The sequence below is a fragment of the Brevibacillus sp. FW301-21C12A genome, from assembly GCF_058788915.1.
The window spans coordinates 56010-110233 of record NZ_JBYTBG010000013.1; the positions used below are offsets into that span (position 1 = coordinate 56010).

The 54224-nt window shown below is 52.7% G+C and carries 54 protein-coding genes and 1 other annotated feature (1 of these 55 only partly in view); of the genes, 51 read left to right on the forward strand and 3 right to left on the reverse strand.

Annotation, left to right across the window (positions count from 1 at the left end; genetic code table 11):
• The 10 genes from AC3WQH_RS10795 to rsmI form a co-directional block, all read left to right on the forward strand.
• Positions 1-149 carry the final stretch of an aminotransferase class I/II-fold pyridoxal phosphate-dependent enzyme gene (locus AC3WQH_RS10795; RefSeq protein ID WP_492332030.1) on the forward strand. The gene continues 1324 nt to the left of window position 1, outside the view, so the window shows 149 of its 1473 coding nt (coding positions 1325-1473); the start codon falls outside the window, past its left edge; the stop codon is at positions 147-149.
• Positions 150-197: 48 nt separating this feature from the next.
• A complete protein-coding gene (tmk, locus tag AC3WQH_RS10800; RefSeq protein WP_005830508.1) occupies positions 198-839 on the forward strand; it encodes a dTMP kinase in 642 nt (213 codons plus the stop codon).
• A gap of 132 nt (positions 840-971) precedes the next feature.
• Positions 972-1301, forward strand: a complete 330-nt coding sequence (gene darA / locus AC3WQH_RS10805) for a cyclic di-AMP receptor DarA (RefSeq protein ID WP_005830506.1) — start codon at positions 972-974, stop codon at positions 1299-1301.
• 137 nt (positions 1302-1438) lie between these two features.
• Positions 1439-1885 (forward strand): YaaR family protein, encoded by a 447-nt coding sequence (locus AC3WQH_RS10810; RefSeq protein WP_005830505.1) that lies wholly within the window; start codon positions 1439-1441, stop codon positions 1883-1885.
• A 16-nt stretch (positions 1886-1901) separates the two neighbouring features.
• A complete protein-coding gene (holB, locus tag AC3WQH_RS10815) occupies positions 1902-2882 on the forward strand; it encodes a DNA polymerase III subunit delta' (RefSeq protein WP_026556972.1) in 981 nt (326 codons plus the stop codon).
• A 3-nt stretch (positions 2883-2885) separates the two neighbouring features.
• Positions 2886-3701, forward strand: coding sequence for a PSP1 domain-containing protein (locus tag AC3WQH_RS10820; RefSeq protein WP_005830502.1), 816 nt, complete (start codon positions 2886-2888; stop codon positions 3699-3701).
• Positions 3702-3729: 28 nt separating this feature from the next.
• Entirely contained in the window at positions 3730-4101 is a 372-nt protein-coding gene (gene yabA / locus AC3WQH_RS10825) for a DNA replication initiation control protein YabA (RefSeq protein ID WP_005830500.1), read from the forward strand.
• A 95-nt stretch (positions 4102-4196) separates the two neighbouring features.
• Positions 4197-4964 (forward strand): tRNA1(Val) (adenine(37)-N6)-methyltransferase, encoded by a 768-nt coding sequence (locus AC3WQH_RS10830; RefSeq protein WP_005830499.1) that lies wholly within the window; start codon positions 4197-4199, stop codon positions 4962-4964.
• A complete protein-coding gene (locus tag AC3WQH_RS10835) occupies positions 4915-5214 on the forward strand; it encodes a GIY-YIG nuclease family protein (RefSeq protein WP_005830497.1) in 300 nt (99 codons plus the stop codon). The genes AC3WQH_RS10830 and AC3WQH_RS10835 overlap by 50 nt, the downstream gene beginning before the upstream one ends.
• Positions 5211-6101 carry a 16S rRNA (cytidine(1402)-2'-O)-methyltransferase gene (gene rsmI / locus AC3WQH_RS10840; protein ID WP_005830496.1) on the forward strand — a complete coding sequence of 297 codons (891 nt, stop codon included), beginning with the start codon at positions 5211-5213 and terminating at the stop codon, positions 6099-6101. Before AC3WQH_RS10835 ends, rsmI begins: the two co-directional genes overlap by 4 nt.
• A 153-nt stretch (positions 6102-6254) precedes the next feature.
• On the opposite strand, the gene AC3WQH_RS10845 is transcribed toward rsmI, so the two are convergent.
• Positions 6255-6506 carry an AbrB/MazE/SpoVT family DNA-binding domain-containing protein gene (locus AC3WQH_RS10845; protein ID WP_007776347.1) on the reverse strand — a complete coding sequence of 84 codons (252 nt, stop codon included), beginning with the start codon at positions 6504-6506 and terminating at the stop codon, positions 6255-6257.
• Between the two features lie 425 nt (positions 6507-6931).
• Positions 6932-7187: a binding site (T-box leader), on the forward strand.
• Positions 7188-7240: 53 nt separating this feature from the next.
• On the opposite strand from AC3WQH_RS10845, the gene metG reads away from it, so the two are divergent.
• From metG to spoVG, 11 genes are all read left to right on the forward strand, one after another.
• Positions 7241-9265 carry a methionine--tRNA ligase gene (gene metG, locus AC3WQH_RS10850; RefSeq protein WP_483073068.1) on the forward strand — a complete coding sequence of 675 codons (2025 nt, stop codon included), beginning with the start codon at positions 7241-7243 and terminating at the stop codon, positions 9263-9265.
• A gap of 27 nt (positions 9266-9292) precedes the next feature.
• The gene (locus tag AC3WQH_RS10855; protein WP_005830491.1) at positions 9293-10063 is read left to right on the forward strand and encodes a TatD family hydrolase; all 771 of its coding nucleotides are present in this window, start codon (positions 9293-9295) and stop codon (positions 10061-10063) included.
• Positions 10064-10432: 369 nt separating this feature from the next.
• Entirely contained in the window at positions 10433-11530 is a 1098-nt protein-coding gene (locus AC3WQH_RS10860; RefSeq protein WP_025848801.1) for a resuscitation-promoting factor, read from the forward strand.
• Between the two features lie 177 nt (positions 11531-11707).
• On the forward strand, positions 11708-12256 hold the full coding sequence (rnmV, locus tag AC3WQH_RS10865; RefSeq protein ID WP_025848799.1) for a ribonuclease M5: 549 nt from the start codon (positions 11708-11710) through the stop codon (positions 12254-12256).
• A 3-nt stretch (positions 12257-12259) separates the two neighbouring features.
• Complete coding sequence (rsmA, locus tag AC3WQH_RS10870; RefSeq protein WP_005830486.1) at positions 12260-13156, forward strand: 16S rRNA (adenine(1518)-N(6)/adenine(1519)-N(6))-dimethyltransferase RsmA; 897 nt, start codon at positions 12260-12262, stop codon at positions 13154-13156.
• 289 nt (positions 13157-13445) lie between these two features.
• Entirely contained in the window at positions 13446-13718 is a 273-nt protein-coding gene (gene veg / locus AC3WQH_RS10875; RefSeq protein ID WP_005830485.1) for a biofilm formation stimulator Veg, read from the forward strand.
• Between the two features lie 119 nt (positions 13719-13837).
• Complete coding sequence (locus tag AC3WQH_RS10880) at positions 13838-14017, forward strand: small, acid-soluble spore protein, alpha/beta type (RefSeq protein ID WP_005830483.1); 180 nt, start codon at positions 13838-13840, stop codon at positions 14015-14017.
• A 233-nt stretch (positions 14018-14250) separates the two neighbouring features.
• Complete coding sequence (ispE, locus tag AC3WQH_RS10885; protein WP_025848795.1) at positions 14251-15129, forward strand: 4-(cytidine 5'-diphospho)-2-C-methyl-D-erythritol kinase; 879 nt, start codon at positions 14251-14253, stop codon at positions 15127-15129.
• Between the two features lie 55 nt (positions 15130-15184).
• The gene (gene purR, locus AC3WQH_RS10890) at positions 15185-16018 is read left to right on the forward strand and encodes a pur operon repressor (RefSeq protein ID WP_007776362.1); all 834 of its coding nucleotides are present in this window, start codon (positions 15185-15187) and stop codon (positions 16016-16018) included.
• A 6-nt stretch (positions 16019-16024) separates the two neighbouring features.
• On the forward strand, positions 16025-16408 hold the full coding sequence (locus AC3WQH_RS10895; RefSeq protein WP_005828663.1) for a RidA family protein: 384 nt from the start codon (positions 16025-16027) through the stop codon (positions 16406-16408).
• Between the two features lie 227 nt (positions 16409-16635).
• Positions 16636-16923, forward strand: coding sequence for a septation regulator SpoVG (spoVG, locus tag AC3WQH_RS10900; protein WP_005828662.1), 288 nt, complete (start codon positions 16636-16638; stop codon positions 16921-16923).
• A gap of 30 nt (positions 16924-16953) precedes the next feature.
• Here spoVG and AC3WQH_RS10905 read toward each other — a convergent pair whose 3' ends face one another.
• Complete coding sequence (locus AC3WQH_RS10905; RefSeq protein WP_025848792.1) at positions 16954-17991, reverse strand: CobW family GTP-binding protein; 1038 nt, start codon at positions 17989-17991, stop codon at positions 16954-16956.
• A 195-nt stretch (positions 17992-18186) separates the two neighbouring features.
• Here AC3WQH_RS10905 and glmU point away from each other — a divergent pair, with 195 nt between their 5' ends.
• The 12 genes from glmU to AC3WQH_RS10965 all read left to right on the forward strand — a co-directional run bounded on the left by glmU (position 18187) and on the right by AC3WQH_RS10965 (position 33750).
• Positions 18187-19572, forward strand: coding sequence for a bifunctional UDP-N-acetylglucosamine diphosphorylase/glucosamine-1-phosphate N-acetyltransferase GlmU (gene glmU / locus AC3WQH_RS10910; protein ID WP_005828658.1), 1386 nt, complete (start codon positions 18187-18189; stop codon positions 19570-19572).
• 22 nt (positions 19573-19594) lie between these two features.
• Positions 19595-20545 carry a ribose-phosphate diphosphokinase gene (locus AC3WQH_RS10915; RefSeq protein WP_005828656.1) on the forward strand — a complete coding sequence of 317 codons (951 nt, stop codon included), beginning with the start codon at positions 19595-19597 and terminating at the stop codon, positions 20543-20545.
• Positions 20546-20636: 91 nt separating this feature from the next.
• Complete coding sequence (locus tag AC3WQH_RS10920; protein ID WP_007776371.1) at positions 20637-21242, forward strand: 50S ribosomal protein L25; 606 nt, start codon at positions 20637-20639, stop codon at positions 21240-21242.
• Between the two features lie 112 nt (positions 21243-21354).
• Positions 21355-21924, forward strand: coding sequence for an aminoacyl-tRNA hydrolase (pth, locus tag AC3WQH_RS10925; RefSeq protein WP_005828653.1), 570 nt, complete (start codon positions 21355-21357; stop codon positions 21922-21924).
• Positions 21925-22030: 106 nt separating this feature from the next.
• Positions 22031-22261 carry an anti-sigma-F factor Fin gene (locus tag AC3WQH_RS10930; RefSeq protein WP_007776375.1) on the forward strand — a complete coding sequence of 77 codons (231 nt, stop codon included), beginning with the start codon at positions 22031-22033 and terminating at the stop codon, positions 22259-22261.
• Positions 22262-22415: 154 nt separating this feature from the next.
• Entirely contained in the window at positions 22416-25964 is a 3549-nt protein-coding gene (gene mfd / locus AC3WQH_RS10935) for a transcription-repair coupling factor (RefSeq protein WP_005828649.1), read from the forward strand.
• A gap of 37 nt (positions 25965-26001) precedes the next feature.
• A complete protein-coding gene (locus tag AC3WQH_RS10940; protein WP_005828647.1) occupies positions 26002-27078 on the forward strand; it encodes a peptidylprolyl isomerase in 1077 nt (358 codons plus the stop codon).
• 238 nt (positions 27079-27316) lie between these two features.
• On the forward strand, positions 27317-27859 hold the full coding sequence (gene spoVT, locus AC3WQH_RS10945; RefSeq protein ID WP_005828646.1) for a stage V sporulation protein T: 543 nt from the start codon (positions 27317-27319) through the stop codon (positions 27857-27859).
• Between the two features lie 162 nt (positions 27860-28021).
• Entirely contained in the window at positions 28022-29656 is a 1635-nt protein-coding gene (locus tag AC3WQH_RS10950; protein ID WP_007776380.1) for a putative polysaccharide biosynthesis protein, read from the forward strand.
• Between the two features lie 5 nt (positions 29657-29661).
• On the forward strand, positions 29662-31167 hold the full coding sequence (gene yabN / locus AC3WQH_RS10955; RefSeq protein WP_051353861.1) for a bifunctional methyltransferase/pyrophosphohydrolase YabN: 1506 nt from the start codon (positions 29662-29664) through the stop codon (positions 31165-31167).
• 2 nt (positions 31168-31169) lie between these two features.
• Positions 31170-31466: an RNA-binding S4 domain-containing protein gene (locus AC3WQH_RS10960; RefSeq protein WP_005828643.1), complete on the forward strand. Its 297-nt coding sequence runs from the start codon at positions 31170-31172 to the stop codon at positions 31464-31466.
• Positions 31467-31611: 145 nt separating this feature from the next.
• Positions 31612-33750, forward strand: a complete 2139-nt coding sequence (locus AC3WQH_RS10965; protein WP_492332031.1) for a GDYXXLXY domain-containing protein — start codon at positions 31612-31614, stop codon at positions 33748-33750.
• A gap of 31 nt (positions 33751-33781) precedes the next feature.
• Here AC3WQH_RS10965 and AC3WQH_RS10970 read toward each other — a convergent pair whose 3' ends face one another.
• Positions 33782-35071 carry an MFS transporter gene (locus AC3WQH_RS10970; protein WP_025848778.1) on the reverse strand — a complete coding sequence of 430 codons (1290 nt, stop codon included), beginning with the start codon at positions 35069-35071 and terminating at the stop codon, positions 33782-33784.
• Between the two features lie 107 nt (positions 35072-35178).
• Between AC3WQH_RS10970 and AC3WQH_RS10975 the strand changes: the two genes are divergently transcribed.
• The 18 genes from AC3WQH_RS10975 (at position 35179) to AC3WQH_RS11060 (ending at position 54040) form a co-directional block, all read left to right on the forward strand.
• Complete coding sequence (locus AC3WQH_RS10975) at positions 35179-36969, forward strand: SgrR family transcriptional regulator (RefSeq protein ID WP_492332032.1); 1791 nt, start codon at positions 35179-35181, stop codon at positions 36967-36969.
• 164 nt (positions 36970-37133) lie between these two features.
• Positions 37134-39158, forward strand: a complete 2025-nt coding sequence (locus AC3WQH_RS10980) for a copper amine oxidase N-terminal domain-containing protein (RefSeq protein ID WP_122952821.1) — start codon at positions 37134-37136, stop codon at positions 39156-39158.
• Between the two features lie 103 nt (positions 39159-39261).
• Positions 39262-39546, forward strand: a complete 285-nt coding sequence (yabP, locus tag AC3WQH_RS10985) for a sporulation protein YabP (protein ID WP_005828636.1) — start codon at positions 39262-39264, stop codon at positions 39544-39546.
• Positions 39543-40115 carry a spore cortex biosynthesis protein YabQ gene (gene yabQ, locus AC3WQH_RS10990; protein ID WP_005828634.1) on the forward strand — a complete coding sequence of 191 codons (573 nt, stop codon included), beginning with the start codon at positions 39543-39545 and terminating at the stop codon, positions 40113-40115. The genes yabP and yabQ overlap by 4 nt, the downstream gene beginning before the upstream one ends.
• A 17-nt stretch (positions 40116-40132) precedes the next feature.
• Positions 40133-40441, forward strand: coding sequence for an FtsB family cell division protein (locus AC3WQH_RS10995; RefSeq protein WP_005828633.1), 309 nt, complete (start codon positions 40133-40135; stop codon positions 40439-40441).
• A gap of 43 nt (positions 40442-40484) precedes the next feature.
• Positions 40485-40850 carry a S1 RNA-binding domain-containing protein gene (locus AC3WQH_RS11000; RefSeq protein WP_005828631.1) on the forward strand — a complete coding sequence of 122 codons (366 nt, stop codon included), beginning with the start codon at positions 40485-40487 and terminating at the stop codon, positions 40848-40850.
• 292 nt (positions 40851-41142) lie between these two features.
• On the forward strand, positions 41143-43617 hold the full coding sequence (spoIIE, locus tag AC3WQH_RS11005) for a stage II sporulation protein E (protein WP_026556966.1): 2475 nt from the start codon (positions 41143-41145) through the stop codon (positions 43615-43617).
• 64 nt (positions 43618-43681) lie between these two features.
• Entirely contained in the window at positions 43682-44443 is a 762-nt protein-coding gene (locus AC3WQH_RS11010) for a vWA domain-containing protein (protein WP_005828628.1), read from the forward strand.
• Entirely contained in the window at positions 44433-45371 is a 939-nt protein-coding gene (gene prkT, locus AC3WQH_RS11015) for a serine/threonine protein kinase PrkT (RefSeq protein WP_025848767.1), read from the forward strand. Before AC3WQH_RS11010 ends, prkT begins: the two co-directional genes overlap by 11 nt.
• 15 nt (positions 45372-45386) lie before the next feature.
• Positions 45387-46133, forward strand: coding sequence for a threonine/serine exporter family protein (locus AC3WQH_RS11020; protein ID WP_005828626.1), 747 nt, complete (start codon positions 45387-45389; stop codon positions 46131-46133).
• 5 nt (positions 46134-46138) lie between these two features.
• On the forward strand, positions 46139-46591 hold the full coding sequence (locus tag AC3WQH_RS11025; RefSeq protein ID WP_005828624.1) for a threonine/serine exporter family protein: 453 nt from the start codon (positions 46139-46141) through the stop codon (positions 46589-46591).
• Positions 46563-47990: a tRNA lysidine(34) synthetase TilS gene (gene tilS / locus AC3WQH_RS11030; protein WP_007776407.1), complete on the forward strand. Its 1428-nt coding sequence runs from the start codon at positions 46563-46565 to the stop codon at positions 47988-47990. The genes AC3WQH_RS11025 and tilS overlap by 29 nt, the downstream gene beginning before the upstream one ends.
• Positions 47987-48526 carry a hypoxanthine phosphoribosyltransferase gene (gene hpt, locus AC3WQH_RS11035; RefSeq protein WP_005828622.1) on the forward strand — a complete coding sequence of 180 codons (540 nt, stop codon included), beginning with the start codon at positions 47987-47989 and terminating at the stop codon, positions 48524-48526. Before tilS ends, hpt begins: the two co-directional genes overlap by 4 nt.
• A 69-nt stretch (positions 48527-48595) precedes the next feature.
• A complete protein-coding gene (ftsH, locus tag AC3WQH_RS11040; protein ID WP_005828620.1) occupies positions 48596-50521 on the forward strand; it encodes an ATP-dependent zinc metalloprotease FtsH in 1926 nt (641 codons plus the stop codon).
• Between the two features lie 95 nt (positions 50522-50616).
• Positions 50617-51486 (forward strand): Cof-type HAD-IIB family hydrolase, encoded by an 870-nt coding sequence (locus AC3WQH_RS11045; RefSeq protein ID WP_005828619.1) that lies wholly within the window; start codon positions 50617-50619, stop codon positions 51484-51486.
• 157 nt (positions 51487-51643) lie between these two features.
• The gene (locus AC3WQH_RS11050) at positions 51644-53245 is read left to right on the forward strand and encodes an ABC transporter substrate-binding protein (RefSeq protein WP_492332033.1); all 1602 of its coding nucleotides are present in this window, start codon (positions 51644-51646) and stop codon (positions 53243-53245) included.
• Between the two features lie 41 nt (positions 53246-53286).
• Entirely contained in the window at positions 53287-53415 is a 129-nt protein-coding gene (locus tag AC3WQH_RS11055) for a hypothetical protein (protein WP_492332034.1), read from the forward strand.
• Complete coding sequence (locus tag AC3WQH_RS11060; protein ID WP_492332035.1) at positions 53408-54040, forward strand: alpha/beta hydrolase; 633 nt, start codon at positions 53408-53410, stop codon at positions 54038-54040. The genes AC3WQH_RS11055 and AC3WQH_RS11060 overlap by 8 nt, the downstream gene beginning before the upstream one ends.
• Positions 54041-54224: the final 184 nt, after the last annotated feature.

The following is a 54224-nucleotide window of genomic DNA, read 5'->3' on the forward strand; positions in this document are numbered from 1 at the left end:
TCCCTTATCCGCCAGGCATTCCGGTGTTGGTGCCGGGAGAGCGCATGGACGAGGAAGGCTTGGCGATGCTTGCCGAGCTGCGGAGGGGACATACCCGTTTTCACGGGGTACAGGATGATCGGCTGCAAACGATTCAAGTATTGCGTTAATTTATAGCTGGCAAGCATGCGGCCTGTGACAGCAGGTACGGAAGGAGTATGGAAGTGACAACAGGACAAAAAGGCCGATTTTTTACAATCGAAGGCGGCGAAGGAGCGGGGAAATCGACCGTGATCGCCAAGCTGTACGAGGAGCTGAGCGCGCGCGGAGTGGACGTGCTGTTGACGCGCGAGCCGGGCGGTATTGATATTGCGGAGAAAATCAGGGAAATCATCCTCAATCCGGCGCATACACAGATGGACGAGCGGACGGAAGCGCTGCTGTACGCTGCGGCGAGACGCCAACATTTGGCGGAAAAAGTGCTGCCGGCTCTGGCGGCTGGCAAGCTCGTGCTGTGCGACCGTTTCATCGACAGCAGCCTTGCTTACCAAGGCCATGCGCGGGGACTTGGCATTGATGCAGTGTACGAGATCAACCGCTTTGCCGTCGGGGATTGCATGCCGGAGCTGACGCTGTTTTTTGACGTGAAGCCCGAGACGGGGCTTGCGCGGATCAACAAAGCGCGCGGCCGGGAGGTCAATCGCCTCGATCTGGAAGACATCCGCTTTCACCATCTGGTCAGGGAAGGGTACCGACTGGTGATGGAAAGAGAGCCGGAGCGCTTTGTCGTCATTGATGCCGAGCAACCGATGGAGCAGGTGTACGAGTCGGCACTGCGCGCATTGCTTGCCAGATTGTAAGGTTCGCAGTACCGCATGTACAGGTACATACTGTATAATATGTTTAGGCGAAATATCGTACCAAGCCTACGTGTTTTTCATACAATGAAGCAAACCATGCGGGATTGATTCTTGCGGAAAGGGTGATAGCCGATGAAAATGGTAGTTGCGGTCGTCCAGGACAAAGATAGTGGTCGTCTGTCTCAACAACTGGTGAAGAAAGGGTTTCGCGCGACGAAGCTCGCCAGTACCGGAAGCTTTTTGCGAGCTGGCAACACAACGTTTTTGATCGGTACGTCTGACGAAAGCGTGCCGGAAGTAATCGACATCATTGCGCACCACTGCAAATCCCGCAAGCAAATGGTCACTCCCGTTTCCCCTCTCAGCAATGCGGTAGATTCGTTCATGCCGTACCCGTTGGAAGTGCAAGTGGGCGGAGCCGCTGTGTTTGTGCTCGACGTCGGAGAGTTCCACTCGTTTTGACGCAATGCGACCCGGCGCAACTGCAATGAATCCTTCTTCCAATCTACAGGTTCCTGCTCTCTTTTTTCGCCGCTTTCGTTTATACTTGATCTAACGGGGAAAAAATCCTCTACTGATCGGTTCTGTGGGGTGGCGTGATGAAAATCGGCGACGGGCCAAGACCTAAGCTGGACATGATAAAAACCGCGGATTCGCGGAGAAATCCTCAGCTCGAAAAGCTGAATTTTGGCACGATGATGCAAGGAGAAGACGAGCGCATGTCCCAGGAGCTGCTCAACCGGCTGCTCGGCGACATTGACAGGATGGGGCAAATTCTCGCCAGATCCCGCTCGGTTCGCGACTTCTATTCCTATAAAAACCTCGTCAAACAGTTCATGGAGGAAGCCGTCAAGTACGGCGTCGCCCTGGATGACCGGCGAGGAATGAATCGGCGAGGCCGTAGCAGGCTTTACAAAATCGTCAAACAGGTCGATGCCGAGCTGTTGCGTCTGACAGACGAGTTGCTTAGCGATCAGGCACCGACGATTGATTTGTTGGCCCGGATTGGTGAAATCCGCGGCATGCTGATTAATTTGTATTTTTAGTGGGTGTGAAACCATTATGACATGGACCCGTTTTTCCCAGCAGCCACGCGCTTCGGAGCTGCTGTACCATAGCCTGCTCAACAACAGACTGGCGCACGCTTATTTGCTCGCCGGTCCCAAGGGAGCAGGCAAAAAGCAGATGGCCCTGCATCTGGCGAAGTCCCTTTTTTGTCCGGAAAGGGAAGCGGACGCCTGCGGGGCCTGTGTTACATGCAGGCGGATTGAAGGGGGAAACCACCCCGATGTGCTGTTTATTACACCGGACGGGGCCTCAATAAAAATCGACCAGATTCGCGCGCTGCAAAAAGAAATGGCGATGCGTGCGGTAGAGTCCGGGCACAAGGTGTACATCGTTGAACACGTCGACAAAATGACGACCCAGGCCTCCAACAGCCTGCTGAAGTTTTTGGAGGAGCCGCCCGCTGGCGTGCTTGCCTTGCTGTTGACGGAACACAGCCACTCGATCCTCCCGACGATTTTATCCCGATGCCAAATCGTTCAATTCTCGCCACTTTCTGCCGAAGCGATCGCCGAACAACTCCGGGCAGACGGCATTACAGCCGGGATGGCGCAGGTTGCCTCCCACATTACGACAAATGTGGAAGAGGCCAAGGCACTCAGCCAATCAGAATCGTTTGCACAGCTAAGAAATCTAGTGATACAATTGAGCCATGAGTGCAAACAGCGTAATTCGTCTGCGCTCTTCACCATCCATGATATGTTGCAAAAGAGCGACAAAATCAAAGAGGAACTACCCCTCTTTTTAGATTTGCTCATCCTTTGGCTGCGCGATATCCTGTATGTGCAAGTAGGCAGGCATGCCCATCTCATTAACAGCGACCAACAGGATGTGCTGCAAGGACAAGCACTGGTATGGACAAAAGCTGAGCTCTTGCATGGGATAGATTTGGTCATGGATACGAAAAATCGGATAGAGCGAAACGCCAACGCACAGTTGGCTCTTGAGCGGTTGGTTCTTCAATTCCAGGAGGGATAACCCTTGTATGAGGTTGTTGGGGTCCGTTTTAAAAAAGCGGGCAAAATATATTACTTCGACCCTGACCGACTGCCGATAGAGAAAGATTGCACCGTAATCGTCGAAACGGCGAGAGGGGTCGAATATGGCAAGGTCGTCATCGGCAAAAAAGAAGTCGCTGAGTCCGATGTGGTGTTACCGCTCAAAAAGGTCATTCGTATGGCTGACGAAAAAGACGCAAAGCAGGTTGATGAAAACAAGCAAGCTGCCAAGAATGCCTTTGCCGTGTGCCAGACGAAGATCAAGGAGCACAAGCTCGATATGAAGCTGGTCGATGTGGAGTACACATTTGACCGCAACAAGATCATTTTTTATTTTACCGCGGACGGCAGGGTTGATTTCCGCGAGCTGGTAAAAGACCTCGCTTCCGTGTTCCGCACTCGCATTGAGCTGCGTCAGATTGGCGTGCGTGACGAAGCGAAGATGCTGGGCGGCATTGGCCCCTGTGGCAGGCTGCTTTGCTGTTCGACTTTCCTCGGCGATTTCGAGCCTGTTTCGATTAAAATGGCCAAGGATCAAAACCTTTCGTTGAATCCAGCAAAAATCTCCGGTCTGTGCGGTCGGTTGATGTGCTGTTTAAAATACGAGAATGACAACTACGAAAGCACGCGTGATGAAATGCCGGATGTCGGCAAAATGGTCACTACCCCGATGGGAAATGGACGAGTCGTTTCCGTTAACGTACTGGATCAGTCCGTTCAGGTGGAGCTTTCGATCGACAAACGCATCACAGAGTTTGGTTTAGATGAGATTGCGATAGGGCTCCCCACCTATGAATAAAGTGTGGGGGTAGGGGAGAGGTGAGCTAGTGGACAAACGGGAAATCTTCGTCAAGATGGCGAGCATTGAAGAACGAATTGGGGACCTGTACAAAGAGATCGGTGAGTTGAAAGACGTCATCGTCGTTTTGATGGAGGAAAACGCCCAATTACTCGTTGAAAACCAGCATCTTCGCAACCGACTGGAAAAGAAAAAGACTGGCTCTCCGGCAAAACAAAAGGGAGCAAACCCTGTCGCCAAGGAGAAAGCGAAAAAAGCCGTGGTCGGGGAAGGGTACGACAACCTTGCCCGCCTGTATGCAGAAGGGTTTCACATCTGCAACGTGCATTTCGGCAGTCTGCGCAAAGAAGGGGATTGTCTGTTCTGTCTCTCGTTTTTGAGCGGCGGCCCTCAAAAATAAAAGGTGACGAGCGATCACCACATGGAGAAAGCGACCTGTGCCACGTGTCAGGTCGCTTTTTCCAAGACAAGGAAAAAAGGAGTAGGGAACAAAGGATGGAACCAGTCATTAACGTGCCGCTCTATGATGCGGAGCGCATTGACGATTTATTGACTCACGAAATGAAAATTATCCAGAGCCACGAGGTGTTCTGTTTTTCGATGGACGCCGTGCTGCTGGCGCGGTTTGCGTCCGTTCCCAAGCGCGGGAGAGTGCTCGACATGTGCACGGGCAACGGAGCGATCCCGCTTATCATGACCACGCGCACACCGGAAGCGCGTTTTGATGGCATCGAAATTCAGCAGCGGCTGTTCGACATGGCGAGCCGCAACGTGACGCTCAACGGACTGACGGAGCGGATCGAGATGCACCACGGAGATGTCAAGGACGCGGTATCGCTTTTCGGGCACGGGAAATTCGATCTGATTACGTGCAATCCGCCTTATATGCCTGCGACGAGCGGGGAGAAAAATGTAAGCGAGCATTTTGCAATCGCCCGTCATGAGATTTTGCTCTCGCTGGAAGACGTCATTCGCGTGGGCAGCCAGTTGTTGAAAAACGGCGGCAAGCTCGCTCTCGTTCATCGCTCGACGCGGTTGATCGACATTATTTCCTTGATGCGCCAGTACGGAATCGAGCCGAAGCGGATGCGTCTGGTTTACCCGCGCAAGGAAGCCGAGCCGAATATGGTGCTGATCGAAGGAATCAGGGGTGGCAAGCCGGAGCTGAGGATTCAGCCGCCGCTGATTGTCTATGAGAATGGTGAGGAATACTGTGAAGAACTGCAAGAAATTTACTTCGGCAGACGAGATTCCCTCGCATAAAAGCCATTTTGTCTACATTCTCGCCTGCGCGGACGGCTCCTTGTACACCGGCTATACGACGGAGTTGCTGCGCCGCCTGGCGATGCACAATGAAGGCAAAGGGGCGAAATACACCAGAGGGCGCGGGCCGCTTGCGCTTGTCTTTTGGGAAGAAGGGCCTGACCGTTCGTGGGGCTTGAAGCGCGAGGAAGGAATCAAACGGCTGAATCGCAAGCAAAAAGAACAGTTGATTGGAGGGACGCCGCGATGAATATACAGCGCAGCTTTGCGCAGGAAGAAACAGGTGTCCTGTATCTGGTCGCTACGCCAATCGGCAATCTCGATGATATGACGGTCCGTTGCCTGGAAACGCTGCGGGCGGTTGATGTGATTGCCTGCGAGGATACGCGTCAAACAAGGAAGCTGTTGAACCATTTTCAAATCGAAAAGCGCACCGTGAGCTATCACGAACATAATAAGGAAGCGAGCGGTCAGGGGCTGCTGCAATGGCTGGCCGAAGGAAAACAGATCGCGCTGGTGAGCGACGCCGGACTTCCGGCGATATCCGATCCGGGCGCTGATCTCGTGCGCGATGCGGTCGCTGCCGGATACCCCGTCGTTCCGGTGCCAGGAGCCAACGCAGGGCTGACGGCGTTGATCGCTTCGGGGCTGCCGACAGACCGCTTTGTCTTTTGCGGCTTTATCGGCCGGGAAAACAAGGAGCGGCGCGAAGAGCTGGAACGACTCAAGCGCTACCCGGAGACGCTGATTTTTTATGAAGCGCCGCACCGCATCGAGAAGACGATTGCGGCCATGCGGGAAGCGTGGGGGAATCGGCGGGCCGTGCTGGCGCGCGAGCTGACCAAGCGCTACGAAGAGTTCGTGCGCGGCACTTTTGATGAGCTGCTGGAATGGCTGGGCAATGGCGAAGTGCGCGGCGAGTTTTGCGTGATTGTCGAAGGCTTTACAGGCACAACCGCTGCTGAAGCAGACGAGGAAAACATCTGGTGGCAGCAGTTGAGCATTGTCCAGCATGTCGAGCATTACTGCGAGCAAGGCTTGAGCAAAAAAGAGGCGATCAAACAGGCGGCAGACGATCGCGGTTTGCCCAAGCGCGACGTCTACAACGAATACCACCGCGACCAGGAAGACGAGTAAGATGAGCAGGAAGCTGACCGAACGGGTCGGCTTTTTCTTTTCGTCCGATCAACCAGCGCAGCAGCGACGCAGGCAATACAAATAGCCTCCGCGAAGCTTGTCCCTTTGCGAAGGCATATCGTATGTAAATCAAGTACGTATGGAAATGAGTGTTTAGCGTTTAACAACAGGCATCTCGGTCAGGCAATCCTGGCACACGATTTTACCTTTAAAATGAGATACTTTATCAGCGTTTCCACAGAAGATGCAAGCAGGCTCGTATTTTTTCAGGATGATGCGCTCGCCATCTACGTAAATTTCCAATGCGTCTTTTTCCGCGATGCCCAGTGTGCGGCGCAATTCGATCGGAATAACGACACGACCCAGTTCATCTACTTTACGAACAATCCCTGTTGATTTCATCATAGTAAATTCTCCTCTCAAGTCTTCATATGTCGATGTATTGGTAAACGCTCATCATTAATCGTCAATATTCGACATTATCTGTTGGGATTATCATACCAGCGATTCCCAAAGGTGTCAACATCATTTTGACAAATCTTTGAAAAGCAAAGTTTTTTTTGAAAACAGGAAAGCTGATATATCAGCGTTTCGTAGAAAAATGGAAACGGTATAGAAAATTTTATGGATAAAATTAACTGGGAGAAATGCGTGTCGAATCGGTCACTTTATGTCGAATAAAGCCGCGCCCATTCGACAAAAAAGCCTTGTCTTCTCTTTTTTGCCTTTTCCTGTCATGTATAAAATAAATCGTAGCCGTTCGGCCCTCCTGGATGTTTACAAAACAAGTCGGTCGTGTACAATAGAGGGTAAATGAGGGAATTGATAGCAAAACGACTATGATGGGAAGAGTAAGCCGATCCTCCTTATCCCAGAGAGCCGGGGTAGCTGAAAACCGGCATAAGCGAGCAGGCTGAACATGGCCCCAGAGTCTTGCAGATGAACAGCCACGGAAATGACCGTGCCCAGTAGTTTGTGACGTCGGCCCACGTTACGGGCAGAGTCTGTTTCAGACTCACCAAGTCCGTTGTCCGCGAGGGGAACGGAGCATTTGGGTGGTACCGCGAGTTAGAGCTCGCCCCAATTTTTGGGGTGGGCTTTTCTATTTTTCTAAACGTTATCAGGAGGGGCTAGGTTGCATGAAACCAACATATTACATCACCACACCGATTTACTATCCAAGCAACAAGCTGCACATCGGCAATGCCTACACGACAATTGCTTGTGATGCTCTGGCGCGCTACAAACGTTTGCGCGGCTATGACGTCTACTACCTGACAGGTACGGACGAGCATGGACAAAAGCTTCAGGAGCGCGCAGCCGAAGACGGCAAACAGCCGCTGGAGTTCATCGATCCGGTTGTTGACTGGATTCGCGACCTGTGGCAAAAACTGGACATCTCCTACGACGATTTCATCCGCACCACGCAGCCGCGTCATAAGGAAGTCGTGCAAAAAGTGTTCCAGCGTCTGCTCGATCAGGGCGACATTTACTTGGGCGAGTATGAGGGATACTACTGTGTGCCGGACGAGGCTTTCTGGACCGAGACACAATGTAAGACCGACAAAGGCTACATTTGCCCGGATTGCGGCCGCGAAGTGAAAAAAGTGAAGGAGAAAAACTACTTCTTCCGCTTGTCCAAATACCAGGACAGATTGCTCGCGCACATCGAGGCGAACCCTGACTTCATCCAACCGGAGAGCCGCCGCAACGAGATGATTAACAACTTCCTCAAGCCGGGCCTCCAGGATTTGTCCGTATCCCGCAGCACGTTTGACTGGGGGATCAAAGTGCCGAGCGATCCTGAGCACGTCATTTACGTCTGGATCGACGCGTTGACCAACTACATTTCCGCGCTCGGCTACTTGTCTGACGACGACAGCAAATACCGCCGTTTCTGGCCTGCGAATGTGCATATGGTGGGAAAAGACATTTTGCGCTTCCATACGATCTACTGGCCGATTTTGCTGATGGCGCTCGATGTGCCGCTGCCAAAACAAGTTTTCGGTCATGGCTGGCTGCTGATGCCGGACGGAAAAATGTCCAAATCCAAAGGCAACGTCATTGATCCGAAGCTGCTGATTGATCGCTATGGCTCCGATGGCGTGCGCTACTTCCTGCTGCGCGAGATCAACTTCGGCCAGGATGGCATTTTCACACCGGAATCGTTTATCCAGCGTCTGAACTACGATCTGGCAAACGACATCGGCAACCTGCTGAGCCGTACCACTACGATGATCGAAAAATATTTCGATGGCATCGTGCCAGCCGCACAAGATGCCGGAGAGCCGGATGACAGCCTGATCGGCCTGGCGATGAAAACAAAGGCGCTGGTCGAGGAGCATATGGAAGAAATGCGTTTCTCCAACGCGCTTGCCCACATCTGGGAGCTGGTAGGACGCACCAACAAATACATCGACGAAACGATGCCGTGGAATCTGGCAAAATCGGAAGAAACCAAGGGACGTCTGGCAACGGTCATGTACAATCTTGCGGAGAGCATCCGCATCGTCTCCATTTTGATTCAGCCGTTCATGACCAAAGCTCCGGCGAAAATCTGGGACCAACTCGGAATCCTGGGCAACGAGCAGGCAACAAGCTGGGAATCTGCCGGCGTCTGGGGCGGATTGCCTGCCGGAAGCACTGTCAGCCGCAAAGAGCTGCTGTTCCCGCGCCTGGACGTGCAGGCTGAGCTGGCCTTCATCGACGAATCGACAGCAGAAGCGCGCCGCCAAGCAGAGGAAAACAAGAAAAAGCAAGACGCATTGAAAGGGGAAGCACCTGTGAACGAAACGACTGCCAACCAAGCTGAAGTAACGGAAAAACCAGCAGATGCCAAAGACGAGATCGGCATCGACGATTTTGGCAAAGTAGAGCTGCGTGTCGCACAAGTAGTAGAATGTGTGAAGCATCCAAACGCCGACAAGCTGTTGATTTTGCAACTCGACCTCGGCTATGAAAAACGCCAGGTTGTATCCGGTATCGCCAAATACTACACTCCGGAAGAAATGGTCGGCAAAAAAGTAATCCTCGTCGCCAATCTGAAGCCAGTCAAGCTGCGTGGCGAGCTGTCGCAGGGCATGATCCTGGCAGCATCCGCAGGCGACCAACTGACGCTGGCGACAGTCGATCCGAGCATGCCAAACGGAGCGATTGTGAAGTAACGAGGGCTAGGAAAGGAAGGACCTATTTTGCTATTCGAAACGCACGCGCATCTGAACGCGAAGGAATTCGACGAGGATCGCGAGGAGGTCATTGCCCGCGCGCGGGAAAACGGCGTCAGCACGATCGTGAACATCGGGTTTAACGCGGAAACCATCCCGACCTGCATGGAGCTGGCGAAAACCTATGATTTTATTTACGCAGTCGTAGGATGGCACCCTCAGGACGCAAAAGATATGACAGACGAGCATCTGGAATGGATCGAGGAGCTGAGTCGTGATCCGAAAGTAGTGGGGCTGGGCGAAATGGGCCTCGACTACTACTGGGATACGTCGCCAAAAGACGTGCAGGCCGAAGTGTTCCGCAAGCAGATTCGTCTGGCGCGAAAACTCGACATGCCGATCATCATCCACAACCGGGACGCTCACCAGGATGTTTTGACGATCCTCAAAGAAGAGAAGGCAGCAGAAGTCGGGGGAATCATGCACTGCTTCTCGGGTAGCTGGGAGACAGCGAAGCAGGCGCTGGACATGAATTTTTACATCTCGTTCGGCGGCCCGCTGACTTTCAAAAACGCGAAGCAGCCAAAAGAAGTAGCGGCCAAAGTACCGCTCGACAAGCTGTTGATAGAAACAGACTGCCCGTACCTCACTCCTCACCCGTTCCGCGGCAAGCGAAATGAGAGTGGCTACGTGCGCTACGTCTGCGAAGAAATGGCGAACATTCGCGGCCTGTCTTACGAAGAAATGGCGCAAATCACGACGGAAAACGCAAGGCGTCTGTTCCGCCTTCAACCGTAAACAAACCGCAAGCAAAAACGGGAAATCACGACATATCACGTGATTTCCCGTTTTTTTGTTCCTCGATCTTGTTGTTCTACTCGTTTTTGGTGGCGCATACCTTGAACAATGTGTCGAACGATTATTGTCCATCCGACACGGCTCCTCGACAGGAATCTGCTACCATTCGCCATCTGTTTTTTGCTAGTCTGTTAGCATTATCGCTTCGGCCAAGGGAGGGTAAATTTGACAAAGCCGGGAAAGTGACATACAATCAAAGCCGACCTTGCTAAGTACTGGCCACTTCCAGAATATTAGTGCAATTACATCGACCCTTACCTGGCTAGACAGGAGAAGCCTCGTGCTTTTCTAGGAAAAGGAGTGTGGGAAATGGAGTTACGCGCGATATGGGAAAGGTATAAGAATCGGGGACTTGTTCTTTTTGGCGTCCTCTCTCTTGTTCTCATTCCCATGATTGGCTATTTCTCTGCCCAGGCTACCCAGCCAAAACAGGTCACTTTTTCGTTGGACGGAGAAAGCCAGACGGTAGCTACCAAAGCGAGTACCGTTGAGCAGTTCTTGACCGAGCGAAACATTACGGTAACGGAAAAGGATTCCCTTCAACCAACACCTGAGACGAAGCTATCAGACGGAGCAATGATTACTTTACATACAGCCTGGTCCATTCCGGTCCAGGTTGACGGGCAGACAAAAACGATACTGACGCTTAGCCGCGATGTTGCTGGCGCGTTGAAGGACAGCGGCATTGCGCTAGGTGAAAAGGACCGGGTGGAGCCGGCCTTGAGCGCCTCGCTGACCAAAGACTCGACAATCACGATCAAGCGCGTCGTCGAGCAGATGGTAAAAGTCGAGGAGCGAGTTACTTTCCAGGAAATACGCAAAAACGATCCAGCGTTAGAGAAAGGCAAGTCCCGTGTATTGCAAAACGGGCAAGAGGGTAAGGCTATTGCACACTACAAGCTGGTTATGGAAGACGGGAAGGAGGTCTCCCGTGAACTGGTGACAAGAGACGTGCTTGTGCCGAAGAAAGACCAGATCGTGGCGGTAGGAACGGCAGTTCCTGCGCTGCAAAACAACGATCCGTCGCAACGGGTCTTGGTCGCTTCAGCAACGGGTATGGTCTCGCGTGGTGGAAAAGTATTTAGGCCGAAAAAAGTACTGAACGGGGTTACCTTGACCGCCTATTCTCCTGCGGGGGGAGGCAAACACCCTAGCTCGCCAGGCTACGGCCGCACGGCGACGGGCGTGAAGGCCAAGGCAGGTCATACCATCGCTGTAGATCCAAAAGTGATTCCGTATGGCTGGTGGGTTTACATCGAGGGCGTTGGGTATCGCCGGGCAGAAGACACGGGCGGAGCGATGCGTGGCGGCAAAATTGACGTGTTTGTAAGCACGGAGGCAGAGGCTGTTCAATTTGGCCGCAAGCGCAACAAAACCGTCTATATAATCGGGCCGCAGAAACCGTAAGACAGGGGCGAACAGCTCCTGTCTTTTGTCTTTGGCGTTTTGGGAATAGTCGTGATAAGCTGTTTGATAGTTAGACGGTTCAAAGCGCAGAAACGTTTCGCGAAACAAGGGCTTTTCGCCTGATTTTTTTGGAACACTATGACCAAAAGCGACATCGTACGAAAGTGGGAGTACATGATGAAGATAAAAGAAGTGATTGTGGTGGAGGGGAGAGACGATACCGCTGCGATCAAGCGGGCAGTTAACGCGGACACGATTGAGACAGGCGGCTCCGCCATCCACGCCAGAACGATCGAAAAAATCCGGCTGGCACAGCAAAAGCGCGGCGTCATTATTTTTACCGACCCGGATTACCAGGGGGAGCGCATCCGCAAAATTATCAGCCGATCGGTGCCGGGCTGCAAGCACGCCTTTATCACGCAAGAGGACGGCACGAAAAAGGGCGATATCGGGGTAGAGAACGCTTCTCCTGACGTGATTGTTCGCGCGCTCTCGGAAGTCCGCACAGAGATGGCGGAAACGGTCGGGGAGATTACGGCTGACGATCTTCTGAAAAACGGATTGACGTCAGGCGGCGACGCCAAGGAGCGGAGAATCAAGCTGGGCGAAGCATTGGGCATCGGATACGCCAACGCCAAGCAAATGCTGCAACGGCTCAATGCCTTTCAGATCAGTCGCGCGGAATTTGAGGCGGCGATAGAAGCCATCAACAAAGAGAGGGAGTAAGCGATGACGCAAGCAACAGGCAAGGATATTGCCACACCTACGCGAACGAAGGAAATTTTGGAGAAGTACGGCTTCTCCTTTAAAAAGAGCCTGGGACAAAACTTCTTGGTGGACACGAACATTTTGCATAACATTGTCGCCGAAGCCGATCTGACGAAGGACAAAGGCGCAATCGAAATCGGGCCAGGCATCGGCGCTTTGACCGAGCAATTGGGACGAGCAGCAGGCAAGGTCATGGCGATTGAGATTGACCAGCGGCTTCTGCCTATTTTGCAGGACACGCTGTCGCCCTATGAAAATATCGAAGTCGTGCATGGAGACGTGCTGGAGCTTGATCTGAAAGCGCTGATTGCCGAGAAGCTCTCCGGGGTAGAGAAGCTGAGCGTCGTAGCCAATCTGCCCTATTATGTGACGACGCCGATTTTGATGAAGCTCCTGGAAGAAAGGCTGCCGCTTGAGAACATCGTCGTGATGATCCAAAAGGAAGTGGCTGAGAGAATCGCGGCCAAGCCCGGAACGAAAGACTACGGCTCTCTCTCGGTAGCGGCGCAGTTTTATGCGGAAACAGAAGTCGCGATGATCGTCCCGGCCAGTGTGTTTATTCCTCGTCCGAACGTCGATTCTGCGGTGATCCGGCTCAAGGTCAGAGATCGTCCGCCTGTCGATGTGGACGACCAGGACGTGTTTTTCCGCGTGGTGCGCAGCTCGTTCGCCCAGCGCCGGAAAACGTTGTTGAACAACCTGATGAACGGTCTGTTTCTCAAAACACAAAAGGATGAAGTAATACAGATGCTCGCCGACATCGGCATCGAACCGACCAGACGCGGCGAAACCCTCAGCATCGAAGAGTTCGCCCGCCTAGCCAACGAAGGCTTGCGGCGCGGCCTGATTGGGCAATAAGACAAACTTGGCCTCCGTTTTTGTACTGAAAAAGCCAAAAACGGAGGTTTTTTTGTCGATTTTGGCGTAAAAAAAGGCTTCGCAGCGGGCAAGCTATCACCGGAAAGCGTTGCGGGAGCAAGGTTTTGCAAAAGCCTGCACATACTATGCAGAAGTGGTGACAAATATCTACTTTTTTTATGAAAAAAACCCCGTTGACAAAATATCTACAGGGTTGCTATAATTTTTTATTTCTTTGACAAAATATATGTGAGCTGTTATAATAGATGTAAGCGAGGTGGATGGAACAATGGCAAGAAACGCGTTACTTGACATTAAACGCAGTTTAGACGGGCACATTGGTGAGCGCATCCTTCTGAAAGCCAATGGAGGTCGCCGAAAAACCGTCGAACGAAGTGGCATCCTCGAAGAAACATACCCATCTGTGTTTGTGGTAAAGCTTGATGACGATCAACTCTTTGAGCGGGTCTCTTACAGCTACGCTGACATCTTGACGGAAACAGTAGAGTTGACGGTGTGCCGCGAAAACGAGCACATCCGCATCACATTTGTACAACAGTAGAGCCCTTTTGGGTTCTACTGTTTTATTTTTGCTATCAAAAGGTTGTAAATATTTGGGTGACAAGATGAAAAGTCTGGACTTGGAGCACACTATACCTGTCAACGGGAAGGGAGGATGCTATGGGTCGCAGACGAGGAATGATGTCGGAGCAGTTCAAGATGGAACTCGCCAAGGAGCTTGGCTTTTACGACAAGGTACAAGCAGAAGGTTGGGGAGGCATCACGACGCGTGACGCGGGAAACATGGTGAAGCGGGCTGTACAGCTTGCTGAAGAGGCGCTGGCCGCAAGACGGTCATAGCCCGGTGTTGGACGCAGGCGGACACATCCAATCTCACGGAGAATACCATACAGACTCGTTGACAGGGCCGGGGCTTCCCGGCTTTTTTGCTGCCGAAAACACTGCTGAATTTTCGAAATAACCATAATGATCTCGATCCTGTTCTTTTTGGGGGGTTCAAGTGGCAGGAGAGAGATTGGCTATGCTACAATAAGAGACTAGGAAATTTAGTAAAGTAGGCAGAGGTGAACAACGTGCGTATCTCGGTCAAAGCTCCGGCCAAAATCAACCTGACCCTTGATGTGCTTGCCAAACGGCCGGACGGTTATCACGAAGTAGAAATGGTGATGACTACCGTCGACTTGGCAGATCGTGTAGACCTGACTCTGCGCGAAGATGGTGAGATTACGCTGGACTGCTCTGCCAGCTTCGTACCGGATGATATCCGCAATCATGCTTATAAAGCGGCAGTGCTTTTAAAAGAACGCTATCAAGTGCGCCAAGGCGTACGATTGTATATCGACAAACAGATCCCGGTCGCAGCCGGACTGGCGGGCGGCAGCAGTGATGCGGCAGCGACGCTGCGCGGTTTGAACCAGTTGTGGAATCTCGGCTTGACCGTGGACGAGCTTGCGGAAATCGGCGCAGAAATCGGTTCTGACGTCCCTTTTTGCGTCTATGGAGGAACCGCGCTGGCAAAAGGGCGCGGCGAGCAAATCACGCATCTGGAAACGCCCGCTCCTTGCTGGGTCATCCTGGCGAAGCCGCCAATCGGCGTGTCCACTCCTGATGTATATGGAAACTTGCGTGTCGACAAAATCGACAATCATCCCGATACAAAACAAATGCTCCGGGCTGTTTCCGAGCAAGATTTTTCCCTGATGTGCCAGTCGCTCGGAAACGTGCTGGAAAACGTCACGCTCTCGCTCTATCCGCAAGTGCGGCAAATCAAGGAGCTGATGATCGCTTCCGGAGCCGACGGAGTATTGATGTCCGGCAGCGGACCGACAGTATTTGCCCTCGTGCAAAAGGAAGCGAAAGTGCATCGGATCTACAATGCGCTCAGAGGATTTGTCAAAGATGTGTTTGTTGTCCGAATGTTAGGCTCCCAAGAAGGGGAAATACTTGCATGAACACGTATAAAAATGATACATTAGCAGCATAATATTCGGTTTTGGAGGAAGAGCCATGAAGAAATTGCGCAGAAGTGCACGTCTGGTAGACATGACGCAGCACTTGCTCGCCCATCCCCATACGCTGACTCCTCTCACTCTGTTTGCGGAACAGTACGGCGCGGCGAAATCATCCATCAGTGAAGACCTGTCGATCATCAAGGAAGCGTTTGAGGTTCAGGGTGTCGGCTTGTTGAAAACGGTGGCGGGAGCGGCAGGCGGAGTGAAGTATATTCCCCAGGTAAAAACGGAAGAGGCTCTTCACTTCATGCGCGAACTGATCGAGCAATTGGCCAATCCGGAAAGACTTTTGCCAGGCGGATATTTGTACATGTCCGACATTCTCGGCAATCCAGCGACTATGGCGAAGATCGGCAAGCTGTTTGCCACCGCTTATGCGGACAAAAACGTCGATGTCGTCATGACGGTGGAGACGAAGGGGATTCCGCTCGCTTATGCGACCGCCATGTTTTTGAACGTGCCCGTTGTCATCGTGCGTCGTGACAACAAAGTAACGGAAGGTTCTGTGGTTAGCATCAATTACGTATCTGGTTCGAGCAAGCGGATTCAGACGATGTCTCTTGCTCGCCGCGGATTGGCCGAGCAGTCCCGCGTCCTGATCGTGGACGACTTCATGAAGGCGGGCGGCACGCTGCGCGGCATGATTGATCTGCTCCAGGAGTTCCGGGCGACTGTCGTAGGCTGCGGAGTGCTGGTAGAGACGACCGCAGATGTTTCCGAGCGTTTGATTGATGAATACGTGTCTCTTGCCAAGCTGCAGGATGTCGACTTCAAGGGCAAGCAGATTGAAATTGAGCTAGGCAGTTTTTTTGAAAATAGAGGGGAGTAGATAAGAATGGCAATCTCTTTTGTTTCAACTGACAAAGCTCCGGCAGCAATCGGCCCGTACAGCCAGGCTGCAAAAGTTGGTCCGTTTCTGTTTGCATCCGGTCAAATTCCGCTGCGTGCAGACGGCACTCTGGTAGAAGGCGACATCGTGGAACAAACCCACCAAGTATTTTCCAATATCCAAGCCGTCCTGGCGGAAGCAGGAGGAACCCTTTCCAACGTGGTGAAGGCGACTGTTTTCATCAAGGACATGAACGACTTTGCGCAGTTGAACGAAGTGTACGGCCAATATTTTGGCGACCACAAGCCAGCTCGCTCCACCGTAGAAGTGGCACGCCTGCCGCGCGACGTAAAGGTCGAGATCGAAATTGTCGCTTATATCGAGGCGTAAACATAACCCGGTCCAATCAATGAAAGCATGAAACAGCCTGATGCAGTTGCGTCAGGCTGTTTTTGCGTTGGATATACCATTAGTAGTACGAAGAAGCATGTGTAAAGCGGTGATGTTATGAACATATTTATATATTTTTTTAAAAATTGCATAACATCAGCAGGAATATTTACCCAGAGGGTGGAAATACTCCTAAACGCGTTTCATAGATAAAGGGAGTGAACTAGATGGAAGTTACAGACGTAAGACTGCGCCGAGTGAATACGGATGGTAGGATGAAAGCGATTGCATCCATTACAATTGACCATGAGTTCGTGGTTCATGATATCCGTGTCATTGACGGAAACAACGGTATGTTTGTTGCAATGCCGAGCAAACGTACACCTGACGGAGAATTCCGCGATATCGCCCATCCGATTTCTTCGACTACCCGTGAAAAGATCCAAGCTGCTGTCTTGACCGAGTATGAACGCGTGGGTCAAGAAGAAGAGAGCACGATCGAAGCGGGTGCGTAAATAGTACCCCCATACAAAAGCACCCTGTCATTACTGGCAGGGTGCTTCGGCGTCTGGTTGGGCGTAACATTTGGATAAATTGTTTTTTATTTCCTCCTGATCCATTCCTTCCCCAATAAACACGGCGACCATTTTCGGCCCGAAGTTCTCAAATGGAAAGAACAGTACCTGATTGTCCGTGTGCTGGAAGGAGATCAGTTCTTTTTTTCCGTGGAAGAGCACGTACCCCTTTGCCCGATACACGTTTTTGGGCAGATCGTAGAGGAAGTCCTCGAATTTTTTCTCGTCTACTGGACCTGTGAAGGTGTAGGAAAAAGTTTCAATACTATTGTACAGGGAAGGCGTGCTTGTTTTCAGGCCGAGCGATTGTTTGAGCCTGTCCATGGTCGACATGCGGCCGATTGTTTTTTGCACAGGAACAGTGGGTACTGCTTCGGCATCGCGCACATGCTCGAATCGCTTGAGCGATTGCAGCCGGTTGAGGTCGATATTCGCCTGAACGGCTGTGTGGATCGGCGCCTGCGGGTTCAGCTCGATGAGCTTCTGTTTGACGCGCTGGAGCTGTTCATCGCTGACCATATCCGTTTTGTTCAGGAGAATGAGGTCGGCGTACTTCACCTGGTTGCGTACCGTTTTGACCAGCGAGCCAGTGGAGGAAAAGCGCGAGTTGAGGTCCAAAAAGCGGGACGCGTCCACGACGCTGATCGTGCCCTTCAGCTCGATGCGATCGTACAGCTCCGGATGGGTCAGCGTGTCGATCACGTCGATCGGGTCTGCGACTCCCGTCGTTTCGATCAGGATGCGATCCGGCTGCAACGAGTTCAAAATTTCGCGCAAGCCTTCTGTCAGCTCCCCTTTGATCGAGCAGCATATGCAGCCGTCGAGCAGCTTTTTGACAGGGAAACCAAAGCCTTGCAACTGTTCGCCGTCGATATCTTCCTCGCCCATCTCATTCATCAGGACGACTACGTTTTCGTTCTGGACGCGTAGATGAGTCAGCCATTTTTGCAAAAGGGTCGTTTTTCCGCTGCCCAAATATCCGGTCAGCAAGTAGACATCTGCTGGCATTCCTTCCTGCCTCCTTTTCAAAACCTCTTTCGCCCATCAATATATCATTTTTTATCAGATTATTAAATGTTGTCTGTTAGATGAACAACTTTCAGGCAATGTCAGGGAAACGGCGATAATCCTGCATCGATTGTCTTGAAATCCACATATGATTAAGATATAGTCATTGTGGAACTTCTACGATGGAGGGTTGACATGTCTAAGATCCATGCCGTGGTTCTGGCCGCTGGTCAGGGTACGCGGATGAAATCGAAGCTGTACAAGGTCCTGCACCCTGTTTGCGGGAAGCCAATGGTCCAGCATGTTGTGGATACGCTTGGCTCCATGCAGGTTGAGGACATCGTTGTCGTCGTAGGTCATGGTGCTGACGCGGTCCGCGCCAAACTAGGCGAGGGCGTCACTTACGCACTGCAAGAAGAACAGTTGGGAACGGCACATGCCGTTTCGCAGGCAGCGCCGTTTTTACAAGATAAAGAAGGCACTACGTTTCTTTTGTACGGAGACGTCCCTCTCTTGTCTGCACAGACGTTGTCCGCCTTGCTGACCTATCACGAAGAGCAGCAAGCGGCTGCGACTGTATTGACCGCCGTGCTCCCCGATCCGACAGGCTACGGGCGCATCGTGCGCAACGAGGCGGGCGAAGTATTGCGAATCGTGGAACATAAGGATGCGACTGAAGCGGAACGGGCGGTCCGCGAAATTAACACAGGCATATACTGTTATGACAATCGCAAATTATGGAAGGCCTTGGCGGAAGTGAAAAATGACAACGCGCAAGGCGAATACTATGTCACAGACGTTGTCGGCATTTTGCGAGAGGCAGGCGAAAAGGTAGTGGCGTACGAAGCCGTTGACCCTGACGAGACGATGGGCGTCAATGATCGTGTGCAGCTATCGGAAGCGGAAGCGTACATGCGGAAGCGGATTGCCACCAGACATATGCGCAATGGAGTCACCATTATTGACCCGGCCTCTACGTATATTGAAGCCGATGTTGTCATCGAGGCAGATACGGTAATCCAACCGGGAACGATTCTGCGCGGGCGGACAACCATTGGTGCCGATTGCGTGATTGGGCCGCAGGCTGACTTGACGGATGTGCAGGTTGGCTCTGGCGTTACCATTTCTTATGCGGTCATGGTAGAGGCAAGTGTGGAAGCGGAATCAACCGTTGGGCCATTTGCCTATATTCGTCCGGGAACACAGATCGGCCGCAAAGCCAAGATCGGAGACTTCGTCGAGTTGAAAAACGCCAAAATCGGCGAAGGCTCAAAAGTACCTCACCTCAGCTATATTGGTGACGCGGAGATTGGCGATGGTGTGAACATCGGCTGTGGAACGATCACCGTCAACTACGACGGGGCCGTCAAGCATAAAACGACCGTCCAGGACGGGGCGTTCATCGGCTGCAACACCAATCTGGTAGCTCCGGTTACCGTTGGACAAAATGCGTATGTAGCAGCAGGCTCGACCATTAATCAGGATGTTCCAGACAATGCGCTTGCGATCGCACGCGAGCGTCAAGTGAATAAACCAGATTACGCTAGCAGAATGCCTCGCAAGGGCAAAAAGCAATCATAACGGGAGGTTCTAAGAGAAGATCATGGCTAATTACCGCGACCCCAAACTGAAGGTATTTACGTGCAACGCAAACCCTGAATTGGCAAAAGAAATCGCTGAACACATCGGCGTGCCGCTCGGTAACGCGCAAGCTGTGCGTTTTAGTGATGGCGAGTGCCAAATTAAATTGAACGAAAGCGTTCGCGGTTGTGACGTATTTGTTATTCAGCCAACGTCTGCTCCCGTTAATGAGCATTTGATGGAGCTTTTGGTAATGGTCGACGCATTGAAACGCGCTTCCGCAAAAAGCATCAACGTCGTGATTCCTTATTATGGCTACGCGAGACAAGATCGCAAGGCGCGCGCACGCGATCCGATCACAGCCAAACTGGTTGCCAACCTGATCGAAACCGCAGGAGCGCAACGCGTGATTACCATGGATTTGCATGCGACGCAAATTCAAGGATTCTTCGACATTCCTGTCGATCATCTGCTGGGTGTGCCGATTTTGGGCAAACACTTCTCCGAAAAAGGCTTGAAGGATATCGTCGTAGTGTCGCCTGACCACGGCGGCGTTACGCGTGCCCGCAAGCTGGCCGAACGTCTGGAAGCGCCGATTGCCATTATCGACAAGCGCCGTCCTGAACCAAACGTAGCGGAAGTCATGAACATTGTCGGTAACATCGAAGGCAAGACAGCGATCATTATTGACGATATCATTGATACAGCGGGAACGATCACGCTGGCAGCCAATGCGCTCGTGGAAGCAGGTGCGCGTGAAGTTTACGCATGTTGCACGCATCCGGTGCTGTCTGGTCCTGCGATTGAGCGGATTGCCAACTCGAAGATCAAAGAGCTGATCGTCACCAACTCGATTCCGCTCACCAAAGAGCAACTGATTGACAAAATCACCGTTCTGTCCGTGGCGCCGATCATTGGCGAAGCGATCATTCGCGTACACGAAGAGCTGTCTGTCAGCAAGCTGTTCGATTAAGGCAAGCATCCCCTTTTTGGGGGATTGAAATAAACCTCCTTTGGACAAGCTAGAAAGGAAACTTTTACTAGCGGCCCAAGGAGGTTTTTTTGTGGAAGCGATTCAGGCTCAAGTACGAAATCAGACGACAGGCAATTCTGTGAGGATGCTGCGTCGAGAAGGCTGGGTGCCAGGTGTTGTGTACGGAAGTGACGTGACCAGTCAGTCGATTCAAATCAATGGCCGTGAGCTGGATGCCGCCCTGCGTCAGCAGACGACAAACAAGCCGTTCCGACTGGTTGTGGATGGGACCACTCATGATGTGATGGTGAACGAATTGCAGCGTCATCCAGTCATGGGCAATATTTTGCACGCTGATTTCAAGAAGATCAATATGAATGAAAAAATACACACCTCTGTGCCTGTGCTCATGACAGGCGACCCGGAGCTTGGCGTAGCGACGCTCGTGCGCCACAACGTCGACGTCCACTGCTTGCCTGGCAACATCCCGGAGTCTTTTTTGGTGAATGTCGACGGCTTCAACATTGGAGACGTCGTACTGGCAGCGGATCTGGAAGTTCCGGCGGGCGTAGAGCTTTTGGTTGAGCCTACGGAAGTGCTGATTAGCGTCCTGCCAGTGAAAGCCAAGTCCGAAGAGTCCATCGAAGCCGAGCAAGAGGCTGAGGCTGTAGCAGAAAAAGCGGTAGCTACCGAATAAGGCAAAAGTCGAATCACGGCGAAAGGGTCCGGGTATTTTACTGCCGGGTCCTTTTTCTTTTGTTCGCGATACCATTCTAGTACAATGGGGGAGAGAGTAGGAGGGAATGAACGTGAAAGTAATCATCGGATTGGGCAATCCAGGCAAAAAATATGAAGACACAAGACATAATGCGGGCTTTATGGCCATAGATAAGATTAGCGACAAATGGGGCATTCCCGTTGCGCAAAACAAGTTTCGCGCGCTTGTCGGAGAAGGCAGGGTGGAAGGCGAAAAGGTGCTGCTCGTCAAACCGCAGACGTACATGAATCTTTCCGGGGAATCAGTCGCTGAAGTCCTGAAGTTTTACAAGCTGACTCCAGATGAGCTGGTCGTCATTTTCGATGACCTCGACCTGCCAACGGGGCAGTTGCGCTTGCGGGAAAAAGGCAGCGCAGGCGGCCACAACGGCATCAAGTCGATGATTCAGCATTTGGGGACACAGGAATTTAAGCGCATCAAAGTCGGGATCGGGCGTCCGGAGCCGGGGCGAAGCGTGAGTGATTACGTGCTCCAGTCGTTCCCAGCGGCGGAAAGACCGCAGATTCAGGAAGCGGTGGGGCATGCTGCCGATGCGGCGGCCATGTGGACAAGAGAGCCTTTTATCAAGGTCATGAACCATTTCAACAGCTTGCAAAAATAAGCGGGGCGTTGCAGCAGTCAGGATGGCGCGGATGTATTGCGCTAGTATGATTTTCCACCCAACCGACCATACTAAGCGATATGAAAGGTATGGGGGTGGCATATACATGAGCATACGCTACACGTGTCGCTGCTGCGGCATGAAGATCGCGGAATTTGACGAATCGCAGGTGACAGAAGCGCGGCTCGGGTTTGATTTCTTGACCCCGGAGGAACGTGCTCTTATAATATCGAGAGAACAAAGTGGAGATACGGTCGTCAGCATCACGTGCGACTACTGCCGTGAAGCGCTGATTCAGCATCCAGAGCTTTCGCTAGTCGGAAATCCACTTCAATAAACAGGAGTGGATACTCGTTAGGAAGGCTTGCACTGACAAGGCCTTAGCTTGGGGAGCTAAGGCTTCTTTTCGCATGGTCGACCTGCGGCAAAAATCGCACGTCCAGTCAGGCTCTGGCTGCAGATGACAGAAGAATTAGAGAGGGGATTAGTGAATGCAAGTCATCATTAACCCGATGAAACAAGACTCGAACGTCGGGACAATTGTGGCTGGTTTGGAGAAAGGTCTGCACGAGCAGCTCGTCTCCGGTCTGGCAGGTTCGGCCCGGCAGGCACTGATGGCGGCACTGAAGCAAATAACCGGACGCCCGGTCTGTGTCGTCACGCATAACATGTACCAAGCGCAAAAAGTTTACGAGGACCTGATTGAGCTGGTTCCCTCCGATCAAGTGCTGCTCTATCCCGGAAACGAGCTGATCGGCTCCGAGCTTGCCATCGCCAGTCCGGAGATGCTGGCGCAGCGCATTCATGTATTCAACCGTCTGGCCCAAGGCTTTACGGGTTTTTTGGTTGCGCCGTTTGCAGGGTTGCGCCGTCTGGTCGTCCCGCCGGAGGTGTGGAAAGAAGCGCAGATTACGCTGTCAGTCGGTGACGAGCTGGATGTTGAATCGTTTTTGTCCCGTTGTATCGAGCTTGGCTACGAGCGCGTCGATATGGTCGAGCGAAAAGGCGAGCTGAGTGTCCGCGGCGGCATTATCGACTTGTATCCGATTGATTCGGAGTGGCCTGTGCGCATCGAGCTGTTCGATGTGGAAATTGACTCGATCCGCACGTTTGACATGCTTTCCCAGCGCTCGCTGGAATCCGTCCAGACCTATATTTTGGGCCCGGCAAAAGAAATGATCGCGTCTACGCAACTGCTGATGGAATCGGCTGTCCGCTTAGAGCAGAAGCTCGGTGAAACCGTTGCCAAGCTGAAAGATAGCGCAGCCAAGGAAAAAGTAGTGGAGCGCATCGGTACCGATATTGAACGGATGAAGGAAGGGCAACGCTTTTCCCAGTTGTACTCGTACATCTCGGTGATCTATCCGTCGCAGGACACGCTTTTGTCCTACATGCCGTCCGAGACTCTGCTGATTATGGATGAGCCTTCCCGCGTCCTGGATACGGCTGCCCAGTTGCAAAAAGAAGAGGCGGAGTGGCTGACGGGACGAATCATCCAGGGCGAGTACATGGCTAACCTCAGCTTGTCCCGCACGTATGAAGAGATTGTCTCCCACAAAAAACGGCAGATTGTCCACCTGTCTCTGTTCCTCCGGCAGTCGCCGAAAACCCAGCCGCAAAACATCGTCAACCTGACCTGTCGCACCATGCAAAACTTCCACGGGCAGATGAACGTGCTGAAGACAGAGCTGGCCCGCTGGAAAAAGTCCCAGGATCAGATTGTGTTCGTCGCCGCCGATCTGGAGCGCGCAAAGCGTCTGGAACGCGTCCTGCACGATTATGAGATGGAGGCGGACGTGTTGACGGAAGCGGTCGAGGTAGTGCCGCCAGGGCGGCCTACGATCATTCTGGGGAACCTCCAGACAGGCTTCGAGCTGCCGTTAAACAAGCTGGTCGTTATTACGGAAGGCGAAGTATTTACTGCGAAGCAGCGCAAGGCGCGCAAAGTGCAGCAGACGATGAACAACGCCGAGCGGATCAAAAATTATTTGGAGCTCAAGCCCGGCGATTTCGTGGTGCACGTGAATCACGGGATTGGAAAATACCTCGGAATTGAAACCAAGGAAATACTCGGAATTCATAAAGATTACCTTCACATTCAATATGCGGCAGGCGACAGCCTGTTTGTCCCGATCGACCAGATCGACCACGTGCAAAAATACGTGGCGAGCGAGGAAGCGCAGCCGAAAATCTACAGCCTGGGCGGTACCGAATGGAAACGGGTCAAAAACAAAGTCCAGTCTTCCGTCAAGGACATTGCCGAAGACTTAATCAAGCTGTACGCCGCGCGCGAAGCAGCCGTTGGCCACGCTTTTTCTCCCGATACGACCGAGCAGCGGGAATTTGAAGCGATGTTCCCGTATCAGGAGACGCCGGACCAGCTTCGGGCAATTGCAGAGGTCAAAGCGGATATGGAACGCAGACGGCCGATGGATCGTCTAGTATGTGGGGACGTAGGCTACGGAAAAACCGAGGTCGCGATTCGCGCAGCGTTCAAGGCTGTCATGGACGGCAAGCAGGTGGCGGTGCTGGTGCCGACGACGATTTTGGCCCAGCAGCATTACGAGACGTTCCGCGAGCGTTTTGCCGAGTATCCGATTCGCGTCGAGGTGCTCAGCCGTTTCCGTTCGCGCAAGGAACAGAACGCGACGCTAAAAGGATTGAAGGAAGGCACGGTCGATGTCGTCATCGGGACGCACCGCCTGCTCTCCAAAGACTTGATGTTCCGCGAACTGGGACTGCTCATCGTCGACGAGGAGCAGCGCTTCGGTGTGAGCCACAAGGAAAAGCTGAAGCAAATCAAGACAAACGTCGACGTCATTACGCTGACAGCGACGCCAATTCCGCGTACGTTGCACATGTCGATGCTCGGCGTGCGCGATCTGTCCGTCATCGAAACGCCGCCGGAAAACCGCTTCCCGGTACAGACCTACGTCATGGAATACAGCCCTGCGCTGGTGCGCGAAGCGATCGAACGCGAGCTGGCGCGCGACGGCCAAGTCTTTTTCCTCTACAACCAGGTACAGGGCATTGAGCAGATGGCGGAGCAAATTTCCATGCTCGTCCCTGATGCGCGCATTGCGGTTGCGCACGGGCAGATGAACGAAAGCGAGCTGGAGGGCGTCATTCTCGACTTCCTCGAAGGCAATTTTGACGTGCTCGTCAGCACGACGATCATCGAGACAGGGGTCGACATCCCGAATGTCAATACGCTCATCATCTACAATGCTGACAAAATGGGCTTGTCCCAGTTGTATCAGCTTCGCGGACGGGTTGGCCGTTCGAACCGGATTGCCTATGCCTATTTCACGTATCAACGGGACAAGGTGCTGACAGAGGTCGCGGAAAAACGTCTGCAAGCTATCAAGGAGTTTACGGAGCTTGGCTCCGGCTTCAAGATCGCGATGCGCGACTTGTCCATTCGCGGTGCGGGGAACCTGTTGGGCGCGGAGCAGCACGGGTTTATCAACACGGTCGGTTTTGACCTGTACAGCCAGATGCTCAAGGAAGCGATTGACGAGCTGAAGGGCGAGGTCAAGCAGGAAGCGGTGACGCCTGTGGAGATCAATCTGCAGCTCGATGCATACATTCCTTCCATGTACATTACCGACAGCCGGCAAAAAATCGAGATGTACAAAAAGTTCGTCGCCGTATCCACGCTGGAAGATGTCGACGATCTGGCTGAGGAATTGCTTGACCGTTTCGGCCCTGTTCCGAAGCCGGTCGACAACCTGCTGACCATTTCCCGTTTGCGGGTCTACGCCCTGCAGCACCACATCACCGAGATCAGCCAAAAAAATCCGGACGAAATCAAGCTCGTTTTGCATCCTAGCCAAAACAACAACATTGACGGCGGCGCTCTGTTCGCGCTTGCCAGTAGTTGGAGTCGCAGGCTGGGGCTCTCGGGTGGACAACAGATCACCATTACTGTTAAAGTAAAGGGGTTAAGAGAAGACGAGGGCGTACAGCTTGTTGAAAAACTGCTGCGCCAATTTCATCAGGTGCGTAAAGACACCGGTACGGAAAGCCCTGTGTCCTAAGGGACAGGGGGGCTTGCCGGGAAGGGAGATTCCTACTATGAAACGTTCTGTAGCGATTTTATCTTCTGCTGTTCTGGTCGTGGCGCTCATGACCGGCTGCGGAAAGGCAGAAGATAATGCGCAGCCGAATCAAAACGCAGCCAGTCAGACAGACGGAAATAAACAAGGAAACGAAGCTGCCGATGCCAACGATCCACTCACACAGTTCCCCAAGCTGACCCTGCCATATACAGGAGATGCGAAGGCTGCTTTTGTCGAGTATCAGGGCGGCACGGTGACAGGCCAGGAGTTCGAAGAGTTCCTGCGCGTCATCAACTTCATGAATCCGCAGCAAGGCACCATGATCGAGGCAGCCGACAACGAAGCGCTGAAAGCTTTTGCGCGCGAGTACACGGCGACCAAAATTTTGGCGAGCCGCTCCGACGATGCCATGAAGAAGGAAGCCAAAGACTTGGCGGATAAAACCTTTGAGAAAATCAAAGGCCAGTACATGGGCTTCTTGGGCAAGGACGAGGCCAAGTTCAACAAGCTGATGGAAGGCCAGGGCGTAACCAAAGAAATGGTGACCAACCAGATGGCGCTCATCAACGAATCCATTACGGTGCTGAAAAAGAACATCAGTGACGATACATTGAAGCAGAAGTATGACCAAATGGACAAAGCGTCCCGCACAATCGCGTCGGTGCGCCACATCCTGATTTCCACCGAGCAGCGCAAGCCTGAAGAAGCGCTGAAGATCGCCAACGACCTCGAAGCTCGTCTGAAAAAGGGCGAGGACTTCGCGAAGCTGGCGAAGGAGTTTACCGATGATCCGGGCAGCAAGGAAACCGGCGGCCTGTACGAAAATGCCGACGTAAGCCAATGGGTGCCTGAGTTCAAGGATGCGGCTCTGACACAAAAAGTCGGGGAAGTGGGTCCTCCGGTAAAAACAAGCTTTGGCTACCACATCATCAAGGTTGAAAACCGCAAGGAAAAAACCTTCGATGAAATGAAGGAAGAGCTCCGTGCAAACGCGCTGGAGGCTGGCTACGATGCTTTTGGCAAAAACGAGCTGGACAAGCTGATCGTGAAGTACAACCTGCCGCAGTCCAAAAACGAGGCAGCGAAAAAGTAAAAACCGTTTGGAGCGAAAACAGGGAATTCATTTCCCTGTTTTTTCGTTTTCTCGCATATTCTTGAAACAAGGGCAAATACTATAATCACTCGCTACCACCCGGGGGAGAGTAACTGAAGCAACTGGTAAAAATTGATGCAAGCACCCATAGTTAAAATTAGAATTTGAGGAAAAAATACAAGTAACCAACCACCATTTATTCACTACCCACTTCTCAGGGAAAGCGAGGCAACATGACATGAAAGCAACTGGTATCGTTCGTCGAATTGACGACCTCGGTCGGGTCGTGATTCCTAAGGAGATTCGTCGTACACTGCGCATTCGTGAAGGCGACCCGCTTGAGATTTTTGTGGATCGTGACGGAGAAGTCATTCTCAAAAAGTATTCACCGATAGGAGAACTGGGTGATTTTGCAAAAGAATACGCTGACTCCTTGTATGAAAGCTTGAATCATACCGTATTGATCTCAGATCGGGATACCGTCATCGCCGTAGCTGGGGCATCGAAAAAAGAGTACCTGGAAAAAGCCATTGGCAGCATTGTGGAAAAATGTTTGGAGGAACGCAAAACCCGACTGGAGAAAAACGCCGGTACTTATGAGATTTGCCGCGATATGAACGAGACATACGGCTCGTTCGTCGTCGCTCCTATCGTGGCCGGGGGTGACCCGATCGGTTCCGTGATTCTCCTGAACAAAAACGAATCGACCAAGATGAGTGATCTGGAGATGAAAATGGCGGAGACCGCAGCCGGTTTTCTGGCGAAGCAAATGGAGCAATAGCAAGCATGCATGAGAACAGCCTCGATTTTGCCGGGGCTGTTTTTTTGCTGCTGACAAGCTTGCCTCGTCTGTTGCGAACGAGCCTTCCCAAATTTTTTCTCGCCGATTTCCTTGTGGTATAATGGACGAAGTTTCAGGTTGGAGAGGAGAAATTTCACGCACATGGCTCAAGAAAAGGCATCTGTTCAATTTGTGAAAGGCGCCGCGATACTCGGGGTTGCCGGTCTTGTCTCCAAGCTGCTTGGCGCAGTATACCGCATTCCATACCAAAACATTGCCGGAGATATCGGCTTGTACGTATATATGCAAGTATACCCGCTATACACCACGTTATTGATTCTGGCGACGGCTGGCTTTCCTATCGCCATCTCCAAAATCGTCTCGGAGCGCATCGCAATCGGCGATGCGCTGGGGGCGCGAAGAGCGTTCCGCGTTGCCAGCTTTTCGCTGGTCGTGCTTGGCTTGTTTTTCTTTTTGCTGTTGTACGGAGGCGCTCCGCTCATTGCCCGGTTCATGGGGGACGAGCATTTGACGACTCCGCTGCGGGCTGTAGCCTGGTCTTTGCCGCTCGTGCCGATGGCAGCGATTTTGCGCGGATATTTTCAGGGGCACCAAAACATGATGCCGACAGGAGTATCGCAAGTCATCGAGCAGTTGGTTCGGGTTATTTTCATCTTGCTCGCGGCTTTCTGGGCGATGAACGTTTACCAGGACGCCTATCTCGCAGGGACCGGAGCGGTATTTGCTGCTTTTCCTGGGGGCGTGGCTGCTATTCTCGTCTTGCTGTGGTATTGGAGAAAAGACAAGCAGGGCGCTCAACTGATCCCCGAGCAAACACAGCGAGCAGGAGTGGGGGCCTGGACCAACCGTCAGGTGCTGCGCAGCCTGTTGATGTACGCTGTTCCGATCTGCATGGGCGCGCTGGTTTTGCCGCTCGTTCCGCTGGTCGACTCCATTACCGTCGTCAACATGCTGCAAGTAAGCGGCACACCGGAAGATTTGGCCAAGTTGTTAAAAGGGGCATTTGACCGCGGCCAGCCGCTCATCCAGTTCGGTACGTTCTTTGCGACGTCGCTGTCTTTGGCGCTTGTGCCTGCGATCAGCGAGGCTGTGGCGCAGAGGCAGCATCACATGATCGCGAACCGTTCCGAAATCGCCATTCGCCTGACCTTTTTGCTGGGACTCCCGGCCTCGTTCGGCCTCGCTTTGCTCGCGGAGCCGATCAACGTCATGCTGTACGGCGACAAAAACGGAACCGAAGCGCTCGCCGTACAATCGTTCACGATTATGTTTGCCACGTTGAGCATCGCCAGCGCAGGCATCCTGCAAGGGCTGGGGCGCGTCATGCGGCCAGCGCGCAACCTGTTTATCGGCGTCATGGTCAAGCTCATTTTAAACCTCGCGCTCGTCCCGCTATGGGGGATTGCCGGTGCGGCCTTGTCTACGGTGTTTGCCTATCTCGTGGCGATGGGGCTGAATGTGCTCGCAGTTAAAAAATATACGGGAGCGCAAATTGGATTGCGCCAAACGGTTCATAAGCCGTTTTTGTCTGTCATTGTCATGTCGGTGGTCGTTCTGCTTGTAGAATGGGGAGCAAGCGCCCTGCTCGGCAAGACAGGAATGTCCGAGCGCTTGTATCAAACGTTGGTCGGGCTGATTTCCGTTGGCGCCGGAGCGGTCGTTTACTTGCTGGCCCTGTTAAAGACAGGCGGCCTGACGCGCAACGATATTCATTTTTTGCCAAAAGGAAAGCGAATTGCAGCGCTGTTGACACGGTTCCAGCTTCTTCCTAAATAAAAGGCATGTCGGAGGCGAAACGATTGGATACGAACAAGAAAACGATTACCGTAGTCGGGCTGGGCGCAGGCGATCTCGACCAGTTGCCATACGGCATTTATCGGACGCTCAAGCAAGCCAACCAGCTTTATTTGCGGACAAAAGAACATCCGGTGGTGGCTCAACTGGCCAGCGAGGGCATCGCGCTGACGTCGTTTGACGAGGTGTACGAGCAGCACGACGGCTTTGCCGAGGTGTACGCCGAGATCGTGCAGCGGCTTTTTGCCAAAGCAGAGGAAGCGGGCAGCATCGTTTACGCTGTTCCGGGACATCCTCTGGTGGCGGAGCGCACCGTTCAGCTTTTGCTTGCCGAAGGGCCGGGGCGCGGGGTGCAGATTGAGATTGGCGGAGGGCAGAGCTTTATTGACCCGCTCTTTGCCCGTCTGCACATCGACCCGATCGAAGGCTTCGCCCTGCTGGACGGAACGGCGCTGGCTGCCCATCAAGTATCGCCGGGCCTGCACACGATTATCGCCCAGGTGTACGACGCTTTTGTCGCCTCTGACGTGAAGCTGACCTTGATGGAAGTGCTGCCGGATGATTATGTGGTGACAGTTGCGACAGCAGTAGGGGTAGCCGGACAAGAGCGCATCGAGAGCGTGCCGCTGTACGAGCTGGATCGAGTCGATCATTTTGGCAACTTGTCTTTGGTGTACGTTCCGCCGACTACGGACGAGACGGTATCGTACCGCCAGTTTTCCTATTTAAAAGAAATCGTCGCGATTTTGCGCAGCCCGGACGGTTGCCCGTGGGATCGCGAGCAGACGCATCAGAGCATTCGCAAAAACTTGATCGAAGAAACGTACGAAGTGCTGGAGACAATCGACGACGAAGACCCGGACGCGATGTGCGAGGAGCTGGGCGATTTGTTGATGCAGATTATGCTGCACTCGCAAATGGCAGCGGAGGACGGGTATTTTACTGTCGACGATGTGGTTGCGACCTTGAACGAAAAGCTGGTTCGCCGCCATCCGCATGTTTTCGGGGAAAAAAGCGCGAACGACTCGGACGAAGCGCTCGCGAACTGGCAGGAGATCAAAGCCCAGGAAAAAGCGGCAAAAGGCATTGACGTGGCCGCCGTGTCCAAGCTGTCCGGCATTCCGCGCGATCTCCCTGCCCTGATGTACGCCTACAAGCTCCAGAAAAAAGCGGCAGAGGTCGGCTTCGACTGGGACGATATTGCAGACGTCTACAAAAAGGTAGAAGAGGAATACCGCGAACTGCGGGAAGCTTCCGAAGAAGAACGCGCGGGAGAACTGGGCGATCTGCTCTTCGCTGTCGTCAATCTCGCCCGTTTCCTCAAGCTTGATCCGGAGGAAGCGCTGGCCTTGACGAACAACAAGTTCAAAAAACGCTTTGCCTATATCGAAAGCAAGCTGCAAGAGGCGGGTCGCACGTTTGAGCAGACAGACCTGCAGGAAATGGACAAATGGTGGGAGGAAGCCAAACACCAGACAAAAGGGAGAGGGTAAGGATGAGACTGGATAAATATTTGAAAGTATCCCGCCTGATTAAGCGCCGCACGCTCGCCAAAGAAGTGTGCGACAAAGCCCGGGTAGAAATCAACGACCGTCCGGCCAAAGCGTCCAGCAACGTCAAAATCGGCGACAAGCTGGCAATCCGCTTCGGACAGAAGATCGTCTCCGTCAAAGTGGAAGACATCAAGGAAAACCCGCGCAAAGAAGAAGCGGCTTCGCTCTACACCGTCATCGGCGAAGTGCCTGTACCGCGTGACGAGAAGGAAGAAGACGCTTATCTCAAAGGACAATAAAGTGCAAGCGTTGTTGTGCAGACTGCCGTTAGGGGCAGTCTTTTTTTCGACATGATGGCAGGCATAAAAAACCCCAGGAGGCTTTTGCCCAAAAGAAGGATATAATGGGAGTACATGAAAGCAAATGAGAAGGGATGTGGTGCAGATGGAGCAAAAGGCTGTTCAGACGGGATACTTCTTGGCCATTTCACTTTTGCTTTCAGCTTTGTTCTACTTTTTTGCCTCCAACTGGCCTGTGATGGACCGATGGGAGAAAATTGGCGTCAGTGCCGCCGTATTGGCTCTTTTTTATCTGTCTTCGTATGTGGCCTCGCTTGTATGGAAACGTCATTCGTTTCTCAGCAACTGGCTGCTGGTTGCCGGAGGTCTGGCATTTGGCTTGTGTGTCGCTTTATTGGGGCAAATCTACAATTCCCACGCGGATAGCTACATGCTGTTTGTCGTTTGGCTCATCCCCAATTTGCTTTTCGCCATTTTCACGCGCTACCAGCCGTTTTATGTTATCAGCTACGTCCTTGCGCACCTCGCGCTCGGCTTTTTCCTCGATCCTGCCGTCGTGCATGTGAGCCATGAAGAAGAGTGGTGGTACATGATTTATTGGCTGATCGCGCTGGGCAACATCGTGTTGTTTTACTTGACCGCTACACGGAAGCTGCAGTCCCGGCCGATCTACTATTTGTCCTTCCTCGTCTTTTCCGTCAGCCTGTTCTGGTCGGCGTTTGTCGACGTGTACGGAGCGCTGCCGGAAACGCTGTACCTGTTGATAGGGGCACTCCTGTTTTTCGTCTTTCTGAAATGGCGGCCCAATCGCGGCATGCTGATTGTCACGGCTTCCTTGCTGGCGCTGTTTGTACTCGGGAAGTTTTTCTGGTTTATGCTGGAGTATTACTCCGAAGGCTTTTTCCTCATCGCGCTTTTGGCCGCTGCGGGCATCGTCTGGGGAGCGGTCGTCGGCATCAACTGGCTGCGCAAGGAATCCGCCCACCAAACAAGCAAATGGGTGCAGTTTTTTCAAGAGGCTTTTACGGTACTCGTGACGACAGTCGCGGCATCAATCGGAGCGATCTCGTTGACCGGACTGCTCATGCTTATTTTCGAAGATGAATCGGTCGTCTACTTTCTCTTCTTCCTGTCTCTGATCGGATTTGTTGGTCCTGTCCTCTTCATGGAAAAGATGAATTCGACGGTGCGCTACACGTTGCTCACGATGGGCTACATGCTTGGAGTCGCTTCCTCGCTTTATTTGGAACAGTTTTTCTGGATATTGTTCCTCGCCGTTTTGCTTTACGTATGGAAGGCAGTATCAAGCATTCCCGCGCGGCTTTTGACTCAGTTCGCCTTTTTGCTGGTGCTGTTTTTCAAGCTGACGAACTTGCATGTGCCGGAAACGACGGTCTTGCTGATCGTATTTGTGTTTCAAATGGCTATGTACTACGTCAAACGCTTGCCTGCTGTCTTGCAGAACAGCTCTCTCGTCTACGCATTGCTCGCGCTGATTGCGCTGACCAAGATGCATTTTGACGCGTTTGCCACGAATCTGCTGGTCAATATCGGATTTTTCGCCTTCACCACCTACTTGCTGTACCAGACCTTGCGCAAAAAAGGGAAGAGCGCTTTCGGGATCGTCCTCGCCTTCTGGTTTGCCTTCCTGCTGATGAAGTACTACGACCTGCTGTGGAGCTTGCTGCACAAGTCGCTGAGCCTCTTCCTTTTGAGCGTCGTGTTTTTCCTGGTCAGCTACTGGCTGGAACGCCGGATGCAAGGAGAGTGGGCTGCACCGACGCCAGCCGTATTCACGCGCCGGCCGATGATCCTTGTGCCGATTATTTTGCTGCAATTTATATTGGCTGGCTACCAGGTATACAGCAGCGAGTCGATCCTGTCCAAAGGAACGTCTGTCAAGCTGGAGCTGGTTCCGGTTGATCCGCGCTCGCTTTTGCAGGGCGATTACGTCAGGCTCGGCTACACGATCTCGACACTGGCGGACGAAGATTTTTCTTCCGGAGAAAAAATTCGCGTGGTGCTGAGAAAGCAAAGCGATAACGTGTACAACTACGGCGGCTACTACGAAAAAGAAGGAAAATGGAACAAACCGTATGCGGCTGAACCGACAGATGTCATCATCAACGGGAAAACAGTCGGGGCAAGCCAGGTCGAGTACGGGATCGAGAGCTACTTCGTCCCGGAAGGAACCGGCCTGGAGGTAGAGCGAAATGCGAGGTTTGCCACGATTAAAGTCGGGGCCAACGGAGATGCTTTGCTGGAAAGCCTGTCGCCGCAATAAATCGAGAAAAGCAAGAAGCTGCCCGACAGCATTATCGGGCAGCTTCTTTTGCGTGAGCGAGAGGAAAACGAGTGTGTTCCAACTGCGATACGACATGGCGAACGATCAGCAGACCTGCGACCCCAAGCAGGAAAAACAGCAGCGCCATCAAGTAAGACGGCAAAATCGCTCCCAGAGTGATGCCTACGGCTCCCATGATTTTGGCTCCTTGCAGCACAAGCCCGTTTACCGCCATGTAAGAGCTGCGGGCATCGTCGCGGACGATCTGTGCCAGGTAGGTTTGCCGGGTCGGAACGTGAATCAGCTCGCCCAGTGTAGCGATCAACGCAGCCGCCATGATGATGACGAGCGAGTTGCTGTACAAAATCACCGCATAGCCGGATATATACAAAAGCCCGCCAGCGTACATGGACGAAGCTTCTTTTCCATGCTGGATCAGCCGGGTGATGAACAGCGAGAGCAAAACGACGAGGATCGTATTTTCCACTTGAATCAGACTGAACATTTTCACCCCGGTCAGTTCCAATGCGAACCAGTCGAAAAGCCGGATGTGCTGGACAGGGAACTCCTGGGCCAGCCTCACTGCGACGTAATTCGCAGTCTGGAACTCCAGCGAGAAGAGGAACAGTCCTCCGAGCGAAAACAGCAGAAATAACCGATCCGTCAAAACCTGCCTGTAGCTGCGCATCACGTCCAGGATAACTCGTGTACCTGCAAAAGATACCCGGGCGGCGCCATCGTTTTGCGGAAAAAACGATTCTTGCATGCGTACCACAATCATGTACAAGGTAAACAGGCTAACCAAAGTCAGGACGAGGAGCAGCTCAAAGCGGTGCGTCGCAAACAGCAGTCCGCCAAGAATCGAGCCGATCGCAATCGACAAATTGCTGGCCCAGTAGTTGATGCTGTACATGAAGGGGCGATTTTCCCTGGTGCTCACATCAATCAGCATCGCATCGGCGGCCGGACTTATCATCCCGTTGCTCGCGCTTTGCAAAAGCATCATGGCAAACGTGAGCCAGGCCGAATCGAGCCAGGGGGAATTGGCGATGGTCATGACGACGAAAGCGACGCATTGTGCCCCTTGGCCGTAAGCCATCACCTTTTTTCTGCCCCACCGATCAGCCAGATAGCCTCCGTAAAAGCCGAGCAAAATCTGCGCGCAAATGGTCAGGCTGAGCAAAACGCCAGTCAGCGCCTGCCCGAGCCTGGCAGAAAAGTAAATGGCCATGAACGGAAAAATCATCATTCCTACCAGCCGTGTCAGAAAGGAAGTCACAATGCGGATGCGGATATTGGGATGCAGTTGTAAAAAGTTCATAGGCGACCACCTTTCCCTTTCGTTTCTTTCCTAAATTGTAGCTGTCAAAAGGAGAAGAAAAAGGGTAAGATCGGAATAATAATTTCACCTTTTGGGGATGGATGACCATGAAAAGCCATGAACACTTTCTGCAAATGCTGCTCGGTCTTCCCGAGTGGGAGCCAGGGCTTGCGCAGCGGATCGGGATCAAGGAATTGTCCGAGCTGCTTTGCTGCACGCCGCGCAACGTGAAGCTGATTTTGCGCAAATGGGAGAAGGAAGGGCTGCTGAAGTGGCAGCCCGGAGTAGGAAGAGGCCATCATTCGACGCTGACGATTCTTTGCGACGTCGGTCAGTTTTTGAGCGATTCTTTTCAGCAGTTGCTGGCAGAAGGCAGCATCCGGGAAGCGGTGGAGCTTTTGCAGCATAAAAGCTTGCCTGTCAACGTCAAGCTGCGCTTGCACGAGGTGTGGAACGCTCAGTTCGGTTTTGTGGCTGAAGAGGGCGAGGCCAGGCGCCAGGACGTTTTGCGCATTCCGCGGGAGCGCGCTTTTTCGACCGTTGATCCGGCATTCGTCGCGGTATCGGCCGAGAGCCACTTCATCCAGCAAATTTGCCATACGCTCATCATTTTTGATCCGGCTACCCAAAGCTTTCGGCCGCAGCTCGCCCACGCGTGGGAAAGCGACCGGGAGATGACCTCCTGGACGTTTTATTTGCGAAAAGGCGTCCGTTTTCATCATGGGCGCGTGCTGACCGGAAAAGATGTAGCTTACACGGTGCAGCGACTCATCGACCTCGATTCGCCCTATCGCTGGCAGGTCGAGGATATTGCCAGCATCGAGCATCCCGACGATTATACGATTATCTTTCATTTGCGCGAGCCAAACGGATTTTTTCTGCATTTGGCGGCGTCGATCGCCCTGTCGGTTTTGCCGTACGATGTGCCGTTTTCCGAGCAGGCGATTGTGGGGACGGGACCTTTTCGCATGATGGAATTTACGGAGGACAGACTCGTCCTGGGCGCATTTGACGATTACTACCGGGAGCGGGCTATTCTGGACCGGGTAGAAATATGGCGCGTAACAGCCGCTGAGCAAACCGGGATGCGCTACCAGCTTCCGGAAATGCCGGCATCGTCGTCCGCCACTCGCGAGTGCGGGGACAGCCTGAATATCGAGTTTCAGGAGATCGGCTGCCATTATATGAACTTCAATTTTCGCAAGCCGGGCATTCAGCACGACTTTGCTTTTCGCCAGGCGATCAAGCATTTGCTCGACCCGGTTCAGATGATTGCGGAGCTGAAAAAAGAGCATTACTCCCCGGCAGGCAGCTTTTTGCCGGAAAGAAGCCGGCAAATGACTTTTGCGCCCTCGACGTTGGAAGAAGCGGCTGCGTGGCTGCAAAAAAGCGCCTATCAGGGAGAGGCGGTTGCGCTTTTTTACGGCGAAGGCAAGAAGTGCGAGGAGGAAGCGAAGTGGCTGCAGCAACGTTGTCAGCAGATTGGCATTCGGCTGGAGCTGAGAAGCATGACGAAAGCCGAGTTTTTGTCCGAGCTTCCCGATCGGCACGCCGATATGTGCATGATGGGAGAAGTGCTGCAACGTGATATCGAGCTGGGCTTGATCGAGGTGTACAAAAACAAATGCACGATGGTCCACCGCTTTTTGGACGACGAAAAAAGAGCGAGGATGGATGAACGTCTGTCAGCAGTGCTCAGCCTGGGCAAGCGTGACGAGCGGATGGAAGCGTTGGCCAAAATTGAGGATGAGTTGAAGGACGAGCTGTGGCTTTTGTTCATTTACCACGCCAAACGAATCGATCGCTATCACCCGGCACTGCGAGGAATTACGCTTGATTCCTTTGGCTGGATTGATTTTTCCAAACTGTGGGTAAAGTCGTTCGTTACCAGTCTGTAACCCTTTCTTGCCGAACTTTTCCTATCATAGAAGGAATTGCAGAACACGGTCATCACCATGTGCTGCAGGCCGCTTGCGGTCACATCCATATTTGAAAAACGGCGAGCTGTTCGCCCCCCGAAACGAACCGGGAAAGTTTTTCACAGGAGAAGGAGGCGTTACCGTTGAACAAAAGCGCGAAGAAAGGTATCTCTGTCCTGCTGGCGACTACGGTGCTAACAAGTCCATTTGTGATGGAGCCAAAAGCCGCTCATGCTCTTTCCATTGAGGAGGTTTCGGCAGACGATACAGACGTGGATGAAGAAACCGAATATACGATTGAGTTTGAAATCGCCAAGGAACTGGCGTCGGGAGACCTCATCTACGTCCGTTTCCCTTCCGACTTTACCGTTGACAAAAAGCTGAAAAAATCCGACGTATCGCTGAAGGACGATGGCGACAAGGTCACGATCGACAGCGTATCCGTCAACAAAAATGTGGTGGAAATCGAGGTCGGGGAACGCATCAAAAAAGGCTCCGTAGTCACCGTGACGATCGACAACGTCACCAACCCCGAAGACAAGGGAAGCTATTCGATTGAAGTCAAGACAAGCAGTGAAAGCACGTACAAGAGCAAAAAAGTCACGATCGGAAAGTCGTCATCCAGCAGCAGCAAGGGAGACTTCGAGGCTTCGCACAGCAACAAAAATGCAGAAGAAAGTATTTCCCTGACGCTGGGCAAATTCACGCTGGCGTCAAAAAGCAGCAAGCTGAAAGAGGGCAAGTACATTTACGTTGATTTCCCAACCAAAGACATGCTGCCCAAAAGCATCAGCAAGTCGGATGTGAAAGTGAACGGCTACAAAGCCGAGTACGTCTCGATTCTCGACAGCGATTCGATTCGCATCGAAATTCCGAGCGGCGCGGATGGCGACAACTACATCAAGCTGGAATTCAGCTCGTCTGCCGGAATCGTCAACCCGTCCACTCCCGGCAAGTCCTACTACTACACCGTCGAGTATGACAGCAAGGAGTACAAATCCAAGGATGTAGAAATTACGGGTGCAAGCAGCACGCCGTTCTCCGTCTCCTTGTCCGACAATTCGGCAGGAGCGAGATCCAGCTACACGTTTGACATTGATCTGGCTTCCAAGCTGTACAGCAATACAGAAATCCAGGTAGAGTTCCCGAACTGGGAGATGGTGCCGCCTGTAATCACTAACTCTAACGTAACCGTCAACGGCGATCAGGTGACGGGACTTAGCGTGAACGGGAACAAGGTGTTTTTCCGCACGCCCAGCGGCTTTTCCAGCACGAACCGCCTGACGATCAAATTCGCTTACGAAGGCTACCTGACCAATCCGAAGTCGTCGGGAACCTATAACATTACGGCAAAAATTGATAACAAAACGTACAAATCCAAAGATTTTCAAATTACCGGCGTAACCGCACCTGTGCCTGTCGACAATACGCTGGCAACTATCGGCCTGACCCGAGCGACTGCATCGACACCGGCAGGCTTGCAGGTAGGCATCAAAGGAATCGGCGTCCCGATCGTGCGCAACCAGGGCTTCATCGAGATCGTGTTCCCTGTCGGATTCCGCGTGCCGGCTTACGTGCCAGCCAATACGGTAACAGTGAACGGCGTAGCCGCAAACTACGTAGGCGCGCGCGGGCAAAACCTGATTATCGTTCCTTCGACGGACATCCCGGCGCGAGCAGCGGTGCAAGTCAACATCGCGGAAACAGCGGGAATTGTGAACCCGGCCACTCCGGGCGTGTACAGCATCGGCGTCTACACGTCCGAGGAAAAAGGCTTGATCTTTGCACGTCCGGCCACTGTGGTCGCGCTGAACGGCGTGAGCTTCAAAGCCAATGTCGCTTCGTTTACAAAATCAGGAAAAACGACAGCGCTGGCAGCCGCTCCTTACACAGTCAATGGCCACACGCTCATCCCGACGACGTTCTTCCGCGACGCGCTCGGCTTCTCGGTCAGCTATACGAAAACAACGGCCAAAGTCGTCAGCGGCAACACCGTGATGCAGTTCAAGGTCGGCTCCAACATCATGAACGTCAACGGCCAAAACGTCACCTTGCCGACAGCGGTTCAGTTGAAAAACAACATCCCGGCCTTGCCGCTCAAAGCGATTGCGGATCGCACCGGCTACAAAATCATCTACGTAAACGGAAACTACACGGTGTACAAATAAGCTTGAACAGAAGGAACCCCGCTTCCCCGCGGGGTTTTTTGTTCTAAAAGGACATCCCCCTCCATACGATGGTACAAGAAGGGTACGTAAGGGGGGAGTAATCATGAACGAGCACACGAAGCGGCCGCGCCACGAAATCGTGATGATTAATCGACGCAGTTTGGCGATTTCGGGAGTAAAAAACGTCGAAAGCTTTGACAGTGAAGAATTCCTCTTGGAAACGGACGGCGGCTTTTTAACCATACGAGGCCAAAACCTGCATATGAAAAATCTGAGTCTGGAAACCGGAGAAGTAGCGATCGAGGGCCTGGTTCACGAAATGGCCTATCTCGAGCAGGGGCAGGCCGGGGATCGGTCGAGAGGATTCTTCGGCAAGTTGTTCAAGTGAATATCATCCTTCAACTGCAGACGGTTTTGGCCATGTCGACGTGCGGAGCGCTTATGGGGATGGGTTTTGATACGTACCATGTGTTCAAAGGGAAGAGCAGGCTGCCGCTCTGGCTGGTCTTCTTCTTTGATATCCTGTTTTGGGTAGGCAGTATGGGGGCGGTCTTCTGGATTTTAGTGAAGGTAAACGACGGAATTATTCGCTTCCCCATCTTTTTTGGAATGATTTTCGGTGCGTGGCTGTATTTTTTATTAGGCAGTAAGAAGTATATCCTTTTCCTACACCGCATGATAAAATTCTGTCAGTGGTTATACCGAACGGTGCTGCAAATCATTGACACCCTGGTTGTGCGTCCTGTGCTCTTTCTTTACCGAGTGATCCTCATGGTACTGACATTTTTGTACTCCATGTTGCTCATGATCCTCGGCTTTTTGTGGAAAGTGACGCGTTTTGTCACCGCTCCTTTTGCCAGATGGGGTCAACATTTGGGGAAAAAAATGTTCGGAAAAACAACAGGAATCTGGACCAATTGGAAGAATTGGTTTCACTCAAAGAGAAAGCGGGAGTAAACCGAGGTGGCGAGATGATGAAAGAAGCAAAAACCTCTCCAATCAATCGAAAAGGGCAAAGACGGAGAATGCGGCTCTTTTTCTTTTTTATCCTCTGCTTTTTCGTCTGGACTGGCTATACGCTTTATTTGCAAAGCGGAGTGCTGGCCGAGAAGAAAAGCGAGCTGGAAGCTCTCAAGCAGGAAGCGGTTGTCCTGCAGCAAAAGCAAGAGGAGCTGACTTACGAGGCTAGCCGGCTGAACGATCAGGAATACCTGGCGGAACTGGCGCGCAAACGGATTTATTACACGAAGCAGGGCGAGAGCATTTACGTGATTCCGGAATAAGCTCACAGTGTGATCTTCTAGGAGAGGGAGGCTTTCCACGTACATGGGAGTCGAGATCGGGAGCAAACTGGAAGGAAAAGTCACAGGTATCACGAAGTTTGGCGCGTTTGTAGAGCTGCCGGGGAATGTGACCGGACTGGTGCACATCAGCGAGATTGCCGACGTCTATGTCAAAGATATTCATCAGTTTTTGAAAATCGGCGACATCGTAACGGTCAAGGTCCTCAGTGTCAAAGAAGGCAAGATTGGACTGTCGATCAAAAAGGCACAGGAAAAGGAACGGCAGCCCCGTCAGCCGCGGGAGCGAACGGAAGGCTTTGAGGATAAGCTGAACCGCTTCCTCAAAGAAAGCGAAGACCGCCTGTCCTCTCTGAAAAAGAGCGGAGACAAGAAGGGACGCGGTCGGTAGAATATCATCGGAAAATTATGACTTTTATTTTTTTGCCAAAAGCGCATTTTGACAGAAAAAAGAGGAAGGTCATTTGAAAGTAGTGACGAATAAGGTATCGTAAGCCCGTTTCGCAAAGCGCGAATCACCTGTCAGCCGACGTTATCCGCCATAACGTCGGTTTTTTTTGTCCAAACTCGCGGGTTAATTTGTCGCACGATTCTGTGAATACGCGCTGGTTTTTTGACAAATTTTACAATCCCACCTCCGTATAATGGAGAAACACATTGAACAAGAACGGGGTGGAGCTAAAATGATCGCAAACAAGAATGTGTCCCAGGCTGGTCAAGCATGGGCGCGCCAAGTGTCTGACCGAATGGATACTACCGCACGAACATGGGGAGACAAAGTCGCTGACGCCGTACAGAGATGGAATGTGCTTCCACTTTTGATGGGGTTTTTGCTCGGGCGGGCCTTGATCTTGGAAGAGCTGACGCCTTTTGCTATACCGTATTTTATCGTCATGTTCTATCTTCGCAGGGACTGCCTGCTCATCACGGGACTGGCGCTTGTTCTCGGGGCCTTTACCCAATCGGTTCCGATCGGGCTGCAGACGATCCTCAGTATCGTGCTGGCCCTCTTTGCTTGCAAAATGATGGAGCGGCTGCGCAGGAAAGACTTTTCGCGCACGCCACTGCTCGTCGTCATCACAATCTTCGTCAGTCGGCTGCTGTACGCCACGCTGACCAACCAGGTGAACACGTATGAGCTGGTCATGGTCGCTGTCGAAGCTGTACTCGGCTTCGTGCTGACGCTCATCTTCATCCAGTCGCTGTCGATCATTCACTTGGCCAAGCCTTACGAGCCGCTGAAAAATGAGGAAATCGTGTCGCTCGTCATTCTCCTCGCCTCGCTGATGACAGGCACGGTCGACTGGATGGTAGAAGGCATCTCGATGGAACACGTCCTCTCCCGCTATTTGCTGCTCGTCTTCGCCTTCGTCGGGGGCGGGACCGTAGGGGCCGCTGTTGGCGTCGTAACCGGGCTTATCCTCAGTTTGGCAAATGTAAGTGCCCTTCTGCAAATCAATTTGCTGGCGTTTTCCGGTCTTTTGGCAGGATTGCTCAAGGAAGGCGGAAAAGTAGGCGTCTCCGCAGGTCTGCTGATCGGGACGGCCATCCTGGCAATCTACGGCGGTGCGGAAGAGACGCTGTACTACTCCTTGATTGAAACCTCCTTGGCTATTGTTGCCTTCATCCTCACGCCTGCCGTGCTCTGGAAAAAGGTAGCCCGCTTCATTCCAGGCACGCCCGAAAATTTGCAATCCCATCAGGAATACATGCGCAGAGTCCGCGATGTGACGGCGGGCAAAATTCAGCAGTTCTCCGATTTGTTTACCCAGCTCTCCCGCAGCTTTGCGCAAACGGCAGACCAGGAGGAAATCGAGGAGCAGGCAGATGCGTTCCTCAGCCGCGTCTCGGAGTTCACGTGCCAAAAATGCTGGAAGAAGGAACAATGCTGGGAAAAGGACACGCAAGCCACATATGAAGGCATGCGTTATCTCATGGACAAAGTGTACGAAAACGGCACACTCGCGGGTGTAACCCCGCCGCGCGACTGGGAGCGAAAATGCGTCAAGACGGAAAAGGTGCTGACCGTGATGGAGCAGGAATACGACCGCCAGCAAGCTTTTGACCAGTTGAAAAAGCAAGTGAAGGAAAGCCGCAAGCTGGTGGCCGATCAGCTCTCGGGCGTTTCTCGGGTCATGAGCGACTTTGCCCGCGAAATCCAGCGGGAAGGGATGGAGCTGTCTTTTCAGGAGAAGCAAGTCTCGAAGGCGCTGGAAGGCTTGGGGCTGTCCGTGCGCCGGGTGGAGATTCACAGCCTGGAAGAAGGCAAGGTCGATATCGAAATCAGTCAGCCGACTTGCTACGGGCATGACGAGTGCGGCAAAATCGTCGCGCCGATGCTGACGGAAATTTTGGGCGAGAACATTGTGGTACGCGAGCGGCAATGCGAAGCGCAAAAAGACGGTTCATGCACGATGTGCCTCGCTTCCGCCAAAACATATGAAATCGAAATCGGCGTGGCTGGCGCTGCCAAGGACGGCAAGCTGCTGTCCGGCGACAGCTTCCGCACGATGGATCTCGGCAATGGCAAGATGGCCCTGGCGATCAGTGACGGCATGGGCAATGGCGAGCGGGCCTTTTTGGAGAGCCAGTCCGCCCTCGACATGCTCCAGCAGTTGCTGCGCTCCGGTATGGACGAAAAAATTTCGATCAAGACGGTCAATTCCATTCTGGCGCTGCGCTCCACAGACGAAATGTTCGCGACGGTTGATTTGGCGCTGATCGATTTGCAGACAGCCCACACCCGTTTTATCAAAATCGGCTCCACGCCGAGCTTCGTCAAACGCAAAAGCGATGTCATCACGATTACAGCCAACAACCTGCCCGTCGGCATTCTCGAAGAAATCGAGGTCGACGTCGTGTCGAGAATGCTCAAGCCGGGCGATCTGCTGGTCATGATGTCCGACGGCATCTACGAGGCGCCGCGGCATATCGAAAACAGGCAAGCGTGGATGAAGCGGATCATCGGCGAGCTGGAGACAGACGACCCGCAGGAAGTCGCCGATCTGCTCCTGGAAAAAGTCATTCGCCAGCACTCCGGCAAAATTGTCGACGACATGACCGTCCTCGTGGCGCGGATTGACCGCTTTGTGCCGCAATGGTCCGCCATCCAGGTACACGGGATGGAGAAGCTGGAGCGGCCGCGGATTGTAAGCTAGGGGTATGTTTTCCCATCAGAGCGTCGATACTGTTGCTAAAACAGGCTGAATGGGGAGATTATTTGTGAAAGAAGCGACACTTCGTCAAATTCTGGTAGTAACGGACGGCTGCTCCAATTCGGGGATGAGCCCGGTTGCAGCCGCTGCTCTTGCCCGCGAGCAAGGGATTACGGTAAACGTCATTGGCGTCATTGACAAAAGCGAACTGGGCGAAAAAGGGGAGCGTGAAATCCGCGAAATCGCCGAAGCGGGAGGCGGGCTGTGCGACATCGTCTATCCGCAGCAGCTTGCGCAGACGGTGCAGATGCTGACGCGCAAGGCGATGACGCGAACCATCCATCAAGTGGTCAATAAAGAATTGAAGGAGATTTTGGGCGATTCCGGAATAGAGGAGCTGGCTCCCGACAAGCGCGTGCAGGTGGCAGGCATGGTGGACGAGCTGGGGGAAAAAAGTAGCCTGAACGTCGTGATGTTGGTCGATACATCGGGCAGCATGAAGCCAAAGCTGTCGGCGGTTCAGCAAGCCATTCACGATTTTAGCATCAGCTTGCACTCCCGAAGCGGGAAAAGCAGAATGGCTGTGGGTTCATTTCCTGGGAAACAAAAGTATTTGGATATACGCATCCCGTGGACAGACAAGGTGGAGCAGGCGCATCAGTTGACCAGCGATTTGGCCATGAGCGGAATTACCCCGACTGGGCCTGCGATTGTCGAGGCGATTGCCTTGTTTGAGCAGGATAAACTCCCAAGCTCGCTGCAGGAGCGCTATCGCGACGAAGAAGAAAATGACGACATGAACGGAAGTTTGCGCGACCATGTCTTCTAAGGCAGCGACTCCCGATCTGCCCACACATTTTCAGGGCAAATGGAACCGGAGGTCGTACCACGTTCTGCGGGAGTTGGGGCGTGGTGCGAACGGCACCGTCTACCTCGTTTCCCAGGACGGCGTGCGTCGCGCTGTCAAGGTAGGCGTGGAAGGCATGGATATTTTAATGGAAGTGAACGTGCTGAAAAGCATACAACAGGGGCGGGATTCCAAAGTGGGACCGCTCCTGTGTGATGTGGACGACCTCGTCGTGAACGGCAAGCCGTGTACGTTTTACGCCATGGAGTACCTGGAAGGCGAGCAGTTGGACCGATACATCAAAAAAGAAGGGGCGGAATGGGTGCCCGTCATGATCGTCCAGCTTTTGGCGAGGCTGGACGTCTTGCACAAGCACGGCTACATTTTCGGTGACCTCAAGCCGGAGAACATCATGGTGAGCCAGACGGACAAAACGGTGCGGCTGATTGATTTTGGCGGCGTGACGAAGCATGGGAATGCCGTCCGCCAGTTTACGGAGGAGTACGATCGGGCTTTTTGGCACGCAGGGGACAGGCGGGCCGAAACGGGCTATGATCTGTTTTCCGCAGCCGTCATGATGGTGCGTCTGACTGTTGGAAACGAGACGTGGAAAAGCAGCCTCAGTGAACCGCGTCACACGGGATTGCTCTGTGATATAATACGGAAAAGTGACAGCCTTTACCCTTATCGAGTGCCTTTGTTGAAGGCTTTTCACGGGAAGTTTGCCACAGCCCAGGAAATGAGATCCGAGCTGTTGGCGGTGCTTCGGGAGCGAACGGTCGCGAAGCCGCAAAAGAAGGCTCCGGCTGCCGCCGGGAAAGCGGGGAAAGTAGGCGGAGGCATTAGCGGTTTGTTCGTCGCCTCGCTCTTGCTGTTGGCTGGCACTTTGTATTATGCATGGTTCATGTGAAGGATGTGACGGTTTGTGTCCTCGGATTTGGTGATGGATACTTGCTTGTTGGCAGGATCAATTATATTGAAAAATGGTGGTGAAACATACCGGACGGAAGAGACGATGACATTGATCGCAGAGGCGGCGGGCATGGATGACGTCAACAGCTCCGCTACGCCAACGAGCATCATTTTGTCTTTCCGGTGCAGCGGGCTCGATCATACCCGTATGGTGCGGACCCCTAAGCGGACTACCAATTTGAATAAAATTACACTCGTAAACGATGTGTCCCGCAGGTTCGTCGGCGGAAAAATCAATTTGGAGCAAGCGTATCGACTGCTGCGCCAAATCGACCAGGAAAAGCCGATTTATCCGAAATGGATGCAGCATATCGCAGCCGCTATCGCCAGCGGCTCCTTCGCCATGCTGGCGGGCGGTACATGGTTTGACCTCATCCCGTCCGCATTGGCGGGGCTGATCGTCAATCTCAGCCTTGAATATTTGGAACAGTTTGTTCGAATGAAGTTTTTTACGGAATTTTCGGCTGCCTTGCTGGGCGGGCTGTTCGCCTTGCTGGCCGTAACCGTCTTTCCACAGTTGCACATTAGCATCATTATTATCGGTGCTATGCTTCCGTTGTTCCCAGGGATCGCGATCACCAACTCGCTGCGGGATTTGCTGGCGGGTGATCTGGTTGCAGGTGTGTCACGGGGAGTCGAGGCCATGTTGACGGCCGTCTCCGTAGCGGTAGCCACAGCGATTATTCTCTGGGTGGGGTGAGAAGTATGTTTTTTCAAGGTTTGGCGCTGAGCTTCGTCTCGTCAATGGCGTGGTGTGTGCTGTTTAACGTCCCGGTCCGCACGATTTTGGCCGGCGGATTGGCAGGTATGGTCGGTTTTTGCGTGTTCTCGCTGTTGCCGATCTTGGGCGCGGAAGTGTTGCTTTCGACATTTGCTTCCGCGGCGATCGTCTCGTTGCTGAGTCAATTTTTATCCATCTTGCTTCGCGTTCCTTCGACCAACTTTAGCGTTGCGGGCATCATCCCGCTCGTTCCGGGGTCTTTGGCTTACAAGTCGATGCTCGCTTTCGTGAACAACAACTACGTGGAAGGCATTACCCTGGCGACCAAGACGATGATGGTGGCCGGAGCTATCGCATCTGGACTTATTTTTGGTATTTCCGTCGTGACGATCTGGAAAGGAGCCCGCTATGCTGGCAAGCGTACACAACGAGATTGAGGCTTCCGGGCTTTTGCTTCCCGGGGAAACGATTGTGGTAGGGGTTTCCGGCGGCAATGATTCTACAGCTCTTTTGCATATATTGGCTTCTCTCAATAAACAATATCAATACGGCTGGAAGCTGCATGCCGTACACCTGAATCACGGCTTTCGCGGAGAGGAGGCCAGGCTGGACGCACAGTACGCAGAGGCGTTGTGCAGCGAGCTTGGCGCAGTTTTTCACCTGTTTGCGTACGATGTCCCCTCCTATATGAAAAAGACGGGAAAAGGGAGCCAGGAGGCGAGCCGCGAGCTTCGCTACCGCTTTTATCGCGAGGTAGGCAGCGCGCACGGGGCGAGCAAGCTGGCATTGGCGCATCATGCAGACGACCAGGTCGAGACGATTTTGTTTCGCCTCGTTCGCGGCAGCAGGCTGCAGGGACTTACAGGCATGCCGCAGCGTCGCATGCTGGAGGACAGCGAGATGGAACTGGTGCGTCCTCTGTTGCATAAAACGCGTCAGGAACTGGAAGCCTATTGCCAGGAAAATCGTCTTGTCCCGCGTGAGGACAGCAGCAACCGATCGCGCAAGTACAAGCGCAATTTGCTGCGTCTTGACGTGATGCCGTTGCTTGCCGAGGTGAACGAGAGGTACCGCGAGCATATTCTCGATCTCGCCAGGGCGATTTCGCAGGATGAAGCTTTTTTGACACGGCTGGCCCGCGAACGTCTGGATGAGGCCACGATCGAAAAGACACAGGAAGCATTTATGATTGACAAAGACAAGTTTCAAACTTGTGACGTTGCTTTACAAAGGAGAATGATTACTCTAATATTAAGTTATCTCTCAAAACATACCGAATGGTCTTCGCAGCATGTGGAGACCGTTTTGCACATGCTAGGGGGGAGTCGCCCTTCTGCGGAACTGCATTTGCCCGACAACATGGCGGTAAGCCGGATGTACGGACGAGTACTTTTTAGTCGTAGGAAGCGGCAAGACTGCATACATACCTATAGTTACGAACTCGCAGTTCCAGGGGTGACCCGGATCGACGAGAGCAATGCCACGGTACATATTTCTTACCTTGAAGGTCCCATGGATTGGGGGCGACTCCCGGGCAATGAAGCGGTGTTTGACGCCGATCAGCTTCCAGGAGCGCTGTATTTGCGTAACCGGAAACCAGGAGACCGTCTCACCCTGTTTGGCTCGGCAGATGGAAAGAAGCTGAAAGATCTACTCATTGATGCCAAAATTCCGCGAGCATGGCGGGACAAACTTCCGCTCTTGACGGCGGGCGATGAGGTAATTTGGGTACCAGGCGTGCGCCGTTCCGCCGTGGCGCCGGTAAATGGACAGACCAGGCGTTTTCTACACGTGCGGGTAGAGTTTGGAGAAGATTGGCGGGAGGTTTTTTCATGAATCAAGACATCGAGAAGATTTTGCTATCAGAAGAAGATATTGCAGGAAAGGTAAAGGAATTGGGCAAGACACTGGCTGCCGAATACAAGGACAAAAATCCGTTGGTGATTTGCGTTCTGAAAGGCGCGGTTGTTTTCATGGCTGACCTGATCCGCCACATGGATATTCCGTGCGAAATGGATTTCATGGCGGTTTCCAGCTACGGAAGCGGAACCGAGTCCTCCGGCATGGTGAAAATTCTGAAGGACCTTGATACCTCCGTGCAAAACAGACATGTGCTGGTAGTAGAAGACATCATGGATAGCGGATTGACACTGAGCCGATTGGTAGAGCTGTTGCGCCATCGGGAAGCTGCCTCTGTGAAAGTCGTGACACTCCTCAACAAACCGGAGCGTCGCAAGGTGGATATTTCGCCAGACTACAGCGGTTACGATATTCCGGACGAGTTTGTCGTCGGATACGGTCTGGACTACGCCGAGCGGTATCGTAATTTGCCGTACATCGGGGTATTGAAGCCTGAAGTCTACACCAAGTAGCTTTGTTGTGGAGACTCGGCAAAATATGATAAAATGTGAAAAGTGTCTGTTCGTGAGAGGAGGTAAGGAATGAATCGCTTTTTTCGTAATACCGGGTTCTACCTGCTGATTTTTCTTGTCACGGTCGGGATCGTGAATTTCATCCTCTCCGGTACTGATAAGGTTGGGAAACTTACATATCAGGATTTCCGGGTACAGCTTAAAGCTGACAATGTTACAGAGCTATCCATGCGCCCTGAAAATGGTACATACAGGGTAGAGGGTACACTAGCTAAAGCTATTCCGGGACAGGAAAGCAACAAATTTTTTACCAACGTTCCTTTGTACGACTCTGATGTTGTAAAGCTGGTCGAGACGAAAATTGATGAACAAAAACTGAAAAAGGTAGAGTTCAATCCAGCGGAGGGCAACAGCATTTGGCTCACGTTCCTGACCTCGATCATTCCTTTTGTCATCATTTTCATCCTGTTTTTCTTCCTTCTGAACAATGCCCAGGGTGGCGGCAGCCGAGTGATGAACTTCGGAAAAAGCCGCGCGAAGCTGTACAACGAAGAGAAGAAGCGCGTTACGTTTGACGATGTAGCGGGTGCAGATGAAGAAAAAGCGGAGCTGGAGGAAGTCGTTGAGTTCCTGAAAGACCCGCGCAAATTTAACGCCGTTGGTGCCCGTATTCCAAAAGGGGTCCTGCTCGTAGGTCCTCCAGGTACTGGTAAAACCTTGCTCGCCCGCGCTGTTGCTGGTGAGGCAGGCGTTCCGTTCTTCAGCATTTCCGGTTCTGACTTCGTGGAAATGTTCGTCGGGGTGGGTGCATCCCGCGTGCGTGACCTGTTTGAAAACGCGAAGAAAAATGCTCCGTGCATTATCTTCATCGACGAGATCGACGCCGTAGGTCGCCAGCGTGGAGCTGGTCTCGGCGGTGGTCATGACGAGCGCGAGCAAACCCTCAACCAGTTGCTCGTAGAGATGGACGGTTTCGGCGGCAACGAAGGCATCATCATGGTGGCTGCGACCAACCGACCTGACATTCTCGACCCGGCGCTTCTGCGTCCAGGACGTTTTGACCGTCAAATCACAGTGGATCGTCCCGACATCAAAGGCCGTGAAGCGGTGCTCAAGGTTCATGCCCGCAACAAGCCGCTTGGCGACGACGTGAAGCTGGATGTGATTGCCCGTGGTACTTCGGGCTTCACAGGTGCTGATTTGGAGAACTTGCTGAACGAAGCTGCTCTCCTTACTGCCCGCAAAAACAAAAAGCAAATCAGCATGAAGGAAGTGGACGAAGCGATCGACCGCGTCATTGCTGGTCCGGCGAAAAAGTCTCGCGTTGTCAGCGAGGACGAAAGACGCCTGGTTGCTTTCCACGAAGCCGGTCACACCATTATCGGCTATCACCTGAGAAATGCAGAAATGGTACATAAGGTAACGATCATTCCGCGCGGCCAGGCTGGCGGATACACCGTGATGCTGCCAAAAGAAGACCGTTTCTTTGCTACCAAAACAGATTTGCTCGACAAAATCGTCGGCCTCTTGGGTGGACGAGTGGCTGAGGAGCTGGTGCTCGGGGATATCAGTACCGGGGCACACAATGACTTCCAGCGCGCGACCGCGATTGCCCGCAGCATGATTACCGAATACGGGATGAGCAGACTCGGTCCGATGCAGTTCGGCAAGAGCCAGGGACAGGTATTCCTGGGCCGCGATTACGGCAACGAGCGCAACTACTCCGACAAGATCGCCTATGAGATTGATCTGGAAATGCAAAACATCATCAACGAATGCTACGCCAAGTGTAAAGAGTTGCTGACCAAGCACCGCGATCAGCTCGATCTGATTGCGAACACTCTGCTGCGCGTAGAAACACTTGATGCAGATCAGATCAAACAACTGATCGAGACGGGCAGAATGGACAACGATCCAGACAATCCGGATAACGGCGATGTGGTCGTCAACATTCAACCGAAGCAAGACGAAACAAACGAAGAACCGAAACAATAAGGGGCGCCTCAGGTGCCTCTTTTCTTCATAAAAGGACAAGAGGTTTGCTTTCGCAAAATCATAATCAACCGAATCGATCTGGAGGAGGAGAAATGATGCTGCTTACACCGGGAATGGCTGCATTTGATATGGACGGTACGTTGTTGAACGAGGCATCACAAATGACAGAAGGGACGAGAGCGGCACTGTTCAAGCTGCAAGAAAAGGGCTGCAAGCTGGTGCTGTCGACAGGCAGAATGTTCGGCTCCGCCCAAGTCCCGATTGACTCGTTTCCATTTGACGGATACGTATGCAGCAACGGGGCAGCGATTTATGAAAAAGACGGCACGCTGGTTCGCCGCTTTTACTTGTCCAAGGAAATGGTGATTGATGCGATCCATGCGCTGCGACAAGAGCCGATTTACTACGAACTGCATGATACGAACAGCAACCGCTGGATGGTGCAGGAGGATCGTGAGCGTCTGGAGGCGATCATCGAGCAGGATGCATCGGTGGAGGGAGTCTCCATGCGGCAGTTTGCGTTTTACAGGCTCGCCCGCGTCGCGCCGCTTGCGGAAATGCTGCAAAAAATCGAAAGCGGAGAAGCGGAAATCGTCAAGTTTTTCGTCTGGGACAACAATCCGGAACGGCTGAAGCGGGTTGCTGAGCAGTTCAACCCGTGGCAGGAGCAGGTGACGATCACTTCGTCCGGCAAGCAAAATATCGAGGTCATTCCCCACGGCGTTTCCAAATGGGAAGGACTGCTGTATTTTTGCAAGACGTGGGGAATAGCGCCCGAACAGGTGATGGCGTTCGGCGATGCGGAGAACGATCGCGAGGCGTTGACCGGGGCTGGCTATTCGGTGGCGATGGAAAACGCAACGCCTGCGATCAAGCAGATTGCCAAATATATCGCGCCGCATCATAACGACGATGGCGTAGCCCGATTTATTTTGGAACGCGTGATTGGCGAGCCGACGATATAGCCGACAAAGTGGAATCATAGCTGTAAAAGTCTTTAAAAGCGGTAGCAAAACTCTCTCTGCCGAGAAACCGTCCTTAGCCTGGGCGGTTTTTGTTGTTGTTGAGAATGGTTATCAATTATAATGAGCGTAGCTATTCGGAGAGGAGAGAGTACCCCCTATGATGCAAAAAGAGCTTTTTCTTCTGTGGAATCACGCTTCCGTCAAAGTCATGGACGTACGCCACCAGATTGTGCGGCCAGGGGAAAAACAGAGGTTTGATCCGCTCCCTTCGAGTGTGTTTCTGTATTTCATTCGCGGTCGCGCCGAGGTGTTGCTGGATGAGCTGGCGTATTCTGTGCGCAGCTTTCACGTCATTCACGGCGGCAAGGGACTGACGCTCGAAATCACGGCCTGCGAAAACGACGCGGAATACTACATTCTTTTTTATAAAGCGGTTATTTCTTTGCCATGCCGCCAGGAAATCATGCAGCTTTTGGAGCGGCGCAACTGGTTTTTGGCTCCGTATGCCTTTATTCCCCAACAGTCTGTCGCCCTGTTCGATCAGGTGGAAAAGCTGCACGCAGTTTGGCAGGCGAACGACGCCGATCCTGTGCGGCAACTGCGGGCGAGAGGGCTGTTTCAGCTTTTTGTCTCCGAGCTGTTGCGGCAAATGGACGAAGAAGCGCGAGGCTACGGAAAAGCCGACCTTGTTTCCCAGGCGAAGCAGCACAACTACAATCTGTTTAATAATGAAAATCATTATCGAAAAGGTGAGGGAGAGAAAGTGCAGCTATTCAGAAATGGAACCAAAGGCAAAATGCACAAGCTGATGCTGGGGCTCGCGTTGCTTTTGAGTGCATGCTCCAGTCCTGGGAATGGCGGGGCAGTCAACAGCAGTCCTCCGCAGTCGACGCAGCAAACAACAGAAGCTTCGGCCGCAGCGAATGCCCAGCAAGCGAAGCAGCAGCAATGGCCGCGAACCTATGTGGATGCGACAGGAAAAGAAGTGGTGATTGCCAAGCAGCCACAGCGTGTTGCCGTTACTCACTTTGGAATGATGGAGTATTTCTTTGCGCTGGAAACACCTCCGATCGCCTCTACACTGGCAGAGCGCATGCTGGGATCGTTTGAAACGTTGAAGCCTTACGCCAAAACAGCCACAGTCAAAGATATCGGTGAAGTGACTACACCGAATCTGGAGCTGATGACGGAGCTTGAACCGGATTTGATTGTAGCTTTTTCCGGGACGCACAATGACGTCTACGAAGATTTGAGCCATATTTCCACCGTTGCGATGATTAACAATACAGAGGAGCGAACCTGGGCAGAGACGCTCCGCGAATACGCCAAACTGATCGGCAAAGAGCAGTTGGCCGAGGACTATATCACGAAGCTGGAAGCGCTGATGGCAGAAGCCGGAGAAAAATTGGCCGCGAAAAAGGACAAAACCGTGACGTTCCTGCGGGCATCAGGTGACGGCAGCACTTTTTACGTGCTCGATGACAATGACGTCTCGTATGCTTTCGATGAAAAATCCGGGCTGGGCCTCAAACCTCCCGGCCAGTACAAGCTGGAGGGCGACGTCGTTTCTTTGGAAGGCATAACAGTGCTCGATCCCGACTACATTTTCCTCGTCGATTATTTGGACAATATGGATACGACGCTTGCCGAGCTGAACAAAAGCAAAGTGTGGCAGTCGCTGAATGTCTCGATCAGTACAAAAGGTCCGTTGGCGGTTGAGTACACGACGAAGGAGCTGCTCCGGGTTCTTGCGGAATAGCCTCCAAAATCAATCGCATGGACGGAGAGGAGAGCGGGCAGATGAGTCAGCCTAGCGTGCTACACGATACGTTTAACGAACGACAGTTATTGATTTACTTTCCTGACGGTTATGCGGACAGCGACCAGCGTTACCCTGTCGTCTATTTGCAGGACAGGAGATTTGATTGAGCCAAACGATAGCGACACCTTGCTGAAAGTGCGGGAGCTGACGGCGAAGGGCGAGTTGCCAGGTATGATTTTTGTCGGAGTGGCTTCGTTTGATCGCAACGACGAATACACGCCGTTTGTTTCGCCCAACGTGTTTGAGCCAGGCAAGATGTTTGGCGGCAATGCATCCGTCTACGCCCGTTTTCTGGCGAACGAGCTGAAGCCGTACATCGACAGCAAGCTGCGGACGCTGCCGGACAGAGAGCATACGGGGATTATGGGCTTTTCGTTTGGCGGGCTTATCTCCGTCTACACGGCTTTCGCGTATCCGGATTTTTTTGGGCGAATCGGGAGCTTTTCCGGCTCCTTCTGGTTTCCGGGCATCATCGAATGGCTGGAGCAGTTGCCCATCCGGCAGACAGGCCAGCGCCTCTACATGAACCTGGGACATGCAGAAGGTGCAGGCCGCACGAACGGACAACAGTGGATGGTGCCCAACAGCAAAAAGGTGTATGAACTTTTGCTGCAAAACGGCTTTACCGAAAGCACGGTGCGCCAGGTGATTTACGAGAGCGAGTACCATTCCTTCGATCTGGGGGTGCAGTACGTCCCGGAGGCGCTGCAATGGTTGTTCCGGGCAGAGTAGACGAGAGCGACAGGCTCATATCCTTTTTAAAAGACAGATTGTAATATCAAGTGCGACACCTAGATAAAAAAACGGCCCATGATTGATTCGTGTAAAATGAAGTCACCACAACACCATTTACACAGGAGAATCAATCATGAGTTATACACATCTTAGCATAACAGAGCGTAGTGAGCTAGCACTC

Excerpts from the sequence above, each read along its gene's own strand:
- tmk (WP_005830508.1), top strand. The coding sequence starts at position 198 with ATGGAAGTGACAACAGGACAAAAAGGCCGATTTTTTACAATCGAAGGC.
- darA (WP_005830506.1), top strand. The coding sequence starts at position 972 with ATGAAAATGGTAGTTGCGGTCGTCCAGGACAAAGATAGTGGTCGTCTG.
- AC3WQH_RS10810 (WP_005830505.1), top strand. The coding sequence starts at position 1,439 with ATGAAAATCGGCGACGGGCCAAGACCTAAGCTGGACATGATAAAAACC.
- holB (WP_026556972.1), top strand. The coding sequence starts at position 1,902 with ATGACATGGACCCGTTTTTCCCAGCAGCCACGCGCTTCGGAGCTGCTG.
- AC3WQH_RS10830 (WP_005830499.1), top strand. The coding sequence starts at position 4,197 with ATGGAACCAGTCATTAACGTGCCGCTCTATGATGCGGAGCGCATTGAC.
- rsmI (WP_005830496.1), top strand. The coding sequence starts at position 5,211 with ATGAATATACAGCGCAGCTTTGCGCAGGAAGAAACAGGTGTCCTGTAT.
- AC3WQH_RS10845 (WP_007776347.1), bottom strand. The coding sequence starts at position 6,506 with ATGATGAAATCAACAGGGATTGTTCGTAAAGTAGATGAACTGGGTCGT.
- metG (WP_483073068.1), top strand. The coding sequence starts at position 7,241 with ATGAAACCAACATATTACATCACCACACCGATTTACTATCCAAGCAAC.
- AC3WQH_RS10860 (WP_025848801.1), top strand. The coding sequence starts at position 10,433 with ATGGAGTTACGCGCGATATGGGAAAGGTATAAGAATCGGGGACTTGTT.
- rnmV (WP_025848799.1), top strand. The coding sequence starts at position 11,708 with ATGAAGATAAAAGAAGTGATTGTGGTGGAGGGGAGAGACGATACCGCT.
- rsmA (WP_005830486.1), top strand. The coding sequence starts at position 12,260 with ATGACGCAAGCAACAGGCAAGGATATTGCCACACCTACGCGAACGAAG.
- veg (WP_005830485.1), top strand. The coding sequence starts at position 13,446 with ATGGCAAGAAACGCGTTACTTGACATTAAACGCAGTTTAGACGGGCAC.
- AC3WQH_RS10880 (WP_005830483.1), top strand. The coding sequence starts at position 13,838 with ATGGGTCGCAGACGAGGAATGATGTCGGAGCAGTTCAAGATGGAACTC.
- purR (WP_007776362.1), top strand. The coding sequence starts at position 15,185 with ATGAAGAAATTGCGCAGAAGTGCACGTCTGGTAGACATGACGCAGCAC.
- AC3WQH_RS10895 (WP_005828663.1), top strand. The coding sequence starts at position 16,025 with ATGGCAATCTCTTTTGTTTCAACTGACAAAGCTCCGGCAGCAATCGGC.
- spoVG (WP_005828662.1), top strand. The coding sequence starts at position 16,636 with ATGGAAGTTACAGACGTAAGACTGCGCCGAGTGAATACGGATGGTAGG.
- AC3WQH_RS10905 (WP_025848792.1), bottom strand. The coding sequence starts at position 17,991 with ATGCCAGCAGATGTCTACTTGCTGACCGGATATTTGGGCAGCGGAAAA.
- glmU (WP_005828658.1), top strand. The coding sequence starts at position 18,187 with ATGTCTAAGATCCATGCCGTGGTTCTGGCCGCTGGTCAGGGTACGCGG.
- AC3WQH_RS10915 (WP_005828656.1), top strand. The coding sequence starts at position 19,595 with ATGGCTAATTACCGCGACCCCAAACTGAAGGTATTTACGTGCAACGCA.
- AC3WQH_RS10930 (WP_007776375.1), top strand. The coding sequence starts at position 22,031 with ATGAGCATACGCTACACGTGTCGCTGCTGCGGCATGAAGATCGCGGAA.
- mfd (WP_005828649.1), top strand. The coding sequence starts at position 22,416 with ATGCAAGTCATCATTAACCCGATGAAACAAGACTCGAACGTCGGGACA.
- AC3WQH_RS10940 (WP_005828647.1), top strand. The coding sequence starts at position 26,002 with ATGAAACGTTCTGTAGCGATTTTATCTTCTGCTGTTCTGGTCGTGGCG.
- spoVT (WP_005828646.1), top strand. The coding sequence starts at position 27,317 with ATGAAAGCAACTGGTATCGTTCGTCGAATTGACGACCTCGGTCGGGTC.
- AC3WQH_RS10950 (WP_007776380.1), top strand. The coding sequence starts at position 28,022 with ATGGCTCAAGAAAAGGCATCTGTTCAATTTGTGAAAGGCGCCGCGATA.
- yabN (WP_051353861.1), top strand. The coding sequence starts at position 29,662 with ATGTCGGAGGCGAAACGATTGGATACGAACAAGAAAACGATTACCGTA.
- AC3WQH_RS10960 (WP_005828643.1), top strand. The coding sequence starts at position 31,170 with ATGAGACTGGATAAATATTTGAAAGTATCCCGCCTGATTAAGCGCCGC.
- AC3WQH_RS10965 (WP_492332031.1), top strand. The coding sequence starts at position 31,612 with ATGGAGCAAAAGGCTGTTCAGACGGGATACTTCTTGGCCATTTCACTT.
- AC3WQH_RS10970 (WP_025848778.1), bottom strand. The coding sequence starts at position 35,071 with ATGAACTTTTTACAACTGCATCCCAATATCCGCATCCGCATTGTGACT.
- AC3WQH_RS10975 (WP_492332032.1), top strand. The coding sequence starts at position 35,179 with ATGAAAAGCCATGAACACTTTCTGCAAATGCTGCTCGGTCTTCCCGAG.
- yabP (WP_005828636.1), top strand. The coding sequence starts at position 39,262 with ATGAACGAGCACACGAAGCGGCCGCGCCACGAAATCGTGATGATTAAT.
- AC3WQH_RS10995 (WP_005828633.1), top strand. The coding sequence starts at position 40,133 with ATGAAAGAAGCAAAAACCTCTCCAATCAATCGAAAAGGGCAAAGACGG.
- AC3WQH_RS11000 (WP_005828631.1), top strand. The coding sequence starts at position 40,485 with ATGGGAGTCGAGATCGGGAGCAAACTGGAAGGAAAAGTCACAGGTATC.
- spoIIE (WP_026556966.1), top strand. The coding sequence starts at position 41,143 with ATGATCGCAAACAAGAATGTGTCCCAGGCTGGTCAAGCATGGGCGCGC.
- prkT (WP_025848767.1), top strand. The coding sequence starts at position 44,433 with ATGTCTTCTAAGGCAGCGACTCCCGATCTGCCCACACATTTTCAGGGC.
- AC3WQH_RS11025 (WP_005828624.1), top strand. The coding sequence starts at position 46,139 with ATGTTTTTTCAAGGTTTGGCGCTGAGCTTCGTCTCGTCAATGGCGTGG.
- tilS (WP_007776407.1), top strand. The coding sequence starts at position 46,563 with ATGCTGGCAAGCGTACACAACGAGATTGAGGCTTCCGGGCTTTTGCTT.
- hpt (WP_005828622.1), top strand. The coding sequence starts at position 47,987 with ATGAATCAAGACATCGAGAAGATTTTGCTATCAGAAGAAGATATTGCA.
- ftsH (WP_005828620.1), top strand. The coding sequence starts at position 48,596 with ATGAATCGCTTTTTTCGTAATACCGGGTTCTACCTGCTGATTTTTCTT.
- AC3WQH_RS11045 (WP_005828619.1), top strand. The coding sequence starts at position 50,617 with ATGCTGCTTACACCGGGAATGGCTGCATTTGATATGGACGGTACGTTG.
- AC3WQH_RS11050 (WP_492332033.1), top strand. The coding sequence starts at position 51,644 with ATGATGCAAAAAGAGCTTTTTCTTCTGTGGAATCACGCTTCCGTCAAA.
- AC3WQH_RS11055 (WP_492332034.1), top strand. The coding sequence starts at position 53,287 with ATGAGTCAGCCTAGCGTGCTACACGATACGTTTAACGAACGACAGTTA.